The sequence below is a fragment of the Aeromonas sp. SCS5 genome (assembly GCF_001887375.1).
GTDB lineage: Bacteria > Pseudomonadota > Gammaproteobacteria > Enterobacterales > Aeromonadaceae > Aeromonas > Aeromonas jandaei.
The window spans coordinates 229,072-286,742 of the sequence record NZ_LFCS01000002.1; the positions used below are offsets into that span (position 1 = coordinate 229,072).

The 57,671-nt window shown below is 59.2% G+C and carries 53 protein-coding genes and 1 tRNA gene (2 of these 54 only partly in view); 29 read left to right on the plus strand and 25 right to left on the minus strand.

Going from position 1 to position 57,671, the window contains the following annotated elements; translation table 11 throughout:
• The 4 genes from BS300_RS02640 to BS300_RS02655 all read right to left on the minus strand — a co-directional run.
• On the minus strand, positions 1 to 295 hold the start of the coding sequence (locus tag BS300_RS02640; protein ID WP_041207454.1) for a hypothetical protein. The gene continues 470 nt to the left of window position 1, outside the view; the window shows 295 of its 765 coding nt (coding positions 1–295); it begins with the start codon at positions 293 to 295; its stop codon lies off the left edge, out of view.
• A 189-nt stretch (positions 296 to 484) separates the two neighbouring features.
• Positions 485 to 1,210, minus strand: coding sequence for an oxygen-insensitive NADPH nitroreductase (gene nfsA, locus BS300_RS02645; protein ID WP_071910596.1), 726 nt, complete (start codon positions 1,208 to 1,210; stop codon positions 485 to 487).
• Positions 1,211 to 1,281: 71 nt separating this feature from the next.
• The gene (locus BS300_RS02650) at positions 1,282 to 2,847 is read right to left on the minus strand and encodes an AbgT family transporter (RefSeq protein ID WP_071910598.1); all 1,566 of its coding nucleotides are present in this window, start codon (positions 2,845 to 2,847) and stop codon (positions 1,282 to 1,284) included.
• A 153-nt stretch (positions 2,848 to 3,000) separates the two neighbouring features.
• Positions 3,001 to 4,941: an EAL domain-containing protein gene (locus BS300_RS02655; RefSeq protein ID WP_071910600.1), complete on the minus strand. Its 1,941-nt coding sequence runs from the start codon at positions 4,939 to 4,941 to the stop codon at positions 3,001 to 3,003.
• A gap of 855 nt (positions 4,942 to 5,796) precedes the next feature.
• Here BS300_RS02655 and BS300_RS02660 point away from each other — a divergent pair.
• From BS300_RS02660 to BS300_RS02670, 3 genes are read left to right on the plus strand one after another with little or no spacing between them, the layout of a single operon-like run.
• Entirely contained in the window at positions 5,797 to 6,735 is a 939-nt protein-coding gene (locus BS300_RS02660) for a LysR family transcriptional regulator (RefSeq protein WP_041207450.1), read from the plus strand.
• A gap of 55 nt (positions 6,736 to 6,790) precedes the next feature.
• Positions 6,791 to 7,813 carry a response regulator gene (locus BS300_RS02665; RefSeq protein ID WP_071910602.1) on the plus strand — a complete coding sequence of 341 codons (1,023 nt, stop codon included), beginning with the start codon at positions 6,791 to 6,793 and terminating at the stop codon, positions 7,811 to 7,813.
• Positions 7,814 to 7,821: 8 nt separating this feature from the next.
• A complete protein-coding gene (locus BS300_RS02670) occupies positions 7,822 to 8,253 on the plus strand; it encodes a PAS domain-containing protein (protein WP_033114543.1) in 432 nt (143 codons plus the stop codon).
• A gap of 95 nt (positions 8,254 to 8,348) precedes the next feature.
• On the opposite strand, the gene ltaE is transcribed toward BS300_RS02670, so the two are convergent.
• The 3 genes from ltaE to BS300_RS02685 form a co-directional block, all read right to left on the minus strand.
• Entirely contained in the window at positions 8,349 to 9,368 is a 1,020-nt protein-coding gene (ltaE, locus tag BS300_RS02675; RefSeq protein ID WP_071910604.1) for a low-specificity L-threonine aldolase, read from the minus strand.
• Positions 9,369 to 9,480: 112 nt separating this feature from the next.
• Positions 9,481 to 10,182 (minus strand): SDR family oxidoreductase, encoded by a 702-nt coding sequence (locus BS300_RS02680; protein ID WP_071910696.1) that lies wholly within the window; start codon positions 10,180 to 10,182, stop codon positions 9,481 to 9,483.
• Positions 10,183 to 10,269: 87 nt separating this feature from the next.
• Entirely contained in the window at positions 10,270 to 10,677 is a 408-nt protein-coding gene (locus BS300_RS02685; protein ID WP_071910606.1) for a transcriptional regulator, read from the minus strand.
• A 124-nt stretch (positions 10,678 to 10,801) separates the two neighbouring features.
• Between BS300_RS02685 and BS300_RS02690 the strand changes: the two genes are divergently transcribed.
• Positions 10,802 to 11,701 carry an aldo/keto reductase family oxidoreductase gene (locus tag BS300_RS02690; protein ID WP_071910608.1) on the plus strand — a complete coding sequence of 300 codons (900 nt, stop codon included), beginning with the start codon at positions 10,802 to 10,804 and terminating at the stop codon, positions 11,699 to 11,701.
• A gap of 71 nt (positions 11,702 to 11,772) precedes the next feature.
• Here the strand turns inward: BS300_RS02690 and BS300_RS02695 are convergent, their stop codons facing one another.
• Together BS300_RS02695 and BS300_RS02700 are read right to left on the minus strand one after the other, a co-directional pair.
• The gene (locus tag BS300_RS02695; RefSeq protein WP_071910610.1) at positions 11,773 to 12,054 is read right to left on the minus strand and encodes an RNA-binding protein; all 282 of its coding nucleotides are present in this window, start codon (positions 12,052 to 12,054) and stop codon (positions 11,773 to 11,775) included.
• Positions 12,055 to 12,270: 216 nt separating this feature from the next.
• Positions 12,271 to 12,813 (minus strand): hypothetical protein, encoded by a 543-nt coding sequence (locus tag BS300_RS02700; RefSeq protein ID WP_071910612.1) that lies wholly within the window; start codon positions 12,811 to 12,813, stop codon positions 12,271 to 12,273.
• Between the two features lie 106 nt (positions 12,814 to 12,919).
• Here BS300_RS02700 and BS300_RS02705 point away from each other — a divergent pair, with 106 nt between their 5' ends.
• The 24 genes from BS300_RS02705 (at position 12,920) to nuoN (ending at position 36,408) form a co-directional block, all read left to right on the plus strand.
• Positions 12,920 to 13,690: an amino acid ABC transporter ATP-binding protein gene (locus BS300_RS02705; protein WP_071910614.1), complete on the plus strand. Its 771-nt coding sequence runs from the start codon at positions 12,920 to 12,922 to the stop codon at positions 13,688 to 13,690.
• On the plus strand, positions 13,683 to 14,486 hold the full coding sequence (locus BS300_RS02710) for an amino acid ABC transporter permease (RefSeq protein WP_071910616.1): 804 nt from the start codon (positions 13,683 to 13,685) through the stop codon (positions 14,484 to 14,486). The genes BS300_RS02705 and BS300_RS02710 overlap by 8 nt, the downstream gene beginning before the upstream one ends.
• The gene (locus tag BS300_RS02715; RefSeq protein ID WP_071910618.1) at positions 14,483 to 15,304 is read left to right on the plus strand and encodes a transporter substrate-binding domain-containing protein; all 822 of its coding nucleotides are present in this window, start codon (positions 14,483 to 14,485) and stop codon (positions 15,302 to 15,304) included. Before BS300_RS02710 ends, BS300_RS02715 begins: the two co-directional genes overlap by 4 nt.
• On the plus strand, positions 15,304 to 16,185 hold the full coding sequence (locus BS300_RS02720; protein ID WP_071910620.1) for an amino acid ABC transporter permease: 882 nt from the start codon (positions 15,304 to 15,306) through the stop codon (positions 16,183 to 16,185). Before BS300_RS02715 ends, BS300_RS02720 begins: the two co-directional genes overlap by 1 nt.
• The gene (gene mepA / locus BS300_RS02725; protein WP_071910622.1) at positions 16,179 to 16,916 is read left to right on the plus strand and encodes a penicillin-insensitive murein endopeptidase; all 738 of its coding nucleotides are present in this window, start codon (positions 16,179 to 16,181) and stop codon (positions 16,914 to 16,916) included. The genes BS300_RS02720 and mepA overlap by 7 nt, the downstream gene beginning before the upstream one ends.
• A gap of 44 nt (positions 16,917 to 16,960) precedes the next feature.
• The gene (locus BS300_RS02730; protein WP_071910698.1) at positions 16,961 to 17,566 is read left to right on the plus strand and encodes a LemA family protein; all 606 of its coding nucleotides are present in this window, start codon (positions 16,961 to 16,963) and stop codon (positions 17,564 to 17,566) included.
• The gene (locus BS300_RS02735; protein ID WP_071910624.1) at positions 17,563 to 18,288 is read left to right on the plus strand and encodes a TPM domain-containing protein; all 726 of its coding nucleotides are present in this window, start codon (positions 17,563 to 17,565) and stop codon (positions 18,286 to 18,288) included. The genes BS300_RS02730 and BS300_RS02735 overlap by 4 nt, the downstream gene beginning before the upstream one ends.
• Before the next feature lie 21 nt (positions 18,289 to 18,309).
• Positions 18,310 to 18,927: a TPM domain-containing protein gene (locus BS300_RS02740; RefSeq protein ID WP_041207438.1), complete on the plus strand. Its 618-nt coding sequence runs from the start codon at positions 18,310 to 18,312 to the stop codon at positions 18,925 to 18,927.
• Between the two features lie 145 nt (positions 18,928 to 19,072).
• Positions 19,073 to 19,160: transfer RNA gene (locus tag BS300_RS02745), tRNA-Ser, on the plus strand.
• Between the two features lie 230 nt (positions 19,161 to 19,390).
• Entirely contained in the window at positions 19,391 to 20,149 is a 759-nt protein-coding gene (locus BS300_RS02750; RefSeq protein ID WP_033114530.1) for a flagellar motor protein, read from the plus strand.
• Positions 20,124 to 21,002, plus strand: a complete 879-nt coding sequence (locus tag BS300_RS02755) for a flagellar motor protein MotB (RefSeq protein ID WP_033114529.1) — start codon at positions 20,124 to 20,126, stop codon at positions 21,000 to 21,002. Before BS300_RS02750 ends, BS300_RS02755 begins: the two co-directional genes overlap by 26 nt.
• 363 nt (positions 21,003 to 21,365) lie before the next feature.
• A complete protein-coding gene (locus tag BS300_RS02760) occupies positions 21,366 to 21,770 on the plus strand; it encodes an NADH-quinone oxidoreductase subunit A (RefSeq protein ID WP_033114528.1) in 405 nt (134 codons plus the stop codon).
• 29 nt (positions 21,771 to 21,799) lie between these two features.
• Positions 21,800 to 22,474, plus strand: coding sequence for an NADH-quinone oxidoreductase subunit B (locus tag BS300_RS02765; RefSeq protein ID WP_033114527.1), 675 nt, complete (start codon positions 21,800 to 21,802; stop codon positions 22,472 to 22,474).
• Between the two features lie 38 nt (positions 22,475 to 22,512).
• Positions 22,513 to 24,282, plus strand: a complete 1,770-nt coding sequence (gene nuoC, locus BS300_RS02770; protein ID WP_204378237.1) for an NADH-quinone oxidoreductase subunit C/D — start codon at positions 22,513 to 22,515, stop codon at positions 24,280 to 24,282.
• A gap of 90 nt (positions 24,283 to 24,372) precedes the next feature.
• A complete protein-coding gene (nuoE, locus tag BS300_RS02775; protein ID WP_071910629.1) occupies positions 24,373 to 24,915 on the plus strand; it encodes an NADH-quinone oxidoreductase subunit NuoE in 543 nt (180 codons plus the stop codon).
• Positions 24,912 to 26,297, plus strand: a complete 1,386-nt coding sequence (gene nuoF, locus BS300_RS02780; protein WP_071910631.1) for an NADH-quinone oxidoreductase subunit NuoF — start codon at positions 24,912 to 24,914, stop codon at positions 26,295 to 26,297. Before nuoE ends, nuoF begins: the two co-directional genes overlap by 4 nt.
• A gap of 56 nt (positions 26,298 to 26,353) precedes the next feature.
• Positions 26,354 to 29,077: an NADH-quinone oxidoreductase subunit NuoG gene (gene nuoG, locus BS300_RS02785; RefSeq protein ID WP_071910633.1), complete on the plus strand. Its 2,724-nt coding sequence runs from the start codon at positions 26,354 to 26,356 to the stop codon at positions 29,075 to 29,077.
• Entirely contained in the window at positions 29,074 to 30,042 is a 969-nt protein-coding gene (nuoH, locus tag BS300_RS02790) for an NADH-quinone oxidoreductase subunit NuoH (protein ID WP_033114522.1), read from the plus strand. The genes nuoG and nuoH overlap by 4 nt, the downstream gene beginning before the upstream one ends.
• 8 nt (positions 30,043 to 30,050) lie before the next feature.
• Positions 30,051 to 30,593, plus strand: a complete 543-nt coding sequence (gene nuoI, locus BS300_RS02795) for an NADH-quinone oxidoreductase subunit NuoI (RefSeq protein ID WP_033114521.1) — start codon at positions 30,051 to 30,053, stop codon at positions 30,591 to 30,593.
• A 10-nt stretch (positions 30,594 to 30,603) separates the two neighbouring features.
• A complete protein-coding gene (nuoJ, locus tag BS300_RS02800) occupies positions 30,604 to 31,155 on the plus strand; it encodes an NADH-quinone oxidoreductase subunit J (RefSeq protein WP_071910635.1) in 552 nt (183 codons plus the stop codon).
• Positions 31,152 to 31,460, plus strand: coding sequence for an NADH-quinone oxidoreductase subunit NuoK (nuoK, locus tag BS300_RS02805; protein WP_033114519.1), 309 nt, complete (start codon positions 31,152 to 31,154; stop codon positions 31,458 to 31,460). Before nuoJ ends, nuoK begins: the two co-directional genes overlap by 4 nt.
• Complete coding sequence (gene nuoL, locus BS300_RS02810; RefSeq protein ID WP_071910637.1) at positions 31,457 to 33,304, plus strand: NADH-quinone oxidoreductase subunit L; 1,848 nt, start codon at positions 31,457 to 31,459, stop codon at positions 33,302 to 33,304. The genes nuoK and nuoL overlap by 4 nt, the downstream gene beginning before the upstream one ends.
• 99 nt (positions 33,305 to 33,403) lie before the next feature.
• Positions 33,404 to 34,948 (plus strand): NADH-quinone oxidoreductase subunit M, encoded by a 1,545-nt coding sequence (gene nuoM / locus BS300_RS02815; protein ID WP_041207432.1) that lies wholly within the window; start codon positions 33,404 to 33,406, stop codon positions 34,946 to 34,948.
• On the plus strand, positions 34,945 to 36,408 hold the full coding sequence (nuoN, locus tag BS300_RS02820) for an NADH-quinone oxidoreductase subunit NuoN (RefSeq protein ID WP_041207431.1): 1,464 nt from the start codon (positions 34,945 to 34,947) through the stop codon (positions 36,406 to 36,408). The genes nuoM and nuoN overlap by 4 nt, the downstream gene beginning before the upstream one ends.
• A gap of 228 nt (positions 36,409 to 36,636) precedes the next feature.
• On the opposite strand, the gene purL is transcribed toward nuoN, so the two are convergent.
• Positions 36,637 to 40,542: a phosphoribosylformylglycinamidine synthase gene (gene purL / locus BS300_RS02825; protein WP_071910638.1), complete on the minus strand. Its 3,906-nt coding sequence runs from the start codon at positions 40,540 to 40,542 to the stop codon at positions 36,637 to 36,639.
• Between the two features lie 148 nt (positions 40,543 to 40,690).
• Here purL and mltF point away from each other — a divergent pair, with 148 nt between their 5' ends.
• Entirely contained in the window at positions 40,691 to 42,175 is a 1,485-nt protein-coding gene (gene mltF / locus BS300_RS02830; protein ID WP_071910640.1) for a membrane-bound lytic murein transglycosylase MltF, read from the plus strand.
• Between the two features lie 360 nt (positions 42,176 to 42,535).
• On the opposite strand, the gene BS300_RS02840 is transcribed toward mltF, so the two are convergent.
• The 15 genes from BS300_RS02840 to hscB form a co-directional block, all read right to left on the minus strand.
• The gene (locus BS300_RS02840) at positions 42,536 to 42,766 is read right to left on the minus strand and encodes a zinc ribbon domain-containing protein (RefSeq protein ID WP_071910699.1); all 231 of its coding nucleotides are present in this window, start codon (positions 42,764 to 42,766) and stop codon (positions 42,536 to 42,538) included.
• 124 nt (positions 42,767 to 42,890) lie between these two features.
• Positions 42,891 to 44,387 (minus strand): ribosome biogenesis GTPase Der, encoded by a 1,497-nt coding sequence (der, locus tag BS300_RS02845; RefSeq protein ID WP_071910644.1) that lies wholly within the window; start codon positions 44,385 to 44,387, stop codon positions 42,891 to 42,893.
• Between the two features lie 74 nt (positions 44,388 to 44,461).
• On the minus strand, positions 44,462 to 45,646 hold the full coding sequence (bamB, locus tag BS300_RS02850) for an outer membrane protein assembly factor BamB (protein WP_033114512.1): 1,185 nt from the start codon (positions 45,644 to 45,646) through the stop codon (positions 44,462 to 44,464).
• Entirely contained in the window at positions 45,639 to 46,289 is a 651-nt protein-coding gene (locus BS300_RS02855) for a tetratricopeptide repeat protein (RefSeq protein ID WP_071910646.1), read from the minus strand. The genes bamB and BS300_RS02855 overlap by 8 nt, the downstream gene beginning before the upstream one ends.
• 3 nt (positions 46,290 to 46,292) lie before the next feature.
• On the minus strand, positions 46,293 to 47,570 hold the full coding sequence (gene hisS / locus BS300_RS02860; RefSeq protein WP_033114510.1) for a histidine--tRNA ligase: 1,278 nt from the start codon (positions 47,568 to 47,570) through the stop codon (positions 46,293 to 46,295).
• Positions 47,571 to 47,708: 138 nt separating this feature from the next.
• Positions 47,709 to 48,824, minus strand: coding sequence for a flavodoxin-dependent (E)-4-hydroxy-3-methylbut-2-enyl-diphosphate synthase (gene ispG, locus BS300_RS02865; RefSeq protein WP_033114509.1), 1,116 nt, complete (start codon positions 48,822 to 48,824; stop codon positions 47,709 to 47,711).
• Between the two features lie 10 nt (positions 48,825 to 48,834).
• Positions 48,835 to 49,800 carry a cytoskeleton protein RodZ gene (gene rodZ / locus BS300_RS02870; RefSeq protein ID WP_071910648.1) on the minus strand — a complete coding sequence of 322 codons (966 nt, stop codon included), beginning with the start codon at positions 49,798 to 49,800 and terminating at the stop codon, positions 48,835 to 48,837.
• A complete protein-coding gene (tapF, locus tag BS300_RS02875; RefSeq protein WP_143241688.1) occupies positions 49,790 to 50,581 on the minus strand; it encodes a PilW family type IVa pilus biogenesis/stability lipoprotein TapF in 792 nt (263 codons plus the stop codon). The genes rodZ and tapF overlap by 11 nt, the downstream gene beginning before the upstream one ends.
• Positions 50,582 to 50,592: 11 nt before the next feature.
• Positions 50,593 to 51,696 (minus strand): bifunctional tRNA (adenosine(37)-C2)-methyltransferase TrmG/ribosomal RNA large subunit methyltransferase RlmN, encoded by a 1,104-nt coding sequence (locus BS300_RS02880; RefSeq protein ID WP_033114506.1) that lies wholly within the window; start codon positions 51,694 to 51,696, stop codon positions 50,593 to 50,595.
• Between the two features lie 168 nt (positions 51,697 to 51,864).
• Positions 51,865 to 52,293, minus strand: a complete 429-nt coding sequence (gene ndk / locus BS300_RS02885; RefSeq protein WP_041207423.1) for a nucleoside-diphosphate kinase — start codon at positions 52,291 to 52,293, stop codon at positions 51,865 to 51,867.
• A gap of 267 nt (positions 52,294 to 52,560) precedes the next feature.
• On the minus strand, positions 52,561 to 53,844 hold the full coding sequence (gene pepB, locus BS300_RS02890) for an aminopeptidase PepB (RefSeq protein ID WP_071910650.1): 1,284 nt from the start codon (positions 53,842 to 53,844) through the stop codon (positions 52,561 to 52,563).
• A complete protein-coding gene (gene pepB / locus BS300_RS02895) occupies positions 53,841 to 55,145 on the minus strand; it encodes an aminopeptidase PepB (protein WP_071910652.1) in 1,305 nt (434 codons plus the stop codon). The genes pepB (BS300_RS02890) and pepB (BS300_RS02895) overlap by 4 nt, the downstream gene beginning before the upstream one ends.
• 150 nt (positions 55,146 to 55,295) lie before the next feature.
• Positions 55,296 to 55,634, minus strand: a complete 339-nt coding sequence (gene fdx, locus BS300_RS02900) for an ISC system 2Fe-2S type ferredoxin (protein WP_033114502.1) — start codon at positions 55,632 to 55,634, stop codon at positions 55,296 to 55,298.
• Position 55,635: 1 nt separating this feature from the next.
• On the minus strand, positions 55,636 to 57,483 hold the full coding sequence (gene hscA, locus BS300_RS02905; protein ID WP_071910654.1) for a Fe-S protein assembly chaperone HscA: 1,848 nt from the start codon (positions 57,481 to 57,483) through the stop codon (positions 55,636 to 55,638).
• A 28-nt stretch (positions 57,484 to 57,511) separates the two neighbouring features.
• Positions 57,512 to 57,671, minus strand: the final stretch of a protein-coding gene (hscB, locus tag BS300_RS02910) for a co-chaperone HscB (RefSeq protein WP_071910656.1). 359 nt of this gene lie beyond the right edge of the window; the window shows 160 of its 519 coding nt (coding positions 360–519); its start codon lies off the right edge, out of view — the gene reads right to left on this strand; the stop codon is at positions 57,512 to 57,514.

A 57,671-nucleotide genomic window follows, 5' to 3' on the forward strand; every position in this document is an offset into this window, starting at 1 on the left:
TCTGGGTCTGCACATCAACGATGCGCTGCTTGATCTGGCTGTTTGGCATCACCTGGGCAATGGCGCGATAGGCATCCAGAATGCGGTGTTGCATCAGCAGCACCATGTTTTTGGAAAAGGGCACCAGATTGACGTTCAGCAGCACCTCTTCGGTCTCGTCAGCCACCGTTTTGTGTCTGGCAACCGCGTGGCGCTTGTCCGACTCAGCTTTCTGCTTATATTGCTGCACCACGTTATAGGCGATAACCAAAAACAGGAGTGCGCCAATAGACAGCAATACCAAAGTTAAAATCATAGGATGTTCAAACCCCTGTCCCAATCCAATTGCGTGATCCTACAACAGCTTACCCACTTAAGGTAGCCTGCAGATCCCCCCTTGCCCACGATTTGTCACCAAGCTGGGCGGCAGCTCCCGGGGAGATGGCAGGATCAAGAGGGAGCGCACAAGATGCACGCTCCCTTTTAGTATCGCCCATCAGGCTCATTACTTGAGGTTAAAGCCTCGGGATTGCAGGAAGCCCAGCATAAAAGGACGGGACTCCTTGGTCAGGATGGCGCGGATCTGACCGCTCCAGGTCTGTTGCTTGTTGTTGCTGCTGCGAGCCTGATAGTAGGCCTCAATCTGCTGATCGTAGTGAGCCAGCAAGTCGCGATCCAGCTCGCGCTGATAGCGCTCCTGATGCACAACCAGTGCCCGTGGCAAACGGGGTTTCTGCTCAGGCTGCTGGGCAGGATGACCGAGGCAGAGGCCAAACAGCGGGATCACCCGATCAGGCAAGCCCAGCAGCTCGCTCACCTCGGCCGGATGGTTGCGAAGTCCACCAATATAAACCCCGCCCAGCCCCAGAGACTGCGCCGCCAGCAGGGCATTTTGCCCCATGATGGCACCGTCGATGGCACCGATCAGCAACTGCTCCGCATAGCCGGTCTGGGCATCGGGCACTATCTGGCCGTGGCGGTGGTAATCGGCACAAAACACCAGAAACTCCGCCGCTTGTTCAACATAGGGTTGATTGCCCGCCAGCTGTGCCAGCTGCTTGCGCGCTTCAGGCCCGGTCACCCGAATGATGCTGGTCACCTGCAGAAAACTTGAGGTCGATGCCGACTGGGCGGCGGCCAGAATGGCATCCAGCTGCTGCGAGCTGATGGGCTCGGCAGTGAACTGACGAATGGAACGATGGGAAAGGATAAGAGCGATGGTCTGATTCATGGCACCTCCAGAGTGAGGTAACACCATAGCGAAAAAAACGAGGGAGCCCAAGGCTCCCTCGCATACCCCGTTCAGGGGGCCGGATAGACATACGGTGCTTGCAACCCGAGCGGGAAGCCAAGCGCCCAGTAGAGCAGCAGGAAGATGGTCCAGCTCACCAGGAAGGCCAGCGAGTAAGGCAGCATCATGGAGACCAGAGTGCCGATCCCGGTGCTCTTCACATACTGCTGGCAATAGACCACCACCAGCGGGAAGAAGACCATCAACGGGGTGATGATATTGGAAGCGGAATCACCGACACGGTATGCCGCCTGGGTCAGCTCGGGGGAGATCCCGACAGCCATCAGCATCGGCACCAGAATGGGGCTGATCAGCGCCCACTTGGCGGATGCCGACCCCACCACCAGATTGACGGTCGCGGTCAGCAGGATCATCCCGACAATAGTGATTTCACCGGGCAGCGCCAGTGCATGGAGCACCTCGGCACCGGAAAGGGCCAGCAGGGTGCCCAGATTAGAATCGCCAAACGCCTTGATAAAGAGCGCGCAGAAGAAGGCCATCACCATGTAGGAGCCCATCTTGTTCATGGTGGCCGACATGGCGTCGATCACATCCTTGCCACTCTTGAAGTTGCCCGCCACGAAGCCGTAGACAATCCCGGGCAGGATAAAGAGCAGGAAGATGAGCGGCACGATGGATTTCATCACGGGGGCGGCAAAAGTGGTCAGCGAACCATCGGCAGCACGCAGCGGTGAATCGCTCGGGGAGAGCGCCAGCGCCAGCAGCACGATGGCTGCCAGCATGGCAAACCCGGCCCAGTTGAAAGCACGGCTCTCCTGTTTGGTGTAGCTGCCCATTTCATCAGCACTTTCCAGATCATCGTTGAGCGCGACATGCTTGAGACGGGGCTCTACCACCTTCTCGGTGACAAACCAGCCAACGCAGATGATCAGCAGGGAGGATGCACCGGTAAAGATGATGTTGCACAGGGTATTGACCATGTACTCTGGGTCAAGAATTTGCGCGGCAGACTGGGTAAAGCCCTGCAGCAAGGCATCGCCACCGGATGGCAGGAAGTTGGCGGCAAAACCGCCTGAAACACCGGCAAACGCGGCAGCGATACCCGCCAGCGGATGACGACCCGCGGCGTGGAAGATGATGCCGCCAATGGGGATCACCAGCACATAGCCCGCATCCGCTGCGGTATGGCTGACGATGGCCACCAGGATCAACATGGGGGTGAGGAAACGGGCCGGGGTCACTTTCAACAGCTTTTTCAGACCGGTATTGATGAAACCGGACTGCTCGGCCACCCCTACCCCCAGCATGGCCACCAGCACGATGCCTAACGGGGCAAAGCCGGTAAAGGTCGTGACCATGGTGGAGAGAAACTCGGCCAGACCGGCGCCAGTCAGCAGGTTGTTGACCACTACCGCTTCGCCAGTACGGGGATTGACCAGATCAAACTGGAATTGGGACAACACCCAGGAGCCGACCCAGACGATCAGCAGGGCGTAGAGAAACAGCATGGCGGGGTCGGGTAATTTGTTCCCGGCTTTCTCGACGCCATTAAGGAAACGGTTCAGCCAGCCACTGGGTGGGCTGGCCGGATGGGCCTTGGTTGCAGCATGACTCATTATTGCGGTACTCCTTCCCTAAAAAGAGGCCGCATGCTAGCAATCCTTAGCGTTAACACCTATGACGCACTGCAAAGAATTGATTAATTCTGATTAATTAAATCAATATAAAATGCCAAATTGTGGCCTGACGCACATTCGCTATCCTGCCATTCAAATGCTGACCAGTGGATAACGCCCTACCGGACACTCGACCACAAAGCCGCTCTCCTCGACTTGCGCCACTGTCAGCGGCTTGCTGAAGAGATAGCCCTGAAACACATGGCACCCCTGAGTCTGCAGCGCATCAAGCTCATGTGGCTCCTCTACCCCTTCGGCCATGATGCCGAGACCAAGGCTGGTGGCCATGGCGGCTGTCGCCCGGATCACCGGCAGATTGAGCCCGACCACAAAGGAGCGATCCAGCTTGATGGTGTCGATAGGCAGCCGATTGAGGTAGGCCAGTGACGAGTAGCCGGTGCCGAAGTCGTCGATGGCAATATTGATCCCCTGATCGCTCAAGGCATCCAGAATACCGAGACACCCCTTCATATCGAGCATCAATACGGTTTCGGTCAGCTCCAGAGTCAGGAGCGATGCCTCAACGCCATACAGCTCAAGCTGCTGACGCACCTGCACCGGCAACGAGGAAGATAGCTGGAAACCGGAGAGATTCACCGAAACGGGCACTCGCTTGCCAAACTGCTTTTCCCACTGCGCCACCTGAGCCAGCGCGGTGCCAAGCACCCAGCTGCCGATCTCGCGTATCAGCCCCATCTCCTCGGCCAGCGGAATAAACTCGACTGGTGAAACATGACCCAGTATCGGGTTGTACCAGCGCAGCAGCGCTTCGTAGCCAATCAGCGCGCCTTTTGCTGTATCCACCTGCGGCTGGTAACAGAGACTCAGCTCCTGTCGGCCAATTGCCTTGGCCAGGAACTGTTTGAGGTTCAACTTGCGCTGCAGGGTCTGCTGCATGCTGGGAGTAAAACGCTGCCAACGCAGCCGTCCCATCTGCTTGGCCTGATACATGGCCATATCGGCCCGGGTGATCAGGTTGTCACCGTCATCCGCGTCATCGGGATAGATGGCAATACCGATACTGCCGCCAATGGTCACTTCCGGCAGGCCGCTCAATTGCAGTGGGCGCGTCATCTGGGAGAGCATCTGATCAGCAATTTCCTGAGCCCGTTCGCCATGGCTGCCAAGCGGCACCAGCGCGGTAAATTCATCCCCGCCAAGGCGTGCCAGCTCCACGTCTCGTGGGCAAATCTGCTTGAGGCGACCGGCGACCCGCTCCAGCAGGCGATCGCCCGCCTTGTGGCCGTAGTTGTCGTTGACCAGCTTGAAGTTATCCAGATCCATAAAGACCAGCGCGAAACGCTCGCCCAGGCCGCAATAGGCCTCGAGGGATTTCATCAAGCCATAACGGTTGAGCAATCCGGTCAGGGAGTCGTGCCAGGCAAGGTGGCGATGCTCCAGCTCTTCGAGTTTGCGATCGGTGATATCCCGCATGGTGAGCAGGATCCGCGCCCCTTGCTGGATATAACGGAACTGATACTGAAACCAGCGCATCCCCTTGAGGGTTCGACACTCCCCCTCGGTCACCACCTCGTCAAGACGGGACAACTTCTGGTAAAAGCCGCCATCCTTGTTGGCAAAAACCTGGGAGAGCTGGGTGATCCGGTGGCCAAAGCACATCTCGAAGTGGTAATTGCCACTCTCGAACGCCCCTTTGCTGTCAAACAGACAGGCCAGGGTATCGCCAGTCGCCAGAGAAGATTCCTGATAGAGGGTATCCGAGTCGAGCACCGCCTCGGTCATCATCATCAAACGCCCCGCGATCTGCACCCCGGAAAGACGCAGATAAATCTGCTTTTTTATCCCCTTTGGCGAGAGGGTCCACCACTCGTTGTAGCTGCGCCCCAGCTGAAAATCGCCGAGATAGCGCTGCAACAGCAGATCGATGGCGGTTGCCATATCGGCAGAGAAATCCCGCGCACACAACTCGTCGAGGGAGGCAGCCTCCCACACCAAGAGTGCGGCACGGTTTGCCCAGAAAATATGGTGATGCTCGATGTCATACACCCAGATCGGTGTATGCAGCACGTCCATGGTTTTCAGTAACCGTTCATCAAGCGTATTCATCTGGTTAATGTCATTCATGCGGAAGGGTCACTGGCCACCGGAAAACGGATCACGCAAGCTGCCACAGGCAGAATGCAAGATGCAAATATCTCTCGACTCGTATCTCACTAACCTGGTCAAGAGCAGGAAAACCATTTCATATATCGACGACAGAGCTGCATATCTTGAATTACTGGCAATGACGCAATCCGAAGCTCACTCTGTCAAAAAACATTGTCTTCTCGATTTTTATCTTTTTTTCTCAGATAAAACAAGCACTAAGAGTTGCTCACTCGAGACCATACATGTCAATTTTTCAATTCAATACAATATCTTTACTATCAATAAACTAATCAAAAACAATAACTCTCTCTCTACTCTGCGATAAAACTTTCATTAATTAACCAAGCGGATGGTTAAACAGACAAAAAGACGCCAGCATGTGTAAAAATGAAGCAATAACGGCAAAGTGTCGGTTCATAAATTCAGATGATGTTTGAAAAGAGACAAAACTGCGAATATATGATCTGGCTCACATTTTCTTTCGACGGAAAATAGCCGACCAGAGGGAGCGCTCATCCCCTCTGTCACCCACCGGTTGCCGTTTCTGGCAAGAGATAACGGCTATTTTGCAGATCAGCACATCCCTGTATCGCCAATCAGCACCCTGCGAAACTAACCTCTCCTGCCCGTACCAGCAGCCGACCTTCACACTACCTATAAGTGAGTAACAAAATAGTATCAATAGAAATCGAACCCAGATCAATTAAACGCTGAATTACGCTTGCCAACCCTGAATGCTCTTTTTAAGGTGGCCCCCTTGTTACACCAAGAACAGCGTTTATGAAGCACATCGAAGAGTTCTACCTGTTCGTCAAGGTGGTGCAAGAGGGAGGTTTCTCCCACGCCGCAGCCGCACTGGGCATGCCAACAGGCACCATCAGTCGACGCATATCCCAGCTTGAAGAGCACCTGGGATGTTCCCTGCTACACCGCTCGACCCGCAAACTTCGGATGACCGATGAGGGGCTGCGCTACTATGAGCGCCTCTGCACCCCGCTTGGCGAAATCGAACAGGCCACCGGCGAGATCCGGGGCAAAGAGGCCGACATCTCCGGCATTATCCGGATTGCTGCGCCCATCGCCCTCTCCAATACCATCCTGATCGATATGCTGGCCGAGTTCGGGTTGCACTATCCCGCGGTGCAATTCGAGATCTCCCAGACCAACGATCACCAGCACCTGTTCGATAACGACCGGGACCTGGTTTTCTTCAACGGCGAGCTGCCCCAATCCCTGCCCAATGCGCGCTGTCTTGGCCACATCGAGTACGGGCTCTTTGCCTCGCCACTCTATCTGGCTAAAAAAGGGACACCAGCTCACCCCAATCAGCTGGAAGAGCACGATCTCATCTACTGCTGGCCTCACCAGCACTGGCAACTGACCGACAAAGAGGGGCAGCTTGTCTGCATCAAACGGGGTGCCAAGCTGGCGGTTAACCAGACCCAGGCGGCCGTACGTGCCGCCAGACGCCACCTCGGGATCGTCAATGCCCCGCTCCACTACGTGCATAGCTTCTTGCAGGATGAGCAGCTGCGCCCGGTGCTGCCCGACTGGCAAACCGGCAATCGCCCCTTCTACATGCTCTGCTGCCAGCACCAGTTCGCCCCGTTGCGTGTTAAGATGTTTGCTGAATTTGTTGAAAAATATTCCGCGCGCTATCGCAACAGACAGTGGGACAATCAATTTTCACAAGGTGATACCCTCACCCATTGCATCTGACCGTTAGCGGGCCACACTTAATAGCACTCCTTGCCAACAGAGCCTGCCTAACGCCATGAATGTATTGATCTGTGATGACTCCGGGTTCGCCCGCAAACAGTTGGCGCGGGCCCTCCCCGCCGACTGGAAAGTCGACTTGCACTATGCAGCCAATGGTCTTGAAGGGATCGAGCAGGTGCTGATGGGCCATGGTGACCTGATCTTTCTCGACCTCACCATGCCGGAAATGGATGGTTATGGCGTGCTGGAGACCCTCCAGCGGGAAGGGCTGCGCAACAAGGTCATCGTCGTCTCCGGCGACATCCAGCCAGAGGCCTATCAACGGGTGATGGGGCTGGGCGCACTCGATTTCATCAAGAAACCCGCGGCCCCCGAAACCCTGCTTGCCCTGCTCAAACAGCACGGTTTCTGGAGCGCAGAGCCAAGCAACACGGCCACAACGGCTGCGGCGCCAACCGGTGGCGTGGTCGCCGATGCAGGCGTCAAGATCACTCCGGAGATCCGCGACGTCTATCAGGAGCTGGCCAACGTCTCCATGGGCCAGGCCGCGGACCTGCTGGCCCGGCTGCTCAACGCCTTCGTGGTATTGCCGATCCCCAACGTCAACGTGCTGGAAGTATCAGAGTTGCATATGGCCCTCTCTGCCGCAGCCGACTCGGATACTCTCTCCGCCGTCTGTCAGGGCTTTATCGGAGCGGGGATCGCCGGCGAAGCGCTGATCCTGTTCCATGACTCCAGCTTCAAAGATTTGGCCAAGCTGATGAACCATCAGGGAATGCTGGATCGCACTGCTGAGCTGGAGCTGCTGATGGATACCGCCAACGTGCTGATCGGTGCCTTCCTGCGCGGCTACGCCAACCAGCTCGACACCCCCTTCAGTCAGGGCCATCCGGTGGTTCTCGGCCAGCACAGGCCCATCAACGAGCTCATCAACACCAACAAGAGTCGCTGGCGCCGCACGCTCGCTATCGAGATCAACTACCGGATCCAGGATTACGCAGTACAGTGTGACCTGCTGCTGCTGTTTACCGAAGATTCCATCGCCACCATGAACAACAAAATCATGCACATGCTCTAGGAGTGACTATGGAGATCCGCGAATTTCACTGGTTGATGAACATAGTCCAGAACCTGGACGTCGGACTGGTGGTGCTCGACAAGGAGTACAAGGTTCAGGTGTGGAACGGCTTTATGGAGAGCCACAGCGGACGGCTGGCTGGCGAAGTCCGCGATGGCGTGCTGTTCGACCTATTCCCCGATGTGGATCGGGCCTGGTTCGAGCGCAAGGCCAATATGGTGTTCAAGCTGAACAACCGCGCCTTCAGCACCTGGGAACAGAAACCCTATCTGCTGCGCTTCTCCAACTACCGCCCCATCACCGGCTCGGCCCCCCATATGTTCCAGAATCTGACTCTGGTGCCACTCGCCGATTTCGGTGGTCAGGTGACCCACATCGCGGTGATGATCTACGATGCCACTGATGAAGCCATGCTGATGAGCGGCCAGCGGCAGGCTTGAGCGTGCGACTAACAAAACAGGGCGCCGTGGCGCCCTGTTTTATTTCGATATAAACAAGTCTCGCTATAAACGAGAGCCTGTATCACCAAGCGCTATTAACGTGCCCCGAGATACTCGGTAAAGGCGTCGATAACCTCTTCGATATCGTCGTCATTGATCTGCAGATGGGTCACCAGCCGCAGCTCGCCATAACCGGAGAAGAGAATGCCCCGCTCCTTCATAAAAGCGAGCAGCTGTGCCGGCTCCCCTTTGGCAAGGCGCAGAAATACCATGTTGCTCTGTACCAGCGAGAGATCGAGCTCGATGCCCGGCAGCGCAGCCAACCCTTCGGCCAACCGTTTAGCTCGGCGATGATCATCGGCCAGGCGCGCAACATGTTGCTCGAGGGCAAACAGGCCTGCTTGTGCCAGCATCCCCGCCTGACGCATGCCACCACCTACCATTTTGCGCAGACGACGCGCCCGGGCGATAAAGTCACGATCACCGACCAGCAGAGATCCCACCGGCGCACCCAGCCCCTTGGAAAGACAAATCGAGATGCTGTCAAACGGCGCGGCAATAACCTCCGCCGGGGTATCGCTGGCAACGGCTGCATTGAACAGCCGGGCCCCGTCGAGATGCAGTTTCAGACCATGCTTGGCAACGAAGGCTCCCATCTCTTGCAGGTAGGAGAGTGGCAGCACCTTGCCGTTATGGGTGTTCTCAAGACAGATAAGGCGAGTCTGGACAAAATGTGCATCGTCTGGCGCCAGTGCAGCCTTGATGTCGTCGAAGGCCAGGGTGCCATCACGTTGCATGGGCAGCGGTTGCAGCGCCACAGAGCCGAGCACCGCACTCCCCTGCGCTTCAAACCGGTAGATATGGGCGCCAGCACCAAGAATGGCGCCTTCACCGCGCTGGCAATGGCTCATGACCGCCAGCAGATTGGACATGGTTCCCGATGGCACAAACAGAGCAGCCTGCTTGCCAAGCAACTTGGCCCCATATGCTTCCAGCGCATTGACGCTCGGATCTTCGCCGTAAACATCGTCACCGACTTCGGCATGGAGCATGGCCTGACGCATGGCATCAGTCGGCTGGGTAACCGTATCACTTCGTAAATCGATATAGCGCATGAGATCCCTCCTGAAACAGGAGAGTGACGTTAGCCATGGCCCCCCTGTTTGGCAAGGGGAGAGGCCGGATTATGTGAGGTAAACGGGGGCACAGATAGCCATGCAACTCCCTTTACCAGGGGAGTTGCTGACCATTGAGATCCAGTAGCTGACCCGATTGAGACAAAGACAGGCCATCGATCAGGTTGAGCAGCTTGCTCGCCACCTTGGCAGGATCCTGCAGCTGGTCTGCAGGCAGTTCAGCCAGAAAGGGAGCATTCATCGGAGAGTCCATCAAGCCGGGCGCGACCGCAATCACCCCCGCCTGTGCAAAACGCTCCGCCCACTCAAGTGCAAGGGTCTTCACCCCCATATCGAGCGCCGCCTTGCTCATCCGATAGCTGTAGCGCCCCCCTGACTCGTTGGCACTGATAGAGCCCGCCAGATCCGAGATAGCACAGAGCCAGACCTTGTGATCATCCTTCATCATCCGGCTCAGACGCGCCGCCAAAGCCAGCGTCGGCCAGGCATTGGCCAGCAGGCTGTCACACAACCACTTGGGCACTACCTCCTCCACCCGTCGCTCCGGCATGGAGCGGGCATCATGGAGCAGTCCTATGGTGTTGATGACGACGGAGGGGAGCGGATCCACATCATAGGTTGTAAACAGCGCATCAAACGAGATGACGTCAACCTCCTGCAGCGGGAAAAAGGATCCGACAGGAAGCCCTTTTGGATAGTCGCGCCCAGCCAGCAGAAAAGTCTCATCCCTTGCCATCAGCTCTCTTGCCAGCGCCGAGCCAAGCGCACCGCTTCCGAGGATCAGATAACTCATCGCCATTCCCTGGTTCATGAATTTGTTTAGAGCGTATCAGAATAATCGCGGCCCGTGACCCGGCCTGAACACCGCTCGTTAACCCACCTAAGCTTCTCCGATGTGCCGACCAAACTCGCGGGCCAGCGCCAGATCGAGAAACCCGTCCCCCTTTTTATGGGTGCGCAAAAACTGGTAGTAGGCGAGCAGGATCACCAGCGCCTCCTCATCCGGCAGCACGACCTCGGGTTGCTGCTCCTGGAGCAGTTGCTGCGCCGCCCCGAGCGCCTCTCTATCCACAACCTCAGCCTGTCGATAGAGATAACCGCAGCCGGTTGCCAGCCATTCGAGCGAACAGTTGGCCCCCATCGCAATCTGGTTGGCCCGCGCCAACCCGGGCTCGGCCCCTTTCAGGTATTTGCGGATCAGCGCCTCGCTCAATCCTACCTTGCGGGCAAAGGCGCTAATACTCCCCTCTCCGATGAGACTCTGCAGCCGCTCGGCAAACCCATCCATCTATCACTCTCCAATCAGAACTAAAGTACGAACCGTGCCAACCCACATTATTGCTTTGCCAGCGACATGGGGCCAAGATGCCGGCAGTCGCAATTTATCTTTCTGACCTTTCAAGGAGTCAACCATGTCTGTATCCCGCGTCAGTCTGCATCCGCAAGGCCCCACCTTCTCCCGCATCATCATGGGGTACTGGCGCCTGATGGAGTGGCATCTCACCCCGGCAGCCCTGCTCGATCTGATGAAATACCATCTGGATCTGGGAGTTACCACTGTCGATCACGCCGACATCTACGGTGGCTACCAGTGCGAGGAGGCCTTTGGCAACGCTCTGCGTCTTGAGCCTTCCCTGCGCGACCGGATGGAGATCGTCACCAAGTGCGGTATCGCCCTCACCGCCAAACCGCAGCACGCTCTCAACCACTACAACACCGGCAAGGCCCATATCATCGCCAGTGCCGACGCCTCGCTGCACAAGCTCGGCACCGACTATCTGGATCTGCTGCTGATCCACCGTCCGGATCCCCTGATGAACGCCGATGAGGTCGCCGATGCCTTCATCACCCTGAAGCAGGCTGGCAAGATCAAGCATGCTGGGGTCTCCAACTTCACCGCGCGCCAGTTTGAACTGCTGCAATCCCGCCTCCCCTTCCCGCTGGTAACCAACCAGCTGGAGATCTCCCCGCTGCATCAGGAGGGGACGCTCGATGGCACTCTGGACCAATGCCAACAGCTCAATATCAAACCGATGGCATGGTCATGCCTGGGTGGTGGCCGGCTGTTCAACGATCACGCTTGCGAGCCGCTGCGGGCTGAGCTTGAGCGGATCCGCACTGAAGTGGGGGCCCAGACCATCGAACAGGTGGTCTATGCCTGGGTCATGATGCTGCCAAGCCAGCCGCTGCCGCTCATCGGTTCAGGTAAGCGGGAACGGATTGCTGCCGCCGTTGCATCGGAGTCCATCAAACTTGATCGTCAACAGTGGTTCCGCATCCGCAAGGCTGCGCTCAGTTACGACGTCCCCTGATCCGGGCGAAAACCACCGGAAACAAAAACGGCATGGGGATAACCCATGCCGTTTGGCATTACTGAGGCACCTTAGCGATGGCGCTGCTGAGGGCGGCCACGGGGGGCATCTGTCTTCGGTTTGGCCTGGTTGACCGTTACGGTGCGCCCACCAACTTCAGTGCCATGCAGGCCCGCAATCGCCTTTTCAGCGTCAGCGTTGGCCGGCATTTCAATGAAACCAAACCCCTTTGACTGGCCTGTATCGCGGTCGATGATGATATCAACCTTGTCGACCTGTCCAAACTGGCTGAACAGAGTTTTCAGTTCGTCGGCCGTCATGCGGTACGACAGATTACCTACGTAAATCTTCATGCCATCCACTCTCGATTCAAGGTGCCTTCTCTATGCAATCACCAGCATAACGGTAAGGGCACAACCCCTATGCCAGCCCTGCCATGGCTTCATGCCGTGGCTCTCTCCACACTGTTGTCAAGTGATTGATCTCTTGGGTGAACAGTGCAGACAAGATCAATTCGAGTCACTGGCAGTATCCGAGCTTTACCGGGAATTGTCGAGAAAATAGTCTGTTCAGGCTGACTGCAACGCCGCCAGCTGCCGCAGCAGAGCGCGGCGGCCATGCCAGGCCCGTTTAAACCCGAAGCGATAGACAGAGGGGCTGACCAGATGCAGCTCACCTGCCTTGAGATCCAGCAGAGCCATGGCAGCGGCAAGTTCAGGCTCGCTCAACTGCAGATCCAGACTGAAATCGAGCCACTGGCCATCGTGGCCTACCCGCCGCTCCTGCTCGAGAGCAACCAGCTGGCTGCGCGGTACCGCCAACGCCTCGTTCTTGTTGCCATTGAGCAGATAGATGTGAGCGTCATCCCAGCCAAGCTCTGCCAGCCGCCACGGTTGCCAGCTGCGCGGCAGGGCCACCATCAGCGCTATGATGCCGCCAAAGAGGGTACCGACCCAGTTGAGCAGCGCCATCCCCTCCCGACCATCCCATAAGGAGACCGCCACCACGCTCCAGCTCACCAGCAACAGCAGAAAAATGACGCAGCGATAGCGGACTGCCGGCGGCATCAGCAGTTGTACCTGCTTGTTGGCCAGCAAGGATGTAATAGGCATGAAAAGCTCCTGTCATCACGAAATGGCGCCATTGTGAATAGCCCTAGCGCGGCTGACAAGGGGCTTTTCTTTGTCATCCTCCTATAAAATCAATACCATGGCGTAAATGATTCTCAGTGGAACCTGCTCCTTGCTCAGCTCGCAACCCTGCGTACGCTTTTGTGGCGTCAACAAATTCTACGGCGACTTTCAAGCTCTCAATCAGATTGACCTCACCATAGAGCGGGGAGAGAAGTGGGTGATCTGCGGCCCTTCGGGCTCCGGCAAATCGACCCTGATCCGCACTATAAACGGGCTGGAGGGGATCGATAGCGGCCAGCTATCCCTCTTTGGCGAACCGGTAAGCCCCGCCTATGTCCGCAGCCTCAAGGGGCGGGTCGGCATGGTATTTCAGCAATTCAACCTCTTTCCCCATATGACTGTGCTGGAAAACCTGATGGTGGCACCGGTGCATACCCTGGGATTGTCGCCACAAGCGGCGCGGGATCGCGCTCTCGGCTTGCTCGAGCGGGTACGCATTCAGGCACAGGCTGACAAATACCCCCACCAGCTCTCCGGCGGTCAGCAGCAACGGGTCGCCATCGCCCGCTCTCTCTGCATGCAGCCTGAGTTGATGCTGTTCGATGAGCCCACTTCGGCCCTCGATCCCGAGATGATCCGCGAAGTGCTGGATGTGATCCGCGAACTCGCGGACGAGGGCATGACCCTGATCTGCGTCACCCACGAGATGGGCTTTGCCCGTCAGGTGGCCGATCGGGTCATCTTTATGGACGAGGGGCGGATCATCGAATCGGCTCCACCCGCCCAGCTGTTTGGCAACCCGACCCAGCCGCGAACCAGAGCCTTTCTGGAGCAGGTACTCAGCTACCATGACTAACGCAAAACCCGTGCGGCTGCTCGGCTGGCTCTGTGGCACTCTTGTGCTCTCTCTACTGCTCGGCTGGAGCATATATAGCGGTGCGCAAGCGATGGGATATGAGTGGCAGTGGCCACGCGTATTGCCTTTTTTAGGCGAATGGGATGAAGGAACCTTTTATGCCGGTCCCCTGCTAAACGGCTTGCTGGTGACCTTGCAGGTCGCTCTGCTCAGTTTGCTCGGTACGCTGGTGGTCGGGATCTTCGTGGTGAGTCTTCGTCTGCTCCCTTCCCGCCTTGGGCCACTGATTGCCATCGCCTATTTGGTTTTGGTGCGAACCACGCCACAGCTGGTGCAACTCTATATTCTCTACTTCCTGCTCGGCCCCATGCTGGGGCTGGCGCCACTGACCTGCGCCGTGCTGAGCCTCTCTCTCTATCAGGGTGCCTTCACCGCCGAAGTGCTGCGGGCGGGGCTCAAGGCGATCCCCCAAGGCCAGTGGGAGGCGGCACGTACCCTAGGCCTGTCGCGGGCCATTACCCTGCGCAAGGTGATCCTGCCGCAGTTGGTTCGCATCACGCTGCCACCGCTCACCAACGAGCTGGTATCGCTGATCAAACATTCGGCACTGGTCAGCGTTATCGCCATCTTCGATCTCACCAACGAAGGGCGTACTCTGGTGGCCGATACATTCCTGACTTTCGAGGTGTGGTTCACCGTAGCCGCCCTCTATTTGCTGTTAACGCTGACCCTCTCCGGTTGTGCTCGGCTGCTCGCCCGGCATCTGGATCCGGAACAACAAGGACGCCAATCATGACGATTTCCATCAAAACCGCGCTATCGGGTGCCGCCCTGCTGCTGGCGACCCTCTTGACACCGGCACATGCAGACACGGCCCCTTCCGCTACCCAGGCCCGGATCGAGCAGAGCGGCACCCTGCGGGTCGGCATGTCCACCTTCGCCCCCTGGGCGATGCGGGACAAACAAGGTGCGCTGATCGGCTTTGAGATCGATGTCGCCCGGCGCCTCGCCACCGATCTCGGCTGGCAAGTGGAGTTTGTACCCACCGCCTGGGATGGCATTATCCCCTCCCTGCTGGCGAAAAAGTACGACGTCATCATCGGTGGCCTCACCATCACCCCGGAGCGGGAGAAGAGCGTGCGCTTCACTCACCCCTATTCCCACTCGGGCGTCCAGCTGGCCGCCTCCAGCACGTTGGCCAAAGAGAAAAAAACCATCGCTGACTTCAACCAGCGCGGGGTGATCCTGGCGGTACGCCGGGGCGCATCGCCGGTACAGGTGGCCAAGGCCAACTTCCCCAAGGCAACCCTGCGCCAGTTTGACGATGAATCTCAGGTATTTCAGGAGGTATTGAACGGTCGCGCCCACGGCGCTCTCTCCTCCTCGCCAAAACCGGAGCAGGAGACGCTGCGCCACCCCGACTCCCTGTTCATGCCCTTTGCCAAGCAGCTTGCTCAGGGCGATGAGGGGTTTGCCCTGCGCAAGGGGGATGACGCGCTGGCCGAACAGTTCAACGAGTGGATCGCCGCCCGTCAGGCCGATGGCTGGCTCAAGGCCCGTCACGACTACTGGTTCAAGTCGCTGGCATGGGAATCACAGGTCGCCAACCCCTGATGCAACGCTTGATAAGCCGTACTCTCAAACGATTCAGCTGGCTGGACGGAGTCATAGTGCTGTTGTTGGCACTGGCGGGACTCTGGCTGGCCAGCCGCATCCACATCGGGGTCGCCTATGAGTGGCACTGGCACGATGCCTTCGCGCTGCTCTTTACGCGTGGCCCCCATGGCGAGATGCCCTACTTTTTCAGCGGTCTGCTTACTACCCTGCGTATCGCGCTGCTTGGCATGGTGCTGGCGCTGCTGCTCGGCACTGCGCTGGGCGTGGCGGCGTTCAGCCGTCGCCCGTTTCTGGTTCTGCCTGCCACCCTCTTTATCCAGCTCATCCGCAATCTGCCGCCGCTGGTCTTTATCTTCATCTTCTACTTCTTTATCGCCAACCAACTGTTGCCAGCAAGCGGCCTCTCAAGCTGGCTCGGCAACATCCCTATTGCCCCTTGGCTGGAAGTGCTGTTTGGCCCGCCGGCTCGCTGGGAGAACCTCATCTCCGGTACCCTCTGCGTCGGCATGATCAGCGCTGCCTTCGTTGCCGAGATCGTCCGCGCCGGTCTTGCCGCCATCCCCCAAGGACAGTGGGAAGCGGCCCACAGCCTCGGGTTATCCCCTTGGGTGCGGTTGCGCCATGTGATCCTGCCACAGGCGATGCTGTTGATGTTGCCTCCCCTCACCGGCCAGCTCATCGCACTGGTGAAAGATACGGCCATTGTGTCGCTTATCTCGGTGCAGGAGCTCACCTTCGTCGGTACCGAGATGGCCAACTCGAGCGGGCTGGTTTACGAGATCTGGCTGCTGGTGGCGGCTGCCTATTTGTTGATATGTTTGAGTCTGTTTATTCTGCTCAGCCGACTCGAAGCAAGACAAGGAGCACGCAAATGCTGACGTCCCTGTTACTGGCTACTGTGTTGCAAGCCGAAGCGATCGGCGGATACACCGCAGGCTGCCTCAAAAACGCAATGGCACTGCCGCTGGAGGGCCCTGGCTATCAGGTGATCCGCACCAAGCGGCTACGTTACTACGGCCATCCCGATCTCATCCACTATCTGCAGACACTGGCCAACCAGACCCGGATGGCCGGATTGCCGGATCTCTACATCGCCGATCTGGCGATGGCCCATGGTGGCCCCTTTACCAGCGGCCATCGCAGCCACCAGACCGGCCTTGATGCCGATATCTGGTTTCGCATGGCCAACCGCCCCATCAGCAGATGGGAGCAGGATGCCCCCAAAGAGTGGGCGCTCATCGACGAACCAAGCTACAAGATGCTGCCGGGCCGCTTCGGGCCGCAACAGCTCACCCTGTTGCGGCTGGCGGCCAGCAAACCCGAGGTGGCCCGCATCTTTGTCAATCCGGTGATCAAGTCGGCAGTCTGCCAGCAGGCTGGTGATGAACCCTGGGTTGCCAAGCTTCGCCCCTGGGTTGGCCACTTCAGCCATTTTCACGTGCGACTGCGCTGCCCGGTGGGCAGCCCTGATTGCGGGCAGCAAGCGCCTATTCCCCCCGGCAACGGCTGCGGAGCCGAGCTGGCCTCCTGGCTGAAAGACAAACCACAGCTGCCCAAGGTGTCCAGTATCAACAAGATGCCTGTGCTGCCCGCGCGTTGTCGCAACTGACCCCAAGCTGTTATGGTGGTTCCCTGTTTCGCAAGCCATTAATGATGGAGAACGACAAGATGACCATATCAATCTGGCGCAAAACCACGCAGATCCTGCTGACTCTGACCCTGCTGCTGAGCCTGACCGGCTGCGGCATGAACAACATCCCGACGCTGGATGAACAGGTCAAGGCCACGTGGGGACAGGTTGAAAACCAGTACCAGCGCCGGGCAGATCTCATCCCCAATCTGGTAGCAACCGTGAAAGGCTATGCCAGCCATGAACAGGAGACCCTCAAGGCGGTCACCGATGCCCGCGCCCGGGTTGGCAGCCTGCAGGTGAGCGACCCGGCCCAGCTCAAGGAGTTTGAAGCGGCGCAGAATCAGCTCACCAGCGCCCTCTCCCGCCTGATGGTAGTTGTGGAACGTTATCCGGAGCTCAAGGCGGATCAACAGTTCCTCACCCTGCAGGCCCAGCTGGAAGGGACGGAGAACCGTATTGCCGTAGCCCGCCGTGACTATATCGAGGCGGTGCGTCAGTTCAACACCGAGATCCGCACCTTCCCCGGAGTAATCTGGCACAAGATGCTCTACTCCGATCTGGAGGCAAAACCCAGCTTCAGTGCCAAACCCGGAGCGGATGAAGCGCCCAAGGTGAGCTTCCAATGAACATGATGCTGCACTGGTTGCTTCCCTGCCTGCTGCTCTGGGCCAGTGCCCTGCAAGCAGCTCCGGACTTCCCGACGCTGAGCGGGCGGGTGGTGGATGAAGCCAGTCTGATGTCCCGCAAACAGGCCCACCAGCTGACCCAGCAGCTGGCCGCTTTTGAAAAGCGCAGCGGCATCCAGTTGGTGGTGGTCTCCGTCGACAGCTTGCAGGGCGAGACCATCGAAGAGTATGGCTATCAGCTGGGCCGGCACTGGGGGATCGGGCAGAAGGGCAAGGACAACGGCGTCCTGCTGCTGATCGCTCAGGACGAGCGCAAGGTTCGCATCGAAGTAGGCTATGGGCTGGAAGGTGATCTGCCCGATGCCATTGCCGCCAACATCATTCAGACCCGGATCCTGCCTGCGTTCAAAAGGGGTGACATGGTGGCAGGGGTCGTTGCCGGCAGTCAGGCCATCATGCAGGCGCTGGGCGGTCAGTATCAGCCGACCGACAACGCGAGCAAGGAGGACAAACTCGGTGGCCCCTGGTTATTCATCCTGATGGTGATTGCGATGATCGTGCTCCATAACCTGCGGGGCGGCGGTGGTGGCCCGGGTGGGCGACGTCGTTCGGCCTACATGGCAGGGGGATTTGGAGCTGGCTCCTTTGGCAACCGCTCTGGCGGTGGCTTCAGCGGCGGTGGCGGCAGTTTTGGGGGCGGTGGTGCCTCCGGTGGTTGGTAACAGGGATTAAGAGACGACAACATGATTTCCAAACAGTTTTATCACACGCTTCAGGCCCGGGTCAGACAAGCCGAACAGGCCACGGACGCCGAACTGGTGACCGTGCTGGCCCCGGCCAGCGATGGATATCGCTATATTCCCACCCTCTGGGCCGCCCTGCTGGCCATGCTGACCCCGCTGCTGGTATTCCAGCTCGGCTTCTGGCTCGGCTGGTACGAGATCCTGCTGGTGCAGTGGTCGGTCTGGCTGCTGCTGAGCCTGCTGTTCCACTGGACCCCTATCAAGATGCGGCTGATCCCGAAACAGGTACGCCAGCACAGGGCCGCCCTGATGGCTCGCCTGCAATTTGTCGAGCAGGGGCTACACCGCACCCGCGATCGTCTGGGGGTGCTCATTTTTGTCTCGGCCGCCGAACACTATGTCGAGATCCTGGTGGATGACGGCATTGCCCAGCATATCGACAACAGCCAATGGCAGGAGATCATCAACGACTTCGTGATGCGGGTACGCAACAACGAGATCGAGCAAGGTTTTCTGGAGTGTGTGGAGCGCACCAGCGCCATTCTGACCGACGCCTTCCCTGCAACCCGTGACCAGAACGAGCTGCCGGACAGCCTGATCATCCTCGACAAGCCCTGAATCGGATTAAAAAAACGGCTTTCTGTTCAAGGGTTAGGCACTCGAGAAAGATTATGAAAAATAAGGGGAAAAATGGTTGACCCGCCCAGCCATTTCCCCTAAATTACGCCCCGTTCCAGCGCAACGGCGCAGCGAACGAAAATTTGGTGAGGTGTCCGAGTGGCTGAAGGAGCACGCCTGGAAAGTGTGTATACGGCAACGTATCGAGGGTTCGAATCCCTCCCTCACCGCCAAATTTAGCAAAGCCGACCTCAGGGTCGGCTTTTTGCTTTTCTACTGCTTGCCTGCTCTATCTTCCCTATTATTTATCCTGCACTGCCTGCTTTTTAAGCGCCCTCGGTATCCATGCCATGCAGACTTGGCCAGAGCTCTAATTTATTGCTCGCAGATTGGATATCATTTTGAAAAACTGATACTTAAATAGCTAAACTAGCCATTATCAACATTCAGGGATGTGTAAAAAATGAGCTTAATCGGCTTGGTACTGGCGTTGATCGCCATCTTGGGCGGTAACATGATCGAGGGCGGCCATCCCAGTGCGCTACTCGATCTGCCCGCCTTTCTTATCGTAATCGGCGGTACCATCGGCGCCGCACTGACCCAGTTTCCCTTCTCCGTAGTAGGTAACAGCCTGAAACGATTCAAATGGCTGCTTGCCCCTCTCAAACTCGACATGCTGGAACAGGCCCAGCTGCTCGAAACTCTGGCAGGCAATGCCCGGCGCAGCGGTATGCTGGCGCTTGAGGGGATGATTGAAGAGATTAAGGATCCCTTTTTGAAAAAAGGGGTACAGATGATGGTCGATGGCTACGAGAAGACCAAGATCCACGAGGTGCTGGAGAACGAGATCGAATTTGAACAGGAAGATCTCGAGCAAACCGTCAAATTCTATGAAGCCATGGGGGGCTACTGCCCGACCATGGGGATCGTGGGTGCGGTATTCGGCCTCATCCACGCGATGGGCTTGCTGGATGCTCCGGACAAACTCGGTGGTGCTATAGCGGTAGCCTTTATCGCAACCATCTACGGGGTATCAGCCGCCAACCTCATCTTTTTGCCATTTGGCAACCGCTACAAGGCATTTGCTCACCAGATCCGCCACTACAAGGAGATGACCCTTACCGGCATTCTTTGCATCGTGGATGGCGAGTCTCAAGCCAGACTGCAAGTAACCCTCGAACCCTATCTGGGAGGTCATGGTGGCCAAAAAGAAAAAGGCTGAAGCGCCAGAGAACCACGAACGCTGGCTGGTCTCCTATGCCGACTTCATGACTCTGCTGTTCGCCCTGTTCGTGGTGCTCTACTCCTTTGCAATGGCCAAACAGTCCGAGACCCGGGTGCTGATCCAGGGCTTTATCGAGTCACTGGGTAAAATTGGTCTTGTCTCCCCTCCCGCCGGTTCACCTGTTATGCAGGGGGGGACAGGCATCCTCGAGCCGGAATCCAAGACCACACCGAGCAGCCCGAAGAAAGAGACTGTGCTGGAGAAGGATGCTCCGATGGCGGCATCTGACCCGTTCAACGAGACCATAGGCGCCTCGGAGAAGCCGAGTGCCACCGAATCCTGGCCACACAAGACCAAAGAGCAGGAGTGGGTTCAGGTCACCAAGAAGAAACTTGAGCAGCAACTCAAGGCACAGATTGAATCCAAGGATCTGGAAGTCGAGCAGCTTGGCAGTCAGCTGGTGATCCGCATCGGCGAGAAGGCGCTCTTCCCGGCCGACTCGGCATTTCTGCAGCCCCAGTTTGTACCGCTGGTCAACAAGATATCGGGTATTCTCGCCGATATTCCGGGGGCCATAGTCGTTACCGGCCACACCGATGATTCACAGGCTCCGGTAGAGCTCTACCGCAACAACTGGGAACTGTCAGTGCTGCGCGCCTCAGCTATTGTGCAGACACTACTTGGCAATCCCAAACTGGATGCCAAGCGGGTTATTGCCCAGGGCGTAGCTGATACCCAGCCACGCTATGCCAATGACACCGCCGATCATCGGCAGGCCAACCGCCGGGTCGAGATCACCCTCTCTCAAGGCAAAGCCGCCGAACAGGCTCTTCCCCTGCTCAAACCCTGAGCGATAACACCCTCCGCATAAAACCACCGCCCTGACTTCATACAGGGCGGCGGGTTACTCCTTTCAAAAAGCACAGACATATAGCAACTTATTTGAAATGGTTATTCCAGAGAGAAATGCAGCCTATTTTCTCTGGATAATAATCAACCGTCTAAAGCTCAAATTTCAGACATGTCATCTGATCTGACCAGCGTCAATTACATACATTTTTCTCAATAAAATTGAGCTCCGTAACAAAATTTAATTTCCACTTAACCGATTAATAATTAATCCATAAAAATGACATGTAAATCAGTACTAAAGTGTCATAATGCGTGACATCATTGTTACACCGCATGATTAATTCGGTTAGGGAAAACCTCTATGTTTGCTGATATTGCTGTTCAACATTGGGCTTTTGCCATCTACGTCATTGCAGCTATTTGCCTCTGCCTGGGGATGATCGGCCTTGCTGCCGTGCTGGGTGGCCGTGCTCATGGCCGCACCAAAAACAAACCCTTTGAATCAGGCGTTGACTCGGTCGGCAGTGCTCGGCTGCGTTTCTCTGCCAAGTTCTATCTGGTCGCCATGTTCTTCGTCATCTTCGATGTCGAGGCACTCTACCTGTTCGCCTGGTCCGTTTCCGTTCGCGAAAGCGGCTGGGTCGGTTTCATTGAAGCCACCATTTTCATCGGTCTGCTGTTGATCGGTCTGGTCTACCTCTGGCGCATCGGTGCACTGGAGTGGTCGCCGCGCAAACCGCAGCTGAACAACAAAAACAGTGACTGAATCACAGACCCTTTCCTTGAGGTTGCACCATGAAGTACACCCTTACCCGGATAGACCCGGATGCACCGGTTGAACGCTATCCCCAGGAGCAGAGCCAAACCGTCGATGACCCTCTGATGCAGCAAGCCGAGCGCGGCATCCTGATGGGACGGGTCGAGGAGGTGTTGCAAAATGCCGTCAACTGGGGTCGCAAGAACTCCCTGTGGCCCTACAACTTCGGTATCTCCTGCTGCTACGTGGAGATGTGTACCGCCTTCACCTCACCCCACGATGTGGCCCGCTTCGGGGCTGAAGTTATTCGAGCCTCTCCCCGTCAGGCCGATTTCATGGTGATCGCAGGTACTCCCTTCATCAAGATGGCACCCGTCATCCAGCGCCTCTATGAGCAGTTGCTTGAGCCCAAATGGGTGATCTCGATGGGTGCCTGTGCCAACTCCGGCGGTATGTACGACATCTACTCAGTGGTTCAGGGCGTCGACAAGTTCCTGCCGGTCGATGTTTACATTCCGGGTTGCCCGCCCCGTCCCGAAGCCTTTTTGCAAGCCCTGATGCTGCTGCAAGACTCTATCGGCAAGGAGCGTCGCCCCCTCTCCTGGGTGGTTGGCGATCAGGGGATCTACCGTCCCGAGATGCCGGCCGAGAAGGACCGCAAGCGTGGCGAGCGGATCGATGTGACCAACCTGCGCACGCCGGATGAGATCTGACCATGAAACTGACTCGCGATTTTCCCAGCAATTATGAAATGGCCCAGTGGCAACCCACCGATCATAAGGATGCCAAGGTCATTGGCGAACTGTTCGCCCATTTCGGGGCGCAGCATTTCACCGTGCAGACTACCCGTACCGGCGTGCCTGTCGTCTGGCTTGCCCGGGAGCAGCTGCTCGATGTGATGAGCTTTCTGCGCAAGGTGCCCTCCCCGTTCGTGATGCTCTTCGATCTGAGTGCCACTGACGAACGGCTGCGCACCCACCGCGAAGGTCTGCCGCAAAGCGACTTCACCGTTTTCTATCACCTCATATCCATCGACCGTAACGCCGATGTGATGCTGAAGGTGCCGCTTGCCGAAAGCGATTTACATCTGCCAACCGTCACCGGCCACTTCCCCAATGCCAACTGGTATGAACGGGAAGTATGGGATCTGCTGGGTATCACCTTCGATGGCCACCCCCACCTGACCCGTATCATGATGCCCAAGAGCTGGCAGGGACACCCGCTGCGCAAGGATTACCCCGCGCGCGCCACCGAATTTGATCCCTTCATGCTCGATGCGGCCAAGCAGGACATGGAGCAGGAGAACCTGCTGTTCAAACCGGAAGAGTGGGGTCTGGCACGTGGTAACGAGAACGAGGACTACATGTTCCTCAACCTCGGTCCCAACCACCCCTCGGCTCACGGCGCCTTCCGGCTGGTACTGCAACTCGATGGCGAGGAGATCCGCAACTGTGTGCCCGATATCGGTTACCACCATCGCGGTGCCGAGAAGATGGGCGAGCGCCAATCCTGGCACAGCTACATTCCCTATACCGACCGGGTCGAGTATCTGGGCGGGGTGATGAACAACCTCCCCTACGTGCTGGCGGTCGAGAAGCTGGCCGGCATCAAGGTGCCCCAGCGAGTCGACATGATCCGGGTGATGATGGCGGAGCTGTTCCGCATCCAGAGCCACCTGTTGTTCCTCGGTACCTATATCCAGGACGTGGGGGCCATGACCCCGGTCTTCTTCACCTTTACCGACCGCCAGAAGATATACACCATCATTGAAGCGATCACCGGCGCCCGTATGCATCCGGCCTGGTTCCGCATCGGCGGTGTTGCCCACGACCTGCCCAACGGATGGCAACGTCTGATCCAGGACAACCTGCTGAGCTGGCTACCCAAGCGGCTGATGGATTACGAGAAAGCCGCGATGCGCAACAGCATTCTGCGTGGTCGCACTATCGGGGTCTCCGCCTACACCACCGAACAGGCACTGGCCTGGGGCACTACGGGTGCAGGCTTGCGCGCCACCGGCCTCAACTTCGATGTGCGCAAGTGGCGTCCCTACTCCGGTTACGATCAATTCGACTTCGAAGTGCCGGTCGGCAGCAACGGCGATGCCTATGATCGCGCCACCGTTCGCATCGAGGAGATCCGCCAAAGCCTCTCCATCATTGAGCAGTGCATGAAGAACATGCCGGAGGGCCCGTTCAAAGCGGATCACCCGCTGACCACTCCGCCGCCCAAAGAGCGCACGCTGCAGCACATCGAGACCCTGATCAACCACTTCCTGCAAGTGTCTTGGGGCCCGGTCATGCCGGCAGCCGAGTCGTTCCAGATGATTGAGGCGACCAAGGGGGTCAACAGTTACTACCTGACCAGCGATGGCTCAACCATGAGCTACCGGACCCGGATCCGCACCCCGAGCTTTGCTCACCTGCAACAGATCCCCTCGGTGATCAAAGGCAGCATGGTGTCTGATCTCATCGTCTATCTGGGCAGTATCGATTTTGTTATGTCGGATGTGGACCGTTAACTCATCACGGGTTGCTCGCCAAGGCGAGTGACCCGCAATGACGAGACAACAGGACTCGCAGTAAAAGGACAAGCCACAAAAGGTCAAGTCATGAGCCAGCAATGTCAGTGTCACAATAATCAGACCCCGCAGGGGCAAGGGGCTTGCAGCAGCAAACGGGACGACTTTGTCCTGAGTCAGGCTGAACGCGACGCCATCGAGCATGAGAAACACCATTACGAAGATCCCCGTGCTGCCAGCATCGAAGCGCTCAAGATAGTGCAGCAGGCCCGTGGCTGGGTGCCTGACGGCGCCATTTCAGCGATTGCCACCGAGCTTGGTATTCCCGCCAGCGACGTGGAGGGGGTTGCCACCTTCTATAGCCAGATCTTCCGTCAGCCAGTTGGTCGCCATGTCATCCGCGTTTGCGACAGCATGGTCTGCTACATCAACGGTCACGAAGAGCTGCTGGCTGGCCTCAAGGAGGTGATGAACCTCGCTCCCGGCCAGACCACAGCCGATGGCCGCTTCACCCTGTTGCCGGTCTGCTGCCTTGGCAACTGCGACAAGGGGCCGGCCATCATGATCGATGACGACACCTATGGCGGGCTCGACCCCGTCACCTTGCTGAAAACCCTGGAGGCTTACCCATGAGCCTGCAGCAGAGCAAAATCCTCACCTCCTTTGGCACCGCCAACCGCACCCCGCGTGCGGCCGAGACCCATCCGCTCACCTGGCGGTTGCGTGACGACGGCCAGCCGGTATGGCTGGAGGAGTATCAGGCAAAACAGGGTTATGAAGCGGTGCGCAAAGCACTCGGCCAGATGAGTCCGGACGAGATCGTCAGCACCGTCAAGGATGCCGGTCTCAAGGGGCGTGGTGGCGCGGGCTTCCCCACTGGCGTGAAGTGGGGGCTGATGCCCAAAGACGAGAGCATGAACATCCGCTATCTGCTCTGTAACGCCGACGAGATGGAGCCCAACACTTGGAAAGACCGGCTGCTGATGGAGCAACTGCCCCACCTGCTGATCGAAGGGATGATCATCTCGGCCCGGGCGCTGAAAGCCTATCGCGGTTATATCTTCCTGCGCGGCGAGTATGTCGATGCCGCCATCAACCTGCGTCGTGCGGTAGAAGAGGCAAAAGCCGCCGGTTTGCTTGGCAAGAACATTCTGGGCTCGGGTTTTGACTTCGAGCTGTTTGTTCACACTGGCGCCGGTCGCTACATCTGTGGCGAAGAGACAGCACTGATCAACTCGCTGGAAGGGCGCCGCGCCAACCCGCGCGCCAAACCGCCCTTCCCCGCCGTTTCCGGTGTCTGGGGCAAACCCACCTGCGTCAACAACGTCGAGACCCTCTGCAACGTGCCCGCCATTATCGGCAACGGGGTGGCCTGGTATCACGGGCTGGCGCTGCCGGGCTCTGAAGACCACGGTACCAAGCTGATGGGCTTCTCCGGCAAGGTAAACAACCCTGGGGTGTGGGAGCTGCCGTTTGGCATTACCGCCCGCGAGCTGTTTGAAAACTATGCCGGCGGCATGAAGAGCGGCTATAGCCTGAAAGCCTGGCAACCGGGCGGCGCGGGAACCGGTTTCTTGCTGCCTGAGCACCTCGATGCCCAGATGTACACCGCTGGTATCGGCAAGGTAGGCACCCGGATGGGGACCGGCCTCGCCATGGCGGTGGATGACTCCATCAGCATGGTCTCCCTGCTGCGCAACATGGAGGAGTTCTTCGCCCGCGAGTCATGTGGCTGGTGTACTCCCTGTCGCGATGGCCTGCCCTGGAGCGTCAAGCTGCTGCGCGCGCTTGAACGTGGCGAGGGGCAATCAGGCGATCTGGCTACGCTGGAGCAGCTCTGCAATTTCCTGGGCCCGGGTAAAACCTTCTGCGCCCATGCTCCGGGCGCCGTCGAACCGCTTGCCAGCGCGATCAAGTATTTCCGCTCCGAATTCGAAGCGGGGATCAAGGGCAGCGGCGATAACCGCAAGCCGGTCAAAGGGATCCAGCCCAATCTCTTGGGTGAACGCTGGTAAACGCCAAGCGCATCAGACAATAGCCGAATTCACAAAACAGGTTTCAGGGAAGTTGTATGGCGACCATTCATGTAGACGGTAAAGAGTACGAGGTAGACGGGGCAGATAACCTGCTGCAAGCCTGTCTGTCCCTCGGTCTGGACGTCCCCTATTTTTGCTGGCACCCGGCGCTTGGTAGCGTGGGAGCCTGCCGCCAGTGCGCGGTCAAACAGTATCAAAATGCCGATGACAAGCGTGGCCGTCTGGTGATGTCCTGCATGACACCGGCCACCGATGGCACCTATATCGCCATCGAAGATGAAGAGGCCAAGGAGTTTCGCAAGAGCGTGGTGGAGTGGCTGATGACCAACCACCCCCACGACTGTCCGGTGTGTGAAGAGGGTGGCGCCTGTCACCTGCAGGATATGACGGTGATGACCGGCCACAACAGCCGTCGCTACCGCTTCACCAAACGCACCCACCAGAATCAGGATCTCGGCCCCTTCATCAGCCACGAGATGAACCGCTGCATCGCCTGCTACCGCTGCGTCCGTTATTACAAGGATTATGCCGGTGGCGAGGATCTTGGCGTCTACGGTGCCCACGACAACGTCTATTTCGGTCGGGTCGAGGATGGCACGCTGGAGAGCGAATTCTCCGGCAATCTGGTGGAAGTCTGCCCTACCGGGGTTTTCACCGACAAGACTCACTCCGAGCGTTACAACCGCAAATGGGACATGCAGTTTGCCCCGAGCGTCTGCCAGCAGTGCTCCGTGGGCTGCAACATTAGCCCGGGCGAACGTTATGGCGAACTGCGCCGTATCGAAAACCGCTTCCACGGCAGCCTCAACCACTATTTCCTCTGCGATCGCGGCCGCTTTGGCTATGGCTATGTCAACCTGACCGACCGCCCGCGCCAACCGCTGCTGCGTGAAGGTAACGACAAGCTGGCCATCACGGTCGATGGTGCTCTCAACCGCGCCGCCGATGCCTTGCGCACCGCCAGTGGAGTGATCGGTATCGGTTCGCCCCGCGCGTCGCTGGAGAGCAACTTTGCTCTGCGCGAACTGGTGGGTGAAAAGAACTTCTATTGCGGCATGGAGCAGACCGAGTGGGAATGCCAGCAGAAGATCCTGCAGATTTTGCAGCATGGCGGCGTATCAACACCAAGCCTGCGCGACATGGAAGAGGCCGACGCCATTCTGGTACTCGGCGAAGATGTCACCATGAGTGCGGCTCGAATTGCGCTGGCCCTGCGTCAAGCCGTCAAGGGCAAGGCCCGCGAACTGGCCCGCAAAATGAAGGTCGACCTGTGGCAGGTTGCCGCGGTGCAGACTCTGGGCCAGAACGAGCGCTATCCGCTGCTCATCACCAGTCTCGACAACACACGTCTCGATGACGTAGCGGCCGACAAACTGCACGCTCCCTACGTCGATCAGGCACGCCTTGGCTTTGCCATCGCCAACCTGCTCGACAATACGGCACCAGCTATCGCCGACCTCTCTGCCGAGCAGCAGGCTCAGGCTGCACGCTGGGCCGAGCTGCTGGGCAACGCCAAAAAGCCGCTCATCATCGCCGGCTCCAGCGCACGCAGCGTGGCGCTGGTTGAAGCAGCCAGCAATATTGCTCGTGCCCTGAAAGGGCGTGGTCTGGAAGCCAGCATCGCGCTGGTTGCCCAGGAGGCCAACTCGCTCGGTCTGGCCATGCTGGGTGGCAAGCCGCTTGAGGCAGCTTTCGAGCGCATCGAAGCGCAAGAGAAGCTGGCGCTGGTGACGCTGGAGAACGACCTTTATCGCCGTGCTCCGCGTAACCGTGTGGATGCTGCATTGGCGAGACTGCAGCACCTGCTGGTCATCGATCATCAGGATACCCGGACTGCACAAAAGGCAGATCTGATCCTGCCGGCCGCCAGCTTTGCCGAAGCCGATGGCACCCTGGTGAACATGGAAGGTCGCGCCCAACGCTTCTTCCAGGTTTATGCTCCGGCCTTCTACAACACCGACATTCAGGTGCGTGAAGGGTGGCGCTGGCTGGCGGCGCTGCAAGGCGCTCTTGAGCACACATCTCTGCGCTGGCAAAACTTCGACCAGATCAACCATGACTGCGCCACCAGCAATCCGCTGCTGGCCACCATGCTGGAAGCTGCCCCCAACGCAGGCTTGCGCATCCGCGGCATGCGTCTGGCTCGTGAACCGCACCGCTACAGTGGCCGCACCTCCATGCTGGCCAACCAGAACGTCAGCGAGCCGCGGGTGGCTCAGGATCCGGACTCCCCCTTCAACTTCTCCATGGAAGGGTATGCCGGGGCCCGTCAACCGCTGCCGCAAGTACCGTTCGCCTGGGCACCGGGCTGGAACTCTCCTTCCGCCTGGAACAAGTTCCAGGATGAGGTGGGTGGCAAACTGCGCGCCGGTGATCCGGGTCGCCGTCTGCTGGAAGCAAGCGAAGATACCCTTGGCTGGTTTACTACCATCCCCTCCCCCTTCAAGGCAGAGGATGCGCTGCAAGTGGTCAACTATGTCCAGTTGTTTGGTGGCGAGGAGCTCTCCGCCCGCAGCCCGGTCATCCAGACCCGGATGAACGAGCCCGAGCTGGTGCTGAACCCGGTCGATGCGCAGCGTCTGGCCCTGCATGCCGGCAATCAGGTCTCATTCTCCTGGGGTGGCAGCCACTGGCAACTGCGTCTGCGTCTGAGCGAGCAGCTGGCGGCCGGTCTGGTGGGTCTGCCCCTTGGCGTCAACGGCCTGCCAACTGCGCTGCAGCAGGCATATATCAATAACCTGCAGGAGGTCATCGCATGAGCGACTCGCTGATTGATCTGTTGCTGGAGGTCGGCAAGGCACTGCTCGTGCTGGTGGGGATCGTGGGGGCTGGCGCCTTCATGAGCTTCATCGAACGCCGCCTGCTGGCGCTGTGGCAGGATCGTTACGGCCCCAACCGGGTTGGCCCGTTCGGCCTGCTGCAGCTGGCGGCCGACATGGTCAAGATGTTCTTCAAGGAGGACTGGATCCCGCCGTTCGCCGATCGGCGGATCTTCATCCTGGCTCCCATCATCGCCTTCACCGCCTTTATTCTGGCGTTTGCGGTGGTGCCGATCAGCCCCACCTGGGGCGTGGCGGATCTCAACGTGGGTCTGCTTTACATCCTGGCCATCGCGGGGCTGGCGGTCTATGCGGTGCTGTTCGCCGGCTGGTCGAGCAACAACAAATACTCCCTGCTGGGTAGTCTGCGCGCCTCGGCCCAGACCCTCTCCTACGAGGTGTTCCTCGGCCTCTCCCTGATGGGGGTGGTGATCCAGACCGGAAGCTTCAACCTGCGCGACATCGTCGAGGCTCAGGCTGGTCTGTGGAACGTGGTCCCGCAGATCCTTGGCTTTGTCACCTTCCTGTTTGCCGGCGTTGCCGTCACCCACCGCCACCCGTTTGACCAGCCGGAAGCCGAGCAGGAGCTCGCTGATGGCTATCACATCGAGTATGCGGGGATGAAATGGGGTCTCTTCTTCGTGGGCGAATATATCGGCATCGTGCTGATCTCCTCGCTCATCGTGACCCTCTTCTTTGGTGGCTGGCATGGTCCCTGGTTGCCCCCCTTCATCTGGTTTGCTCTGAAGACCGCCTGCTTCATGGTGTTCTTCATTCTGCTGCGGGCCTCCCTGCCTCGCCCGCGCTTTGACCAGGTGATGGCGTTTGGCTGGAAAGTCTGCTTGCCGCTGACCCTGCTTAATATGCTGGTCACCGCGGCAGTAGTGCTGATGAATGTGCAGTGAGGCACGAGATGAAAATTTTTAGCATTATCCAGGGTGTTGGCACCCAGTTACGCAGTCTGGCCATGGTCTTCTCCCATGCCTGGCGGCCTCGTGAAACCCTGAACTACCCGGAAGAGGCGGTCTATGTGCCGCCCCGCTACCGCGGCCGTATCGTGCTGACTCGCGACCCGGACGGTGACGAGCGCTGCGTGGCTTGCAACCTCTGCGCGGTTGCCTGCCCGGTCGGCTGCATCTCGCTGCAAAAATCCGAGCGGGAAGATGGTCGCTGGTACCCGGAATTCTTTCGCATCAACTTCTCCCGCTGCATCTTCTGCGGCTTGTGCGAAGAGGCTTGCCCCACCACCGCTATCCAGCTGACGCCGGATTTCGAAATGGGCGAGTATCGCCGCCAGGATCTGGTGTACGAGAAGGAAGACCTGCTGATCAGCGGGCCAGGCAAATACCCGGACTACAACTTCTATCGCATGAGCGGGATGGCCATCGACGGCAAGCCGAAAGGGGAAGCCGAAAACGAAGCCAAACCCATCGATGTCAAGAGCCTGCTGCCCTGAGGAGTCAATCATGGAACTGGCATTTTATGCCTCGGCCCTGGTGGCCATTTACAGCACGCTGCGGGTGATCAGCACCAGCAATCCCATGCATGCGCTGCTCAATCTCATCATCTCCCTCATCGCCGTGGCCATGATCTTCTTCTGCCTGGGGGCCGCCTTTGCCGGCGCCCTGCAGGTGATCGTCTACGCGGGTGCCATCATGGTGCTGTTCGTGTTTGTGGTGATGATGCTGAACCTGGGTGCAGCACAGGCGCAGGAGAAAAACTGGCTTACTCCCATGACATGGGTGGGGCCAGCCCTGCTCTCGCTGATCCTGCTGGGCTTCCTGGCCCACGGCATCCTCGGGGTGACCGGCGGCCTGCTCGGGGTGACCGATGTTACCGCCAAACAGGTGGGTGTCGAACTCTTTGGCCCCTATGTGCTGGCGGTGGAGCTTGCCTCCATCCTGCTGCTGGCGGGTCTGGTGACCGCCTACCATCTGGGCCGGGAAGACAAGAGCGGCGAAGTGCTCTCCGTCCCCCGCAATCAATCACGTCCGTCACATGAAGGAGGTCAGCAATGAATGGAATCCCCATGGAGCACGGCCTCCTGCTGGCCGCGGTGCTCTTCTGCATCGGGTTATGCGGCCTGCTGATCCGCCGCAACCTGCTCTACATCCTGATGAGCATCGAAATCATGATGAATGCGTCGGCACTGGCATTTGTGGTGGCGGGTAGCCGCTGGGCTCAGGCCGATGGCCAGATCATGTACATACTGGTGATTTCTCTGGCAGCAGCGGAGGCCAGTATCGGCCTTGCCCTGTTACTGCTGCTCTATCGTCGTTACCACACCCTTAACGTGGATACTGTGAGCGAGATGCACGGATGAGCCTCTTATATCTGACTTTTCTATTTCCGCTGCTGGGGTGGCTGGTATTGGCCTTCTCCCTCGGCCGTCTGGGGGAGCGCACCTCGGCGCTGATCGGGGTAGGTTCCATTGGTCTCTCGGCGCTTACCACACTCTGGGTCGGCATGGACTTTCTGGCCAACCCGCCCGAGGGTGGCGTCTATATCCAGCACCTGTGGCAGTGGATGGCGGTAGGCCACTTCACCCCCACCTTCAGCCTGGCGCTGGATGGCTTGTCGCTGACCATGCTGGGCGTAGTGACCGGGGTGGGCTTCTTCATCCACCTGTTCGCATCCTGGTACATGCGCGGTGAAGAGGGCTACTCCCGCTTCTTCACCTACACCAACCTCTTTATCGCCAGCATGCTGTTTCTGGTACTGGCCGATGACCTGCTGTTTGTCTACCTCGGCTGGGAAGGGGTGGGGCTGTGCAGCTACCTGCTGATCGGCTTCTACTACAAGGATCGCAACAATGGCGCGGCGGCCCTCAAGGCCTTCATTGTGACCCGTGTGGGTGACGTGTTCCTCGCCATCGGCCTGTTTATCCTTTATCGCGAACTGGGCACTCTCAATATTCACGAGCTGCTGGTTCGTGCCCCGACCATGTTTGCCGAAGGCTCCCCTGCCCTGTCGCTCGCCTGCCTGATGCTGCTGGGTGGTGCGGTCGGTAAATCGGCCCAGCTGCCGCTGCAAACCTGGCTGGCAGATGCGATGGCAGGCCCAACGCCGGTCTCCGCGTTGATCCACGCGGCCACCATGGTGACCGCCGGTGTCTACCTGATTGCCCGCACCCATGGCCTGTTCCTGCTCGCCCCGGAGATCCTCCATCTGGTCGGGCTGGTTGGCGCCATCACCCTAGTGCTGGCCGGTTTTGCGGCGCTGGTACAGACCGACATCAAGCGGATCCTTGCCTACTCCACCATGAGCCAGATTGGCTACATGTTCCTGGCGCTCGGTGTCGGTGCATGGGAAGGGGCCATCTTCCACCTGATGACCCACGCCTTCTTCAAGGCGCTGCTGTTCCTCTCCGCCGGTGCCGTTATCGTCGCGACCCACCACGAGCAGAACATCTTCAAGATGGGTGGCCTGCGCAAAAGTCTGCCGCTGGTCTATGCCTGCTTCCTGGTGGGTGGTTCGGCGCTGGCCGCGCTGCCGCTGGTCACCTCCGGTTTCTACAGTAAGGACGCCATCCTGTGGCAAGTAGAAGCCTCTGGCCAAAGCGCTCTGCTGTGGGCCGGTCTGGTGGGGGCATTCCTCACCTCCCTCTACACCTTCCGGCTGATCTTTATCGCCTTCCATGGCAAAGAGCAGACTAAAGCCCACGCCGGTCACGGTCTGGCTCACCATCTGCCGCTGCTGGTGCTGCTGGTGCTCTCCACCGGCATCGGGGCACTGATCACCCCACCGCTGGCAGGCGTGCTGCCGGCAGGCCCGGGTGATCATATCGAAGAGGGTCGTCATGCACTGGAGATAACCTCCGGCATCATCGCCATTGCAGGGATCGCGCTGGCCGCGTTTCTGTTCCTTGGTGAGCGCCGTCTGGCCACATCCATTGCCAACAGCGCCCCGGGCCGTCTGCTCAGCACCCTCTGGTTCAACGCCTGGGGCTTTGACTGGCTCTACGACCAGCTGTGGGTCAAGCCCTATCTGCTGGCTACCCGTCTGGTCGGACAGGATCCGCTGGACTGGATGATGGGCCTGCCCGCCTGGTTGGCCCTGCGTGGCAACCAGCTGCTGGCCTGGACAGTCACCGGCAAGTTGCGCTGGTATGCCGCTTCCATGGGGATCGGTGCCGCACTGGTGCTGGCACTGCTGCTACTGGGGTAAACGCGATGAACAACACGAAAATCGTACAGCCGGGCTGTTTGCCGACCTTGATGGAACAGGGCGTGCAATCTCATATGAACTTGAACGAGAGCTGATACCGTGACCTTACTCTGGATCTTGTTAATTCCTTTCATCGGCGGCTTGCTCTGCTGGCAGATGGAGCGTCTCGGCGGGCAGTTTGTCCGCTGGGTTGCCCTCCTCTCCATGAGCGCCAGCCTGCTGCTCTCCTGTGCCATCTGGCTAAGTGGTGATTTCTCTCTTGCCACCACCGGCCTCGATAGCGCAGGCGTCACTGGTGCCGCTTCCCCATGGGCTGCCGAATGGCGTCTGCCCTGGATCCCCCGCTTCGGCATCTCCCTGCATCTGGCAGTGGATGGTTTGTCACTGCTGATGGTCATCCTCACCTGCTTTATCGGGGTACTGGCCATCCTCTGTTCGTGGAAAGAGATCGTGCAACGCATCGGCTTCTTCCATCTGAACCTGCTCTGGATCCTGGGTGGCGTGCTGGGCGTCTTTATGGCGCTGGATCTGTTCCTCTTCTTCTTCTTCTGGGAGATGATGCTGGTTCCCATGTACTTCCTGATTGCGCTCTGGGGCCATTCGGTCACTGACGGCAAATCACGGATCAACGCGGCGACCAAGTTCTTCATCTACACCCAGGTGAGCGGCCTGATCATGCTGGTGGCCATCATCGGGCTGGTGCTGACCCACCAGCATGCTACCGGTGTCTTCACCTTCAACTATCTGGATCTGCTCAATACCCCGATGAGCAAGGGTGTACAGTGGCTGCTGATGCTGGGCTTCTTCATCGCCTTCGCGGTCAAGATGCCGCTGGTGCCGCTGCACGGCTGGCTGCCGGATGCCCATAGTCAGGCGCCGACCGCAGGCTCGGTGGACCTGGCCGGTATTTTGCTGAAAACCGCGGCCTATGGTCTGCTGCGCTTTGCCCTGCCCCTCTTCCCGGAGGCCTCCGCCGAATTTGCTCCCTACGCCATGGTGCTGGGTCTTGTCGGCATCGTGTATGGCGCCATCGTGGCCTTTGCCCAGACCGACATTAAACGGCTGGTGGCCTACACCAGCATCTCCCACATGGGTTTTGTGATGATCGCCATCTACTCGGGAAGCGAAGTGGCCCTGCAGGGTGCCGTTGTGCAGATGATCGCCCACGGTCTCTCCGCCGCCGGCCTCTTCATCCTCTGCGGTCAGCTCTATGAGCGGCTGCACACCCGCGACCTGCGCCAGATGGGTGGTCTGTGGGGACGCCTGCGCTATCTGCCGGGTGTGATGCTCTTCTTCTCGGTCGCCTCTCTGGGCATGCCGGGCACCGGCAACTTCGTCGGCGAGTTCCTGATCCTGATCGGCAGCTTCCAGGTCGCCCCGGTGATCACTGCGGTCGCCACCTTCGGTCTGGTGCTGGCCTCGGTCTACTCCCTCATCATGCTGCAGCGCGCCTGCTTTGGCCCGGCCAAGGACGAGAGCATCCTGAAAGGACTGGATCGCCGCGAACTGACCATGATGATGGTAATTGCGGGCCTGCTGGTTCTACTGGGCCTCTATCCCCAACCCGTGATTGATACCGCCAGCAGCAGCCTCATCAACGTGCTGCACTGGTATCTGCTGCCAACTGCTGGAGCTCTGCAATGACTTTCTCCGCTTCCCAACTGCTGGCACTGCTTCCCCTGCTGCTGACCACCGGGGCCATGGCCGCCCTGATGCTGGCCATCGCGTGGCGCCGCTGTGTCACTACCGCCTTTACCGTCACCATCATTGGTCTCAACCTGGCGCTCTTCTCCCTGCCCATCGTGATGGCGCAAGGAGATCAGGGGGTCACCCCGCTGCTGCAAGTCGATGGCTATGCCGTCTTCTACATGGGATTGGTGCTGATTGGTGCGCTGGCAACCTGTACCTTCGGCCAGTCGTGGCTGAAAGCCTACCCGGATAACCGGGAAGAGTTCTTCCTGCTGCTGCTGATCGCCACGGCCGGTGGTCTGGTGCTGGCTTGCTCCCGCCACCTCGCCTCCCTCTTTATCGGGATCGAGATGCTGACCCTGCCGATGTTCGGTCTGGTAGGTTACGCCTACCGCGAGCGCCACTCGCTGGAAGCCGCGGTGAAGTACATGGTGCTCTCTGCCGCTGCCACCGCCTTCCTGCTGTTTGGCATGGCGCTGCTCTATGCCCAGGCTGGCAGCCTGAGCTTTGATGCCCTCGGGGTGACCATGGCCCAGAGCCCGGCTCACCATCCGCTGCTGATGGGCGGTCTTGGTCTGATGCTGGTCGGTTTTGCCTTTAAACTCTCGCTGGCCCCCTTCCACCTCTGGACACCGGATGTCTACGAAGGTGCACCGGCACCGGTCGCCACCTTCCTTGCAACCGTCAGCAAGGTCGCCGTGTTTGCCGTGCTGCTGCGCTTCTATCTGGCTGTACCGGCTGCAGCCGATCCCATGATCCACTGGTTGCTGGCCGCCATGGCCTTCATCTCCATCCTCATCGGCAACCTGCTGGCACTGGTACAAAGCAACATCAAGCGGATGCTGGGCTACTCCTCCATCTCCCACTTTGGCTATCTGCTGGCGGTGATCGTGGCGAGCCGTATCGGCCAGATGCCGGTGGAAGCGGCCGGGGTCTACCTGCTGATGTATCTGTTCACCAGCCTCGGCGCCTTTGGCGTCGTCAGCATGATGTCGAGCCCCTATCGCGGCAAGGATGCGGACTCTCTGCACAGCTATCGCGGCCTGTTCTGGAAGCGTCCCTACCTGACCGCCGTACTGACCGTGATGATGCTCTCTCTGGCCGGTATCCCGATGACGCTTGGCTTCATCGGCAAGTTCTACCTCATCGGTGTGACTGTCGAGGCCCAGCTCTGGTGGCTCTCCGCCGCCATCATCCTGGGCAGTGCGCTGGGTCTCTACTACTACCTCCGAGTGATGGTGACCCTCTATCTGCGCGAGCCGGGCATGCAGCAACGCGATGCCAGCGCCAACTGGGCGCTCTCCTCCGGTGGTGTAGTCGTGCTGCTCTCGGCCGCTCTGGTGGTATTGCTCGGCCTCTACCCACAACCGGTCATCTCGCTGGTACAGGGTTTCCAGAACGTAGTTCTGCAATAATCCCCTTCTCCAAATCAAAACCGGCAGCCTTGGCTGCCGGTTTTTTTATCCTCATCCTTTCCCCCGAACCCATTTGCAGAGCATGGATCAACTCTCTCCCTCATCAACATACGCTGCGACAAAGCCATTGGCTGACTGGCCACCTCGCTTGCCTAACCCACTCAGTTGCTCCATAAAAAAACCGGCCAATTGGCCGGTTTCTGTTGTTACGCGTTAGCGCCATCTCTATTAACCCAGACGAACCCGGGCGTTGCGGAACATCCGCATCCAAGCACCGTCCTCACCCCAGTTGTCAGGGTGCCAGGAGTTGGCCACGGTGCGGAACACCCGCTCCGGGTGCGGCATCATGATGGTGGCGCGACCGTCGGTGGTAGTCACGGCGGTGATGCCGTCCGGCGAGCCATTCGGGTTGGCCGGGTACTGCTCGGTCACGCTGCCGCGGTTGTCGACAAAGCGCAGCCCCACCAGCCCGCTGGTTTGCAGTGCGTTCAGGTGAGCAGCATCGCGCACCTCGACACGCCCTTCCCCGTGGGAGACGGCAATCGGCATCACCGAGCCCGCCATGCCGGCGAAGAAGGCCGACGGTGACTCCTGTACCTGCACCAGACTGAAGCGAGCCTCGAAGCGCTCGGAGCGGTTGCGCACAAAGCGCGGCCACAGAGCGGCGCCCGGGATGAGATCCCGCAGGTTGGACATCATTTGGCAACCGTTACACACGCCCAGCGACAAGGTATCGCCACGCTCGAAGAAGCGCTGGAACTGCTCGCGAGCGTTGTCGTTGAACAGAATGGACTTGGCCCAGCCTTCGCCCGCGCCCAGCACGTCACCGTAGGAGAAACCGCCACAGGCCACCAGGCTCTGGAACTCCTCCAGCTTGATACGGCCGGAGAGGATGTCGCTCATATGGACATCCACTGCAGCAAAGCCGGCACGGTCAAACGCCGCCGCCATCTCCACGTGGGAGTTGACACCCTGCTCGCGCAGCACCGCCAGACGGGGGGAGACCCCACGGGCAATGTAAGGTGCGGCCACATCTTCGGCCGGGTTGAAGCTGAGCTTGGCCTGCAGACCCGGATCGGTGGCGTCCTGACGAGCAGCATGCTCCTGATCCGCGCACTCGGGGTTATCGCGCAGGCGCTGCATCTGCCAGCTGGTCTCGCCCCAAATGGTGCGAAGTGCAGTGCGGCTGGCGCGATAGACCTCCTGACCGCCCCGCTGCAGGGTGATGAGATCCCCCTCGCGCACGGTACCGAGCACGTGAGAACAAGCCGCCAGACCGTGGCCGGCCAGCAGGGTCATCACCGCCTCTTTATCTTCGCGGCGCACCTGAATGACGGCGCCCAGCTCCTCGTTAAAAAGCGCAGGCAGCAGCTCGCCGCCGATGCGATCGAGCTGGATGTCGAGACCGCAGTGACCGGCAAACGCCATCTCGGTCAGGGTCACGAACAGGCCGCCGTCAGAACGGTCGTGATAGGCGATCAGCTTGCGATCGGCCACCAGCGCCTGAATGGCGTTGAAGAAGCCTTTGAGCTGGACCGGATTGTCCAGATCCGGCGCCTTGTCACCCAGCTGGCGATAGACCTGAGCCAGCGCCGAGGCACCGAGGCGCTGCTTGCCGTTGCCAAGGTCGATGAGGATAAGGTCGGTCTCACCGAGATCGGTACGCAGCTGCGGCGTGACGGTGTTGCGCACGTCCTCAACCCGGGCAAACGCCGAGATGAGCAGGGAGAGCGGCGAAGTGACGCTCTGCTCCTTGCCATCCTGCTGCCATCGGGTCTTCATGGACATGGAGTCCTTACCCACCGGAATGGTGATGCCAAGGGCCGGGCAGAGCTCCTCGCCCACCGCTTTGACCGCCTCATAGAGGCCGGCATCTTCACCCGGGTGACCGGCGGCGGCCATCCAGTTGGCGGAGAGCTTGACCCGCTTGAGGGAACCGATGTGAGCCGGTGCCAGGTTGGTGAGTGCTTCCGCCACCGCCATGCGAGCGGAGGCTGCGTGGGAGAGCAGCGCCACCGGGGTGCGCTCGCCCATGGACATGGCTTCACCGTGGTAGCTGTCGTAGGTAGCAGCGGTCACGGCACAATCGGCCACCGGGATCTGCCAGGGGCCAACCATCTGGTCGCGGTTGACCAGACCGGTCACGCTGCGATCGCCGATGGTGATAAGGAAGGACTTCTCCGCCACGGTCGGTAGACGCAGCACCCGCTCGGCAGCTTCGCCCAGGGTGATGCCATCGAGTTGGAGCGCTTTGCCTTGGGCAGGCAGGCTTGCAACATCGCGATGCATCTTGGGGGTCTTGCCCAGCAGCACATCCAGCGGCAAATCGATGGGGTGGTTGTCAAAATGCTGATCGGAGAGCGTCAGGTGCTTCTCTTCGGTGGCAGTACCGATGACGGCATAGGGTGCGCGCTCGCGCTCGCACAGCGCCTTGAAAAGCGGCAGCTTCTCCTTGGCCACTGCCAGCACGTAACGCTCCTGGGATTCGTTGCACCAGATCTCGAGCGGGCTCATGCCCGGCTCGTCGTTCGGGATGGCACGCAGGTCGAAGCGACCGCCGCGATCGCCATCACTCACCAGCTCCGGCATGGCGTTGGAGAGACCGCCCGCCCCCACGTCGTGGATGAAGACGATGGGGTTGTCGTCCCCCAGTTGCCAGCAGTGGTCAATCACCTCCTGACACCGGCGCTCCATCTCGGGGTTGTCACGCTGCACCGAGGCAAAGTCGAGATCTTCGGCCGACTGGCCGGAAGCCATGGAGGAAGCCGCGCCGCCGCCCAGACCGATGTTCATCGCCGGGCCACCCAGCACGATGAGGGCCGCCCCTACCGGGATCTCCCCTTTCTGGACATGCTCGGTGCGGATATTGCCGATACCGCCCGCCAGCATGATGGGTTTGTGGTAGCCACGCACCTCGACGCCGTTGTGGCTCGGCACCTCCTCTTCGAAGGTACGGAAGTAACCGAGAATGGCCGGACGGCCGAACTCGTTGTTGAAGGCGGCACCACCGAGCGGCCCCTCCTGCATGATGTCAAACGCGCTGACGATGCGGCTCGGTTTGCCAAAATCCTGCTCCCAGGGCTGCTCAAAGCCGGGGATGCGCAGGTTGGAGACGGAGAAACCGACCAGACCCGCCTTGGGTTTGGCACCGCGACCGGTGGCACCCTCGTCGCGGATCTCGCCGCCGGAGCCGGTGGCCGCCCCCGGGAAGGGGGAGATGGCGGTCGGGTGGTTGTGGGTCTCCACCTTCATCAGGATGTCGACTTGCTCCTGATGATACTGGTACTCGCCGCTGGCCGGGCTCGGGAAGAAGCGGCCACCCTGGCTCCCTTCCATCACCGCAGCGTTGTCTTTATAGGCAGAGAGGACATGATCCGGCGTCTGCTCGAAGGTGTTCTTGATCATCTTGAACAGCGACTTGGGTTGCTGCTCACCGTCGATGGTCCAATCGGCGTTGAAGATCTTGTGGCGACAGTGCTCGGAGTTTGCCTGGGCAAACATATAGAGCTCGATGTCGTTGGGGTTGCGACCCAGCCTGGTGAAATTCTCCACCAGATAGTCAATTTCGTCGTCGGCCAGCGCCAGACCCAGCGCCACATTGGCATCTGCCAAGGCTGCCCGACCACCGCCCAGCACATCCACCTGGGTGAAGGGGCGTGGTTCGTGGTGGGCAAACAGGGCACTCGCCGCTTCCATGTCGGCAAACACCGTCTCCATCATGCGATCGTGCAGCACGGCCGCCACATCGGCACGCTGGGTGGCGCTCAGCTCACCCTTGGCCTGCACGTAATAGGCAATGCCGCGCTCCAGCCGCTTGACCTTGTTCAGGCCGCAGTTGTGGGCGATGTCGGTTGCTTTGGAAGACCAGGGGGAGATAGTGCCGGGGCGGGGGGTAACGAGAAACAGCTGACCGCTGGGGGTGTGTTCGGGGATAGTCGGGCCGTAGCGCAGAAGCTGGCCCAAGGTCGCTCGCTCCGGGGGCGACAGCGGGCTCGAAAGCTCGGCAAAGTGCACGTATTCGGCATAGACATCCTCTATCTCTACTCCTCTCTCCTGTTTCATCTGCGCAAATCGCTGCAGCAGTTTTTGGACACGAAACTCAGACAGTGCAGGGGCACCACGCAAGATATCCATATGACCTTTCTCACCAAGTTTTGAAGTGGGGGGAATTGAGACGCGCGTATTATAGGGAGCTGGCTCACAGCGGACAAACGTTTTTCTCGTTTTGTGTAGTGTGACTCGGCGCACACTCTCTGGTATAAAGGTGCTTCTTTTTTGACAAATGCCGATTTTTTCAACAAAGGTACTCACCTACTTGCGCTGCATTTTTCGACTATTTATCGGGCTGACGTTGCTGCTGACCTTGGTCGGTTGTGACTTCTACACCCCCTCCAGCCAGCTGGAGCAGATCCGCCAAAGGGGCGAGATCCGGGTTGGCACCATCTATGGCCCCACCTCCTATTACCAGCGTGACGACACCGCCCAGGGGTTCGATTACGAGCTGGCGAAAAACTATGCCGACTGGCTGGGGGTCAAACTCACCATAGTGCCGGTTAACAGTTCGGATGAACTGGTAAACCTGCTCAAGAAAGGCAAACTCGATCTGGCTGCGGCCGCCATCATGGTCACCCCGGAGCGGCGCCAGCTGTTTCGCTTCGGACCGGGCTTCTATCAGGTTTCCCCCAAACTGGTTTATCGCAACGGCAAGCCAAAACCGGACTCTCTCGATGATATCAAGGGCAAGCTGGTGGTGGCTGCTGGTTCGACCGGTGAAGATCTGCTCAAGGAGCTCAGCAAGAGCAATCCTGACCTCAACTGGAGCGTCAGCAACAGCGCCGATCTGGAAGATCTGCTGAGACAGGTGGTCGAAGGCAAGATTGACTACACGGTGGTGCAGGACACTGTGCTGGCCCGCAGCCAGCGCTACTACCCGGAGCTCACCGAGGGGCTGACCCTGGCCCAGAAGCAGACCGTCGCCTGGGCCATGAGCAAGCTGCCCGATGACAGCCTCTATGCCAGCGTCATCGACTTCTTTGGCCAACGCTTCATGGATGGCGCCATTGCCAAACTCGACGAGAAGTACTTCGGCCACGTGCAGAACTTCGATTTCGTCGATACCCGCACCTTCCTGCAGCGGGCCAAGAGTCTGTTGCCCAAATACCAGTCGCTGTTCCAGAACCATGCCAAGAACATCGACTGGCGACTGCTGGCCGCTATCAGCTATCAGGAATCCCACTGGGATCCGCAGGCCCGCTCCTACACCGGCGTGCGCGGCATGATGATGCTGACCGAACCCACCGCCAAGGCGATGGGGGTCAATGACCGGCTCCATCCGGAAGAGAGCATCAAGGGCGGAGCCCTCTATCTGCAGCAGATGATGGAGAAGGTGCCCGACTCGGTGCCTGATGACGAGAAGGTGTGGTTTGCCCTCACCGCCTACAACATTGGCTACGGCCACATGATGGATGCCCGTCGCCTCACCAAGGATCTGGGCAAGAACCCGGATGCCTGGGGCGACGTGAAAGAGGTGCTGCCGCTGCTGCAGCAGGCGCGCTGGCATCGCAAGGTACGCTACGGCTATGCCCGTGGTGGCGAGGCGCGCAACTACGTCAACAACGTGCGCCAGTATTACCAGAGCCTGCTCTGGCTCGACAACGAGAAGCAACGAGCGCAGCAGCGCGAAAACATCGACAACGCCAGCGAACCTGAGCTGGCGGAGCACCCTACCGTCATCGCCGAAGTGGTCAATCAGATCACCATGCGCTAACAAACCATTATTCGACTGTTTTCACGCAAACTTCTCTGTTACCATCGAATTACATCGGAGCCTATCCGAAATCGCATTGTTTTCATTATGTTGAGAGATTAAATAACAGCAATTTCGGATGGGCTCCATCAATGACCCAAGGCCCGGATGGCCACCTGAGTTGGGAGGAGACCAAGATGCAAAAACGTAGAAAAATCAGTCTGGTCAGAAAAGCAAAGTGCAGCTGGAGCCCCAGACGCAAACTCAAGCTTAATGACATCAAGCGCAACCTGTGGCGCAGAAACCGATCCTATACACTGCTTATCGCAGAGCACACAGCATAAACTCGGCATTAGCCGGGTTTTTTATGCTCTGGATTTCTCAGGCTTGCTGGATGTCGGCGCTAAATTGCACCGAGCGTTTGGAGACCAGCGAGTTGCAGTGATTGCAGAAGTAATCGACCGCACCGCACGCCTTGAGGCGCTCCAGCTCCTGATGGCAGGTGGGGCAAAGTGCAGTGACCCGCACAATGGCCTTGCAGTTACCGCAAGTTTGCTCCTTGCTGCGGGTATCCAGTTCACTCTGGCAGGACGGACAAAGCAGGGCTTCCATAATCAACTCCTCGAAAAGTGGATCTGCCATGGTCTGGCTCCATGGCAGATCCTCCTCCCCTTGCTCCACACCTTGACATGACGAGGATAACAAAGCGGCTGCCGGTGAGGGCAGCCGCCAGGGCTTATTTCTTCTTCATCTTCAGCAGCCGTTTGCGCTGGCGCTCCTGACTCAGGGTCAGGGTATTCTTCTTGCCTTCAAACGGGTTGACCGACTCCTGGAACTCGACCCGGATCGGTGAGCCCATGATCTTGAGGGACTTGCGGAAGTAGTTGATCAGATACCGCTTGTAGGAGTCCGGCAGATCGTTGAGCTGGTTGCCGTGGATCACGATCCGCGGCGGGTTGTAACCACCGGCGTGAGCATACTTGAGCTTGACGCGGCGACCATTGACCATGGGCGGCTGGTGATCTTCCTGTGCCATCTGCATGATGCGGGTCAGCATGGCGGTGCTGGTACGGCGGGTGGCGGACTGGTAAGCCTCCTGAATGGATTCAAACAGGTGGCCAACACCGCTGCCGTGCAGGGCGGAGATGAAGTGAACGCGAGCAAAGTCGATGAAGCCCAAGCGACGATCCAGCTCGTTCTTCACATCCTCTTTCACCTTCTGATCCAGACCATCCCACTTGTTCACCACCAGCACCACGGAGCGGCCGGTGTTGAGCACAAAGCCAAGGATGCTCAAGTCCTGATCGGTGATGGTCTCCTGAGCGTCGATCACCAGCAGGCAAACGTTGGCATCTTCGATGGCCTTGAGGGTCTTGATGACGGAGAACTTCTCCACAGTCTCGTGTACCTTGCCACGACGACGCACGCCGGCGGTATCGATGATGACGTACTTCTGCTCGTCACGCTCCATCGGGATGTAGACGGAGTCACGGGTGGTGCCCGGCATGTCATAGACGATGACCCGATCTTCACCCAGCATACGGTTGGTCAGGGTTGATTTGCCGACGTTGGGGCGACCGACGATGGCGAACTTGATGGGCAGATCGGCGAACGGCGTCTCCTTGGTGTCCTCTTTGGTATCGAGTTCACCGGCAGCCACCATGCGCAGCAGGGCTTCTTCGTCGAAGTCCTCTTCTTCCTCGTCCTGCGCCTCTTCGCCACCAGCGGCTTCGACCAGCGTCTCCAGGTGAGGAGCCAGTGCCAGCTCCAGCAGGCTCAATACGCCGCGACCGTGGGCAGCCGCCATCTGGTAAACCTCACCCAGCGCCAGACCGTAAAACTCGGAAACGGCAGAGTCACCGTCGATGCCGTCGGTCTTGTTGGCGACCAGAAACACCTTCTTGTGAGTCTTGCGCAGGTGCTCGGCGATGGCCTGATCCGCAGCAGTCAAACCGGCACGAGCATCCACCATGAACAGCACCACATCGGCTTCTTCGATGGCCAGCAGGGACTGCTCGGCCATCTTCAGCTCGATCCCCTCCTCGGTGCCATCGATACCGCCGGTATCGACCACGATAAATTCCAGCTCGCCCAGCTTCGCCTGGCCATATTTGCGGTCCCGGGTCAGGCCGGGGAAGTCGGCAACCAGGGCATCCCGGGTACGGGTCAGGCGGTTAAACAGGGTGGATTTCCCCACATTGGGGCGGCCCACCAGGGCAACAACAGGAGTCATAAAAGCCTCATTCTCAAGACGACAAAGGCTCCGGGTCCGAAGACCAGGAGCCGGATATTCAAATTAACGGACGATCAAGGACGCTTTAGTGCGTACAGCTTGCCGCCACGGCTCTGCACATACAGGGTGTCACCATCCACAAGCGGGGCGGCATACAGACCACTGCTGTCGAGCTGCTGCATCGCCTTGATGGTACCGTCGGTACGATCAAGCCAGTACAGGTATCCTTCCACATCACCCACCACCACATAGTCACCGAAGATGACAGGTGCAGTGACGGTACGATTCTCCAGCTGGGTGTTGGACCACAGCTCCAGACCATTGCGACGGTCGATGGCAAACAGGTGGCTGCGACTGTCGGTCAGCACGATGGCGTTGCCGGTGATAGCGAGATCGCGATAGCCGGAATACTTGCGCTTCCACACTTCATCGCCGCTCATCAGCTTGCGCGCCATCAACTGGCCATTGTAGGCGATGGCGTAGAGCTCATCACCGGCAATCAGCGGGCTGGCATCGACGTCCACCATGCGGTCAAGCTCGGTAGCACCGCGCGGGTCGGCCACCTTGGATTGACGCACCGGCTGGCCGTTGCTCAGCAGCGCGATGCCAACCTTGCCATCGGCGCGGCCATAGATGACGGCGCCATTGGTGATCACCGGGGCACCGGCACTGCGCAGGGTCAGCGGTGGCTGCTCTTCGGAGAGCGTCCACTGCATCTTGCCTTCGTCGGTGTCGAGCGCAATCAGGCGACCGGAGGTGGTCAGTACCACCACGCGACCATCTTCAACCGCAGGGCTGGCGACCACTTCACCGGGCACATTGGTCTGCCACAGCACTTCGCCGTTCTCTTCGTTCAGGGCGTAGACCACCCCGTTCTCGGAGCCGAGGAACAGCTTGCCGTAACGGGAGACCAGACCGCCGGAGAGACGAGCGCTGCGCTTGTCGGCGTTGACCGGCAGGTCGGCCAGATCGACAGTCCAGAGGCGATCGCCACTGGCACGGTCGAAGGCGGTGACATCGCCATCGCGCGCAGCGGCATAGATGCGCTCATCTTCCACTGCCGGCTTGAGCTGGGAGTAGAAGTCACCGATGCCGTCACCGACGGTGGAAGACCACTCGGTATCGGCACTGAAAGCGGATTCAACCTTGGGCAGCGGTGCCATGGGGTTCAAGTCCTCTTCCGAGCTGAACAGGGAGCAGCCCTGCAGGGCGAAGGAGACCGCAGCCCCCAGCGCTACCATTTTGAATAGATTACGCATCCGGTGCCTCACCCGTGGTCATGGCCGGCAGGGCCAGATCGTCCATCTTCAACTTGAGCTCCTGACTGCCCTGCAGGCCGCCGGCATCGGCCGCTGCCTGATAGGCATCGCGAGCCTCCTCAATCTTGCCCTGCTTTTGCAGGATGTCACCGCGCACTTCGGCCACCTGGGCCTTGAAGGCGTCGCTATTGATCTTGCCAAGCTGGGCCAGCGCGTCATCTGCCTTGCCCTGATCGCTCAATACGCGAGCCAGACGCAGTGCAGCGATGGGACGAATGCTCTCGTCACCACTGGTGGCCACCTGGGTCAGCTGCTCGGCAGCCAGATCCAGCTTGCCGGCCTTGACGGCGGCGGCGGCCAGTTGCAGCGCGGCCAGCTCGCCATAGGAGTCGCCCTTGTTGGCGGAGACAAACTGCGCTGCCTGCTCGAAACCGGCGGCATCGCCTTTAGCCAGCTGGGTAATCACCTGGTTGTAGGCATGGGAGGATGCCTCCATGGTCTGTTGCTGGTACTGGTTGTAGTAGCGCCAGCCAAACAGGCCGACCAGACCGATCACGGTACCGGCGATCACCGAAGTCCCGTTCTCTTTCCACCACTCCTTGATAACCTCAACCTGTTGTTCTTCGGTGGTATAAACTTCCACAGCTTACTCTCCTTTGGCTGCCAGCAGGGCAATGGCGGCGTCAACCTTGACGGTCTGTTGCTCGGCCTGACCACGCAGATATTTGATAGTGATCTCCCCGTTTTGCACCTCGGTCTCACCAAGGATCAGGGCGATGGACGCGCCGCTCTTGTCGGCACGCTTGAGTTGTTTCTTGAAGTTGCCGCCGCCGCAGTGGCTCATCAGGCGCAAATCCGGCAGCGCATCACGCAGACGCTCGGCCAGCTGGAAGCCAGCCTGCTCGGTCCCCTCGCCCACCATCGCCAGATAGACATCAACTGCCGGGCGAATGTCGCCGTTGAGCTCAAGGGTCTCCAGCATCAGCACCAGACGCTCCATGCCCATGGCAAAACCGACCGCAGGCGTCGGCTGACCACCCAACTGCTCCACCAGACCGTCATAGCGGCCACCGGCACAGACGGTGCCCTGGGCACCCAGGCTGTTGGTCACCCACTCGAATACGGTGAGGTTGTAATAGTCGAGGCCACGCACCAGACGCTCGTTCACTTCGTACTTGATGCCGGCAGAGTCGAGCAGGCGCTTGAGCCCCTCAAAGTGAGCCAGACTCTCTTCGCCCAGATGGTCGAACAGACGGGGTGCACCGACCAGCACGGCCTGCACTTTCTCGTCCTTGGAGTCGAGCACTCGCAGCGGGTTGCTGTACATGCGGCGCTGGCTCTCTTCGTCCAGCTGATCCTTGTACTGCTCCAGATAGGCAACCAGCGCATCACGGTAAGCGGCACGCTCGGCGCTCTGACCCAAGGTGTTGAGCTGCAGAGTCACATGCTCGCTGATACCGAACAGACGCCACAGGCGGTTGGTCAGCATGATGAGCTCGGCGTCGATATCCGGCCCGTTGATGCCAAACAGCTCGACACCAAACTGGTGGAACTGGCGATAGCGGCCCTTCTGGGGACGCTCGTGACGGAACATGGGGCCCATATACCACATCCGGCGCTCCTGATTGTAGAGCAGGCCGTGTTCGATACCGGCGCGGACGCAGCTGGCAGTCCCTTCCGGACGCAGGCTCAGGCTGTCGCCATTGCGATCTTCAAAGGTGTACATCTCTTTTTCGACCACGTCGGTCACTTCACCGATGGCGCGCTTGAACAGATGGGTCTGCTCGACAATCGGCATGCGCACTTCGCTGTAGCCATAGCTGGCAACGACCTGGCGCAGGATCTGTTCAACCTTCTGCCATACCGGGCTCTGCTCCGGCAGGCAATCATTCATACCGCGAATAGCTTGGATCTGTTTTGCCACGTTGATACTCGAGAAAAAGAGGTAAAATTTGGCCGCATTATAGGGATTTTCACCCCCGAGGTAAAATCAGGGAATCCGCAAGCGGGGTGTAAAATCAGTCACCTGGAAAGAGGGCCACCCGAAGTGGCCCCTGTCCGTTCAATCCTTGTCCACCAGGATCCGGTTAACCGGGTCCAGCATGGCGGCGCGGGCACGAATGCGGCGCTCAAGGGTCGGGATGAGATCCTTGTTGTCGAGCCGGTCAACCCGCTGGCCTCCTTCGTAGAAGGCACTCTTGTTGGCCGCACCGGCAAGACCCAGATCGGAAACCAGCGCTTCGCCCGGCCCGTTCACCACACAGCCGATGATGGAGACATCCATCGGGGTGATGATGTCTTCGAGCCGCTCTTCCAGCGCATTGACAGTGCCAATGACGTCGAACTCCTGACGGGAACAGGAGGGGCAAGCGATGAAATTGATGCCACGAGAGCGGATCCGCAGGGATTTGAGGATGTCGAAACCGACCTTCACTTCCTCTACCGGATCAGCCGCCAGCGAGATGCGCAGGGTGTCGCCGATGCCATCAGCCAGCAGCATGCCAAGACCAATGGAGGACTTCACCGCACCGGCACGGAAACCGCCCGCTTCGGTAATGCCCAGATGGAGCGGCTGCTCAATCTGCTTGGCCAGCAGGCGATAGGCGCCCACGGCGAGGAATACATCGGACGCCTTGACGCTCACCTTGAAGTTCTGGAAATCGAGGCGATCGAGATACTCGACGTGACGCATGGCGGACTCCACCAGTGCCTCCGGGGTCGGCTCGCCATACTTCTCCTGAATATCCTTCTCGAGCGACCCGCCATTGACCCCGATGCGGATCGGGATATTGAGGTCGCGTGCGCAATCGACAACAGAGCGCACACGCTGCTCGTTGCCGATGTTGCCCGGATTGATACGCAGGCAGTCAGCGCCATACTCGGCCACTTTCAGGGCGATGCGATAGTCAAAATGGATATCGGCAACGATGGGGATGCGAGTCTGCTGTTTGATCAGCTTGAACGCTTCCGCTGCTTCCATGGTGGGCACGGAAACCCGGACGATATCGGCACCTACCCGCTCAATCCGCTGGATCTGCTCGACAGTGGCGGCGACATCGGTGGTTTTGGTGTTAGTCATGGTCTGCACCGTAATGGGGGCATCGCCCCCTACCGGTACATTGCCAACCATGATCTGCCGTGATTTACGACGAATAATGGGAGATTCGTGTGCGGACATGACGAACAGATTACTCCTGCGGCAGTGAGAAGCGGGCAGTACGGCCGTTGTTGTAACGGCTCATATCAAAGGATTTGCCCTTGTAGTCGAGCTTGACCGCCATCGGCGCGCCAATGATGAACTTCAGGGGCTCGGCACCTTCCAGTACCAGCTCGTCATTTGCCTTCTTCAGACCGCTGAAGAGAGTCTTGCCCTTGGCATCCTTCACATCCAGCCAGCAGTCGGCGGTAAAGCTCATCTTGAGTTGCGGCGCAGTTGCCGGATCAACCGCAGTCTCTTCAGATTCGGTCGCAGTGGCACCGGAGGCGGCAACATCAGCCACCGTGCTGACGGCGCCGCTGGCGTCGGTCAACGCCACGGCAGCAGAAGCCGGAGCCAGGGTGGCAGCCGCGTCGGAAACAGCAGTAGTCGGGGCAACGATGGTAGCTGCCGCGGCAGAGACATCCTGAGCCGGCGCAGTTGCATCATTGGCCACCGCAACGGTTGCGGTGTCGGCAGTTGGCGCTGCGGTTGTGCTCATTTCGGTCGCGGCCAGCGCCTCATCACCGGCGGAGCGGCGGGTCGTGCTCTGCCACCACCAAGCAACAGAGAGCGCAATCAGCACCAGGATCACCAGCCAGGTCACGACTTTCAGACGGTTATCGCTCGCCTGCTGACGGGAACGGCGCGAGAAGCTCTGCATGTCGATATTGTCGGGCGGGGTCAGCCCCAGCTTGTCGTAGGCGGCAAGAATGGTCTCCTCCGGGATCCCCACCAGCTTGGCGTAGGTGCGCAGATAGCCCCGGATAAAGGTATGAGACGTATGCTTGTCGTATGTATCCGATTCGATAGCGGCAATCAGGGTCAGACGAAGGTGAATGCGGGACGCAACCTGTTCCCGGGTCCAGCCGAGCTGTTCACGGGCGTTGCGCAGCAGCTGGCCTGGGCCCACTGCCTGGATGTCGTCTTGAAAATCGTGTTGCTGTTCAGTAGTCATTGGCTAAATAACGCTTGGCTTGTTGCGAAGTGGGATATTGCCTTACCAGCTCATTCCCGAATTGGTGGAGTAATGCCGGTTTGTCCATTGCCTGTGCCAGCCGCAATCTCAACCAGAGACTGTCCTCGTTCTCGTCTGACACTTCTGTGAAACGGGCGAGGTAGGACTGCACATCAGGCAGCTTGCCATCTTTCATGGAAAGCTCGGCCAAGTCCAGCAATAACCTTGGGTTGCGGGGATTATACCCCAAGGCCAAGCGATAGTACTCGCTTGCTTTATCATTTCTATGATTTTGCTGGGCGCAAAGTGCCGCATTTTCATAGGTATCGGCAATTTTCACGTAACCTGGCTGAATAACAGCCTGGTTGAACGCCTTGTCTGCCTCGTCATAGCGGCCGCGGTCACACAAAAAGGCGCCATAGTTGTTCATTGCGTCAGCATTGGACGGATCCATGGCCAGGGCGTTCTTGTAGCTGGTCTCTGCCGCCTTGAAATCACCGACCTGTTGATAGAAATAGGCGAAGCCGATCTGAACCGCTGGATTGGAGGGGTCATATTTGAGGGCGCGATCAAGATTGAACTTGGCCTGTTCGGCATTGCCCTGCTGCAGATATTGAATACCGAGATCGATGCGGGTCTGGGCCGCAGCCTTCAGATCGGGCCCCGACTCACGCTGGGTGGAATTCTGGCCAGCGTAAGTGGTCTCGGTCACACAACCTGGCAGCGCACTAAGCGCTGCCACTACCATCAATGTACGTGTATCCATTCCCTGTCTATACAATGGCTTAGCAATTAAACCATTTTGACGGAAATCCCATCCTGTTGCATCCGATTTTTGATGGTGCGCTTGGTGCGGTCAATCACGTCGCCCACCAGCTGGCCGCAAGCAGCATCGATATCGTCACCACGGGTCTTGCGAACGATCACAGTGAAACCGTACTCCATCAGCACCTTGGAGAAGCGATCGATACGGCTGTTGCTCGGCTTGCCGTAGGGGTTGCCCGGGAAGGGGTTGAACGGGATCAGGTTGATCTTGCTCGGGGTATCCTTGAGTACCTTGGCCAGCTCGTGGGCATGCTGCATATCGTCATTGATATGATCGAGCAGCACATACTCGACGGTCACCCGGCCGCCGTTGGCATTGGATTTGCCCAGATAGCGACGAACCGCCGCGAGGAAGGCCTCGATGTTGTACTTGTCGTTGATCGGCATGATCTCAGAGCGCAACTTGTCGTTCGGTGCGTGCAGAGAGATGGCCAGCGCCACGTCGATCTGGTCGCCCAGCATGTCGAGCGCCGGCACCACACCGGAGGTGGAGATGGTGACGCGGCGCTTGGAGATGCCAAAGCCGTAGTCATCCATCATCAGGCGCATGGCCGGCACCACGTTGGCGAGGTTGAGCAGCGGCTCACCCATCCCCATCATCACCACGTTGGTGATGGGGCGCTTGCCCCCCACGACACGTGCAGCACGCCACACCTGACCGATGATCTCGGATACTTTCAGGTTGCGGTTGAAACCTTGCTGAGCCGTGGAGCAGAACTTGCACTCCAGCGCACAGCCCACTTGGGAGGAGACGCAGAGGGTCGCACGATCATCTTCCGGGATGTAGACAGTCTCTACTTCCTGATCGCCCACCTGCAGCGCCCACTTGATGGTGCCATCGGAAGATCGCTGCTCGCGGCTGATCTCGGGCGCCTTGATCTCGGCGATCGCCTTCAGGCGCTCCTTGAGCACCTTGTTGACGTTGGTCATCTGATCGAAATCATCACAACCAAAGTGATAGATCCACTTCATGACCTGATCTGCCCGGAACGGCTTCTCGCCCAGTTCGACGAAGAAGGCACGCATGGCATCCCGATCAAGATCCAGCAGGTTGATTTTTGTTTCGCTCATCAATGGCCTCGGTTCAAACACTTCAATCAATTATTGGCTGACGACGTCAGGGGGCGGCATTGTACAAATTATGGGTGCGGCTTTCCACCTGGAGAATAGAGGGATATTGGCAGAACGACCAAAACAACAAAGGGAGCCGAGGCTCCCTTGGGTCATCATCCACGAAAATCAGCCGCGCGGGCAGATCTCGTTGTCAGAGAAGAAGTAAGCAATTTCACGGGCAGCGGAAGCCGGTGCATCGGAGCCGTGCACGGCGTTGCGATCGATGCTCTCGGCGTAGCAGGCACGCAGGGTACCGGCCAGTGCCTCTTTCGGGTTGGTTGCGCCCATGATTTCACGGTTGCGACGGATGGCATCTTCCCCTTCCAGCACCTGTACCATAACGGGGCCGGAAGTCATGAAGCTGACCAGTGCGTCATAAAAAGGCTTGCCCTGATGTTCGGCATAGAAACCGGCTGCCTGCTCGCTGCTCATCCGCAGCATTTTGGATGCCACCACCTTCAAGCCTGCGCTTTCGAAACGGCTATAGATGGCACCGATCAGGTTCTTGCTGACAGCATCCGGCTTGACGATAGAGAAGGTACGTTCGATGGCCATTGATATCTTTCCTTAACTACAGTGTTTTATTGTTAGAATCCATGTTCGCTGGCGATTATACGTAAACAAAAACCGGAAAAACACACAAACAAGCAACTTTTTATTAAACATCACTCCCCTGCATTCAACATTCATACTCATCTTGACCGGGCTGAGCGGGAATATATGTGCGCTTGCGCACGATAGTCTCCTTAAGCCAGCAAAACGACATCTTTTGCTCACTATTCAACCATCACTAAAAAGGCACCCGAAGGTGCCTTGTCATGCTTAAAGTACTTCTGCCAGCAGCGTGCGCGCTATGGTACGCATCCCCAGGGTATTGGCCCCTGGTGCCCACAGGCTGTCGCCGTTGTCACTGAAGCAGGCAGCCAGATCGATGTGAAGCCACCCCTCCCCCTCATTGCCGACGAAACGGGAGAGGAAACCCGCAGCATTGGAGGCGCCACCCGGTCCGCCCCCCTTGACCGGACGGCTGTTGGCCGTGTCGGCATAGTGGGAAGGACACTGCTGGCGGTGCCAGGGCTCCAGCGGCAACGGCCAGGCCGGCTCCTGCTCTGCATCGGCATACGCCATGGCCCGGCTCACCAGCCCCTTGTCGAGACCGAACAGGGCGTTGTAACGTCCACCCAGCGCCATCACTGCCGCACCGGTCAGGGTTGCGGCATCGATGATCAGCGGTGCACCGGACTCGCTAGCCAGCTGCAGGCCGTCCGCCAGCACCAGCCGCCCCTCGGCATCGGTGTTGACGATCTCGACCGTGGTGCCGTTCTTGTAGGTGAGGATGTCCCCCAACTTGTAGGCGTGGCCGGAGACCAGGTTCTCGGCGCAGCAGAGGATGAGCTTCACCCGCTTGTCGAGCCCGCGCAGCATGGCCAGCGCCAATGCGCCGGTCACAATGGCGGCGCCGCCCATGTCACACTTCATGGTGAGCATCCCCTCGGAGCTCTTCATGGAGTAGCCACCGGAGTCAAAGGTGATCCCCTTGCCTACCAGAGCCGCTGCCACCGGCGCTTTGGGATCCCGCCCCGGATTGAAGTCGAGCTCCAGCAGCACCGGCTCGCGCTCGCTGCCGCGGCCCACCTGATAGAGGCCGACCCAGCCAGCCTGTTGTAGCGCTTCCCCCTTGAGAATGCGGTGGCTCACCTTGTCCGGTGCCAGCTCGGTAATAAAGGAGGCGGCTTCAACCGCCAGCTCCAGCGGCCCCAGCTGCTCCGGCGTGGCATTGGTCATCTCCCGCACCCAGCGGCCACAGAGCCAGCGTGCTTCCAGCTCCTCTCTGTCCTCTTCCGAGGACATGGCCCACTGCAGCTGCACCTCGGCCTTGGGGGTTTGCAAGCCCTGGGCAAAGGCCCACTGCTGTTCGCGCTCCCAGTGGCCAGCCAGAGACACCTTCTGGATTCCCTGCTGGCAGAGACGACGCGCCGCTTGCTGAATATCCAGCAAGGCATTGGTCGTTGTCAGATGGATCACCATGCCATCGGCGCGGTGCGAGAGCAGCGCCCCCTCCCCCCACTCGGCAGGGGCCAATTCCCGGCTCAACCAGACGTTCATGCGCTCACCTCCTGCAGCCAGCGGGCGATAGTACGCAGGCCATGGCCCTTGGCACCGGTTGCCCACAGATCGTTACCCGCTTTCTGGTAAGAAGCGGCCAGATCCAGGTGTACCCACCCCTTGCCCTCATCGCGCACAAAGCGGGAGAGGAAGGCAGCTGCCGTAGTGGCACCAGCTGTCCCTTCAGCTGAAGCAACGTTGCCCAGATCGGCAAAGGCCGAGGTGAGCTGGCCGGCATGCCAGGGCTCCAGCGGCAGCGCCCAGGCCTGCTCGTTTTCCGCTTTGGCGGCGGCCAGTGTGCGAGCCTGCTCGGCTTCATCGAGGGCAAACACCGCATTGTAGTCGCGGCCCAGCGCCATCTTGGCCGCACCGGTCAGAGTGGCGGCATCGAGGATATAGGCCGCGCCACTGTCGGAGGCTGCCATCAAACCATCGGCCAGCACCAGACGCCCTTCGGCATCGGTATTCTGGATCTCGACCGAAATGCCGTTCTTGTAGGTGAGGATGTCGCCCAGCTTGAATGCGTGGCCCGAGACCAGGTTCTCGGCGCAGCAGAGGATCAACTTCACCCGCTGGTTCAGACCGCGCCTGATGGCCAGCGCCAGCGCACCGGTCACCATGGCGGCACCGCCCATATCGGACTTCATCGGCAGCATGTTGTCAGAGGACTTCATGGAGTAGCCACCGGAGTCAAAAGTGATCCCCTTGCCCACCAGCACCGCCACCACGGGCGCATTGCGATCACCAGTCGGGTTGTAGTCAAGCTCCAGCAGCACAGGCTCGCGCTCGCTGCCACGGCCCACCGACCAGATCCCGATATGGCCAGACTCGCGCAGCGCTTCACCGGCCGTGATGCGGGCGGTCACCTTGTCGCCAGCCAGACCGCGGATCAGCAGCAGCGCCGACTCCGCCAGACTCATGGGGTAGATCTCCTCCGGGGTGCCATTGGTGATCTCGCGCACCCAGCGGGTCGCCTTGAGCAAGCCATCCAGCTCGCGGGCATCCGCGTCGCTCTGCTGGCCGAAATCCAGTTCACGGGCTCCCTTGGCGGCGTAGAAACCCTGAGCGAACGCGTAGCGACGCTCCAGATCCCAGCCTTCACCGACCAGCGCAACCCGCTTGATCCCGCTCGACTCGAGACGACGGGCAGCACGCTGCACAGCGCGCAGCACCTCTTTCTCAACAGAGAGAGCGCCGAGGTGAATAGTGGCTTCATCGCCATTGAAACTGAGCAGGGCACCCTCGCCCCAGTGAGCGGCCGCAGCCTGGGTGGACAACCCTACCTTCATCATGTCAGCCATCTTCTCTTGCTTCCTTTTTTACTGGCACTGTTTTAATGCGCAAACAGGTAAGAACGAATACAAAAAAGGCCGTGCCCCAAAGGGGTCACGGCCTTCACCATATCACTGAAGCACCGATGGATGCTGCACGTGCAATTCACTTGTGTGTAATTAATGGCGTTCAGAGGCGAGGTTCAGGGTGTACTTGGGCAGCTCCACCACCAGATCCTCATCAGCCAGTTTGGCCTGGCAGCTGAGGCGGGATTCCGGCTCCAGCCCCCACGCCTTGTCCAGCATGTCGTCTTCCAGCTCGTCGCTCGGCTCTAGGGAGTCAAAGCCTTCACGCACCACACAGTGGCAGGTGGTGCAGGCACAGGACTTCTCGCAGGCATGCTCAATCTCGATGCCGTTGCGCAGCGCCACATCCAGAATGGTCTCGCCGCTCTCCCCTTCGAGGGCAGCGCCATCCGGACAGAGCACGGGATGAGGAAGAATGATCAGTTTTGGCATATTACACCTTGTTGACGTTTTGTCCGGTCAGCACCTTGCGAATGGAAGCATCCATCCGGCGGGCTGCAAACTCGCCACTGGCAGCATCCGCCGCCTCGATGGCCTCTTTGATTTGGTTGCTACTCCCCGCCTGACGCATGGCCAGCAGATGGGCGATGGCGGCATCAATCTCGGCGCGCTCTGCCGCATTGAGCAGTGCATCGCCATCAGCAGCCAGCGCGGCATTCAGGCTCTCGACCACCCGGTCGGCCTCGACCTGCTGCTCTGCCAGCATGCGGGCATCCATATCCTGCTGGGCATTCTCGATGGAGGCGCTCAGCATGTTGAGGATATCCTCCTCTGCCAGCCCGTAAGAGGGCTTGACCTGGATCTCGGCCTGCACGCCGGAGGATTTCTCCATGGCGCTGACCGATAGCAGACCATCCGCATCCACCTGGAAAGTGACTCGAATATGGGCGGCACCGGCGGCCATCGGCGGAATGCCGGTCAGGGTAAAACGGGCCAAAGATCGGCAATCCGCCACCAGCTCGCGCTCACCCTGCACCACGTGGATGGCCATCGCAGTCTGACCATCCTTGAAGGTGGTGAACTCCTGAGCGCGGGCCACCGGTATGGTGGTATTGCGCGGGATCACCTTCTCGGCGAGCCCCCCCATGGTCTCAAGACCCAGGGAGAGCGGGATGACGTCCAGCAGCAGCATCTCGGCATCTGGCTTGTTGCCCACCAGAATATCAGCCTGAACGGCAGCGCCGATGGCCACAACCTTGTCGGGATCGATACTGGTGAGCGGCGTGCGACCAAAGAACTCGCCCACCATCTCGCGCACCAGCGGCACCCGGGTGGAGCCTCCCACCATCACCACCTCTAGCACTTCCACCTGCTCGAGACCCGCATCGCGCAGGGCGCGGCGGCAAGCCAGCAGAGTGCGTTTCACCAGCGGCGCGATGAGCTCATCAAACTGGCTGCGGCTCACCGAGCCCTGCCAGCCGGCAAAGGTGCAGGAAACGCTGTCGGAATCGGTCAGACCGTGTTTGACGGCGGCAGCCACATCCAGCAGCTCACGCTGCAGACGGGCATCCAGCTCGCCGGTCAAACCGGCTTGTTCCTTGATCCAGTCAGCCAGCAGGTGATCGAAATCATCGCCACCGAGGGCGGAATCACCGCCGGTTGCCATCACTTCGAATACACCGCGGTGCAGACGCAAAATAGAGATATCGAAGGTGCCGCCGCCCAGGTCATAGACCGCAATAACCCCTTCCTGACCGGAGTCGAGGCCATAGGCGATGGCTGCGGCGGTCGGCTCGTTGAGCAGACGCAGCACATGCAGACCGGCCAGACGGGCCGCATCCTTGGTGCCCTGACGCTGGGCATCATCAAAATAGGCGGGCACTGTGATGACCACACCATCGAGATCGCCACCCAGGGTCTGGGCGCCGCGCTCGGCCAATTTTTTGAGGATCTCGGCCGAGACTTGCACCGGGTTGACCAGCCCCTGACGGGTCTGCAACTGCGGCATGCCGTTGTCGGCTGCCACGAATTGATAAGGCTGCTGGCGGGTATCAATATCGGCCAGCGCCTTGCCCATCATCCGTTTGACCGAGACGATGGTATTGTGCGGGTCGAGCGCCGCTTCACGCTTGGCATCGAAGCCCACCCGGATTGCATCCGCCTGATAGTGAACGACAGAGGGGAGCAGGTCGCGCCCCTGTTCATCACTGAGCGTGGCGGCCTGACCGCTGCGCACTGCAGCGACGAGAGAATTGGTGGTACCGAGATCGATGCCGACGGCACGCTTGTGCTGATGGGGTACAGCGCTCTGGCCGGGTTCGGCGATTTGCAGTAATGCCATGGGTAATGAGACTTCCAGCGTTAAAGGATCAAGACTCGAGGAGCGAGTCTTCGAATCGTTCCAGCTCTTCGAGGAGCTTGTCGACAAACTTGAGTTTGCGAACGCAGTCGGCGGCGACAGGATCGTTGCCAGTGGCAAGCGAGTCGGTCAGCTGCTGCATCAACAGCTGGTGATCATGCCTGATCTCG

Coding starts and splice junctions, on each gene's coding strand:
- der (WP_071910644.1), bottom strand. CDS start 44,387: ATGACTCCTGTTGTTGCCCTGGTGGGCCGCCCCAATGTGGGGAAATCC.
- BS300_RS02710 (WP_071910616.1), top strand. CDS start 13,683: ATGACTAACGCAAAACCCGTGCGGCTGCTCGGCTGGCTCTGTGGCACT.
- hscA (WP_071910654.1), bottom strand. CDS start 57,483: ATGGCATTACTGCAAATCGCCGAACCCGGCCAGAGCGCTGTACCCCAT.
- BS300_RS02840 (WP_071910699.1), bottom strand. CDS start 42,766: ATGGAAGCCCTGCTTTGTCCGTCCTGCCAGAGTGAACTGGATACCCGC.
- nuoI (WP_033114521.1), top strand. CDS start 30,051: ATGAAAATTTTTAGCATTATCCAGGGTGTTGGCACCCAGTTACGCAGT.
- BS300_RS02740 (WP_041207438.1), top strand. CDS start 18,310: ATGATTTCCAAACAGTTTTATCACACGCTTCAGGCCCGGGTCAGACAA.
- BS300_RS02660 (WP_041207450.1), top strand. CDS start 5,797: ATGAAGCACATCGAAGAGTTCTACCTGTTCGTCAAGGTGGTGCAAGAG.
- BS300_RS02880 (WP_033114506.1), bottom strand. CDS start 51,696: ATGAGCGAAACAAAAATCAACCTGCTGGATCTTGATCGGGATGCCATG.
- BS300_RS02765 (WP_033114527.1), top strand. CDS start 21,800: ATGAAGTACACCCTTACCCGGATAGACCCGGATGCACCGGTTGAACGC.
- nuoH (WP_033114522.1), top strand. CDS start 29,074: ATGAGCGACTCGCTGATTGATCTGTTGCTGGAGGTCGGCAAGGCACTG.
- mltF (WP_071910640.1), top strand. CDS start 40,691: ATGCCGATTTTTTCAACAAAGGTACTCACCTACTTGCGCTGCATTTTT.
- pepB (WP_071910650.1), bottom strand. CDS start 53,844: ATGAACGTCTGGTTGAGCCGGGAATTGGCCCCTGCCGAGTGGGGGGAG.
- BS300_RS02705 (WP_071910614.1), top strand. CDS start 12,920: ATGATTCTCAGTGGAACCTGCTCCTTGCTCAGCTCGCAACCCTGCGTA.
- fdx (WP_033114502.1), bottom strand. CDS start 55,634: ATGCCAAAACTGATCATTCTTCCTCATCCCGTGCTCTGTCCGGATGGC.
- nuoN (WP_041207431.1), top strand. CDS start 34,945: ATGACTTTCTCCGCTTCCCAACTGCTGGCACTGCTTCCCCTGCTGCTG.
- BS300_RS02665 (WP_071910602.1), top strand. CDS start 6,791: ATGAATGTATTGATCTGTGATGACTCCGGGTTCGCCCGCAAACAGTTG.
- pepB (WP_071910652.1), bottom strand. CDS start 55,145: ATGGCTGACATGATGAAGGTAGGGTTGTCCACCCAGGCTGCGGCCGCT.
- BS300_RS02670 (WP_033114543.1), top strand. CDS start 7,822: ATGGAGATCCGCGAATTTCACTGGTTGATGAACATAGTCCAGAACCTG.
- BS300_RS02715 (WP_071910618.1), top strand. CDS start 14,483: ATGACGATTTCCATCAAAACCGCGCTATCGGGTGCCGCCCTGCTGCTG.
- BS300_RS02735 (WP_071910624.1), top strand. CDS start 17,563: ATGAACATGATGCTGCACTGGTTGCTTCCCTGCCTGCTGCTCTGGGCC.
- BS300_RS02700 (WP_071910612.1), bottom strand. CDS start 12,813: ATGCCTATTACATCCTTGCTGGCCAACAAGCAGGTACAACTGCTGATG.
- ltaE (WP_071910604.1), bottom strand. CDS start 9,368: ATGCGCTATATCGATTTACGAAGTGATACGGTTACCCAGCCGACTGAT.
- BS300_RS02720 (WP_071910620.1), top strand. CDS start 15,304: ATGCAACGCTTGATAAGCCGTACTCTCAAACGATTCAGCTGGCTGGAC.
- BS300_RS02650 (WP_071910598.1), bottom strand. CDS start 2,847: ATGAGTCATGCTGCAACCAAGGCCCATCCGGCCAGCCCACCCAGTGGC.
- BS300_RS02695 (WP_071910610.1), bottom strand. CDS start 12,054: ATGAAGATTTACGTAGGTAATCTGTCGTACCGCATGACGGCCGACGAA.
- bamB (WP_033114512.1), bottom strand. CDS start 45,646: ATGCGTAATCTATTCAAAATGGTAGCGCTGGGGGCTGCGGTCTCCTTC.
- nuoC (WP_204378237.1), top strand. CDS start 22,513: ATGGCCCAGTGGCAACCCACCGATCATAAGGATGCCAAGGTCATTGGC.
- BS300_RS02685 (WP_071910606.1), bottom strand. CDS start 10,677: ATGGATGGGTTTGCCGAGCGGCTGCAGAGTCTCATCGGAGAGGGGAGT.
- BS300_RS02730 (WP_071910698.1), top strand. CDS start 16,961: ATGGAGAACGACAAGATGACCATATCAATCTGGCGCAAAACCACGCAG.
- ispG (WP_033114509.1), bottom strand. CDS start 48,824: ATGTCCGCACACGAATCTCCCATTATTCGTCGTAAATCACGGCAGATC.
- BS300_RS02680 (WP_071910696.1), bottom strand. CDS start 10,182: ATGAGTTATCTGATCCTCGGAAGCGGTGCGCTTGGCTCGGCGCTGGCA.
- mepA (WP_071910622.1), top strand. CDS start 16,179: ATGCTGACGTCCCTGTTACTGGCTACTGTGTTGCAAGCCGAAGCGATC.
- BS300_RS02755 (WP_033114529.1), top strand. CDS start 20,124: ATGGTGGCCAAAAAGAAAAAGGCTGAAGCGCCAGAGAACCACGAACGC.
- nuoF (WP_071910631.1), top strand. CDS start 24,912: ATGAGCCTGCAGCAGAGCAAAATCCTCACCTCCTTTGGCACCGCCAAC.
- BS300_RS02750 (WP_033114530.1), top strand. CDS start 19,391: ATGAGCTTAATCGGCTTGGTACTGGCGTTGATCGCCATCTTGGGCGGT.
- nuoL (WP_071910637.1), top strand. CDS start 31,457: ATGAGCCTCTTATATCTGACTTTTCTATTTCCGCTGCTGGGGTGGCTG.
- nfsA (WP_071910596.1), bottom strand. CDS start 1,210: ATGAATCAGACCATCGCTCTTATCCTTTCCCATCGTTCCATTCGTCAG.
- nuoK (WP_033114519.1), top strand. CDS start 31,152: ATGAATGGAATCCCCATGGAGCACGGCCTCCTGCTGGCCGCGGTGCTC.
- BS300_RS02690 (WP_071910608.1), top strand. CDS start 10,802: ATGTCTGTATCCCGCGTCAGTCTGCATCCGCAAGGCCCCACCTTCTCC.
- nuoG (WP_071910633.1), top strand. CDS start 26,354: ATGGCGACCATTCATGTAGACGGTAAAGAGTACGAGGTAGACGGGGCA.
- rodZ (WP_071910648.1), bottom strand. CDS start 49,800: ATGACTACTGAACAGCAACACGATTTTCAAGACGACATCCAGGCAGTG.
- BS300_RS02760 (WP_033114528.1), top strand. CDS start 21,366: ATGTTTGCTGATATTGCTGTTCAACATTGGGCTTTTGCCATCTACGTC.
- BS300_RS02655 (WP_071910600.1), bottom strand. CDS start 4,941: ATGGACGTGCTGCATACACCGATCTGGGTGTATGACATCGAGCATCAC.
- nuoJ (WP_071910635.1), top strand. CDS start 30,604: ATGGAACTGGCATTTTATGCCTCGGCCCTGGTGGCCATTTACAGCACG.
- purL (WP_071910638.1), bottom strand. CDS start 40,542: ATGGATATCTTGCGTGGTGCCCCTGCACTGTCTGAGTTTCGTGTCCAA.
- ndk (WP_041207423.1), bottom strand. CDS start 52,293: ATGGCCATCGAACGTACCTTCTCTATCGTCAAGCCGGATGCTGTCAGC.
- nuoE (WP_071910629.1), top strand. CDS start 24,373: ATGAGCCAGCAATGTCAGTGTCACAATAATCAGACCCCGCAGGGGCAA.